This is a genomic window from Streptomyces bambusae, from assembly GCF_020532645.1.
Lineage (GTDB): Bacteria > Actinomycetota > Actinomycetes > Streptomycetales > Streptomycetaceae > Streptomyces > Streptomyces bambusae.
This window is the reverse complement of the sequence record NZ_JAJAUZ010000035.1, coordinates 1-56,792: the sequence shown is the minus strand read 5'-3', so window position 1 is coordinate 56,792 and position 56,792 is coordinate 1. Positions and strand designations below refer to the sequence as shown.

Sequence of the window (56,792 nt, the reverse complement as noted above, 5' to 3'; positions counted from 1 at the left end):
GTTCGACGGCCACGAACGCCTCGCCCAGCTCCCGCGCCAGGAACCGGAACCGATCGCCGGGCACGAACCGGTCGCCCTTGAAGCGCAGTCCCAGCACCTTCAGGCCCTCGCGCTCGCAGCGGCCGCGGACCACCGCCAGGTCCTCGGGGCTGATGTCGATGTTCCCCCGCCGGCCCGGGGTGACGGCCAGCGGCAGCGACGGCTGCGCCAGCACCGGGGCGAGCAGCCGCTCGTCCGTCGCCATGGCCAGAGCGAAGCCGCCCGTCAGGCACATGCCGACGGCCCCGACGCCCGGGCCGCCGCAGCGCTCGTGCTCGTGCGCCGCCAGGGCACGCAGCCAGTGCACCACGCGCGAGCTGCGGCCCGTCGCCAGCAGGGTGAACTCCCGGCTCACGCACACGTCCAGCATCGTCGAGAGGCCGTACAGCTCGGTGGCGAGCCGCCCGTGGGCGTCCGGGTGCGGGTCGCGGCCGGGTCTGCCGAACAGGACCGGAAGCACCGCCGTACAGCCGAGGCCCACCACCCGCTCGGCGAACTCCAGCACCTTCGGGGTGATGCCCGGGATCTCCGCGATCACGATCACGGCCGGTCCGGTGCCCCGCCGCAGCACCCGGTGGGTGGTGCCCTCGTGCGTGAAACGGGTCTTCTGCCAGCCGGTCAGGTCGTGGTCTGCCATCGGTGGACTCTTCTCCGGGAGAGGGAAGGTGCTTCGGCCGGAGCCCCGCCGGGGGACCGCCGGGCGGGGCGCGCCGCCGATCCTACTCCCGGGTAGCCGGGCGGCAGGGGCGGCCCGGCCGCCGGGATGCGGCCACCGGGGCGGCGGCCGATCATGAGGGGGCAGCACCGCCAGGCGGCCCCGGCCGGGAGCCGCGCCCGCGCGGGCCCGCGCGGCCCGCCCGATGCCCGCGTGCCGGGCCTGGGAGCGTGTCGATGGCCGAGCACGACGCCGACGCCACACCGTCAGCGGCGGCCTGGGGCAACCTCGCCCTGGCCACCGTCGGGTTCACGCTCACCTTCTGGGCGTGGGACCTGATCGCCCCGCTGGCGAGCGATTTCGACGAGCGGCTGCACATGACCTCGTTCGCCCAGTCCGTGCTGGTCGCCGTGCCCGTGCTGGTCGGCTCGCTGGGCCGGGTGCCGGTGGGGGCGCTGACCGACCGTTACGGCGCCCGCCTGCTGTTCCCGCTGGTGGCCGCACTGACCATCGTGCCCGTCCTGCTCATCATCCCGGCCAAGGGCTCGTACGCGGCCCTGATCGCCGTCGGTTTCGTCCTCGGGCTCGGCGGGACGACGTTCGCGATCGGCGTGCCGCTCGTCAACGCCTGGTTCCCGCCCTCGCACCGCGGCGCGGCCCTCGGCATCTTCGGCATGGGCATGGGCGGCGTGGCCCTGTCGGGCTACTTCACCCCGCGCATGTACCGGCACAGCGAGAACCTCCCGTTCCTGGTGCTGGCCGCCGCGCTCGCCGCGTACGCGGTGCTCGCCGCCCTGCTGCTGCGGGACAAGCCCGGCCGGCCGGTGCCGACGACCCCGCTCGCCACCCGGCTCGGCGCGGCCGGCCGGCTGCGGGTGACCTGGGAGCTGTCCGCCCTCTACGCGATCGGCTTCGGCGGCATCGTCGCCTTCGGCGTGTACCTGCCCACCTATCTGAAGACCTGGTACGAGCTGGACGCCACCGACGCCGGCACCAAGGCGGCCGGGTTCGCCCTCGTGACCGTGCTGTTCCGGCCGATCGGCGGCTGGCTCGCCGACCGCGTCGACCCGGCCGTCGTCACCGCCTGCGCGCTGGGCGCGGTCGCCCTGCTCGCCGTCGTCCAGGCCTTCGACCCGCCGCTCGACCCCACCGCGACGGTCTGCCTGCTGCTCATGGCCGCCGGCCTCGGCACCGCCAGCGGCGCCGTGTTCGCCCTGGTCGCCAGGGTCACCCCGCAGCCGCAGGTCGGCAGCGTCACCGGCATCGTCGGCGCGATGGGCGGGCTCGGCGGCTTCCTGCCGCCCCTGGTGATGGGCGCGGTCTACAGCGCCAAGGACTCCTACTCCATCGGCTTCATGCTGCTCTCCGACCTCGCCCTCGCCGGCTGCGTCTACGCCCTCGGCCGGATGCGCGACGCGGGCCGCACCCCGGCCGGCTGACCGGGCGTCCGGATCCGGGTTCCTTCTCCCGGACGGTCTGAGTAGCACTACTCAGGCGGCCCTGCCGGTCCCGCCGCAGGATGTTGATCACCGGCGGTGCACGTCCCGTCCGCCGGGCCCTGCCCGTCCACCGAGGAGCACCTTCATGTCCGTCCGGCACCTGCGCACATTGGCCCGCCTGACCTTCGGCAGTCTCGCGTCCCGCCTCTACCTCGCCCTCGTCGCGGCGGCCGTCGTGGTGGCCGAGATCGACATCCGGTTCGTGGCGCACGAGGACTCGACGTTCGCGGCCCTCCCGGTCATGTTCGTCACCCTGCCGATGTTTGCCGTGTGCCTCATCGGCGGTGAGCGGTTCTGGCCGGAACTGACGGACAGCGCGGCGTACTTCTACGTGGCGGTGCTGGTGTCCGCCCTCGTGCAGGCGCTCGCCCTCGGAGTGCTCGCGCACCTGGTGCAGCGCCGGCAGCAGCGGCGCGCCACCGCCGGGCCCGCTCCCACGTGGGGGGTCTGACCGTGGCCGTCCCCCGCGTCCTGCGTTCCTTCGCGCGGACGGACCGGCGCCGTCGTGTACGCGATCCTGGTGGTCTCGTACACCGTCCACGCGTTCCTGCTCGGCCTGCTCGTGCGCGGGATCCGCGGTGCGCTCGGCCGGGGCGGGCGGGAGGCGGGTCCCGGCTGACCGGCGGGTCCGGTGCGTGCCGTGATCCGGTGTCGGCGGTTGCGGGAGTCTGCCATCGTGGGGGCACACGAAGGCCATGGAGACGGGCGACGGCGTCTCCCCGACCGGGAAGCCGCGGTGGACCAGTGCCGAGTACGCATGGGGGCAGGACGGACGGGGGAGCCGTCGGCGCCGAGAGCGGCGCGGCGGCCGCGCACACCGGCACCCCGCTCTACCAGCTCAAGTCCGAGTTCTTCAAGACCCTCGGCCACCCCGTGCGCATCCGCGTCCTGGAGCTGCTCAGCGTGCGCGAGCACGCGGTCGCGGAGATGCTGCCCGAGGTCGGCGTCGAAGCGGCCGCGCTCTCCCAGCAGCTGGCGGTGCTCCGCAAGTCCAACCTGGTCCTGACCCGGCGCGAGGGCTCCACCGTCTTCTACCGGCTCGCCAGTCCCGAGCTCGCCGAACTCCTGCGGGTCGCCCGGGGCATCCTCACCGGAGTCCTCCAGGGCCAGGCCGAGCTCCTCGCCGACCTCCGGGCCACCGCCCCCCGGTAGCCGGGGCGGGCGGACCGGGCGGACCGGCGCGGGTCAGGGGGCGTCGTACCAGGAGAAGGCGGCGATCCGCCAGCCGTCGGGTGTGCGCACGAACTGGATCGCCTTCGTGCCGGTGCCGTCGTACGGCTTCCCGTCCAGCATCCCGGACTTGCGGTACTCGCCGAACCGGGACGCGACGTCCCCGGCGATCTCGGTCCGCTCGGAGGTCTCCCACTCCGCGAACCCGGTGAGCCGGCCTCCGGCCAGCAGCTTCTCGCGCGGTTCGACGAACTCGTCGACGGTGTACGCCGTGAAGTCCGGGCCGGTCTTCACGATCACCCCGCCGGGGATCATCAGGCGGCGGATCCGGGCCACGTCGGCCGCGCCGCCGTCCCGGTTGTCGAACGCGCCGAAGAACTCGGCGGTCAGCTCGTCTATTTCGGCCTTGGACATGGCCGAGACCCTAACACCCGGTCCTGCGCGGCCGGTTGGCGGACCGCGCGGGGGGTGTCCGGAACGGGGACGGCCGCCCCCTGGAACCGAAGGTTCCGGGAGCGGCCGTCACTGCGGGGGCAGAGGTCAGCGGCCGAGCAGCCGCAGCATCCGCTTGCCCTCCTTGGACTCGCCCAGCGTCTTCCAGAGCTTGGCGGAGCTGGTGGACGCGTACACGCCGGGGGCGCCCTGCTCGGCGCAGCCCTCGCCGTACGAGACGATCCCGATCTGGTACGTGCGGCCGGCCACCTTGCGGAACAGCGGGCCGCCGCTGTCGCCCTGGCAGGAGTCCTTGCCCTCGACGCCCGCGCAGACGTTGACGGTCTTGTCGTAACCGCGGTACGTCGCCTTGCACTCGGGGTGCGACAGCAGCGGCACCTTCACCCCGCGCAGCCGGTCCGGGTACCGGGTGATCTCGGTGTCGGTGTTGCCCCAGCCGATGACGGTCGCCTTGGCGCCGGGGCGCAGCAGCGCGTCCGTGCCGGCCGTCGGGAGCTTCACCGGGGCGATGTTCGTGACCGGCTTGGCCAGCTCGATCAGCGCCAGGTCGTACGCCTCGTTCTGCTTGTAGCGCGGGTGCGACACGATGCTGAGGACGTTGCGGAGCTGGCCCTGGCCCTTCTTGGACAGCATGGTCCGGCCGACGGTCACCTCCAGCTGCTGCGGCTTCTCGCCGGTCACGCAGTGCGCGGCGGTGAGGACGACGTTCGGGGCGATGAGGCTGCCGCCGCAGAACTGGCGCTGTACCGGGCTGGCCTTGCCCTTGCTGAGGAGGGCGGCCATCCACGGGTAGGCGCCGTCGGGCTGCTCGACGCCGCCGATGATGTTGGCGACGGGCTTCGGGTCGGTCGCGGCGTGGGCGGTGGCGGTCGCGGCGGAGCCGACGAGCGCCAGGGCGGCGCCGGCGGCGAGGCCGGCGGACGCCAGGCGGACGCTGCGGCGGCCGGACAGGTTCGTGCTCATGGGGGGTTGGTCTCCAATATCCGGTTTTGAACGGAATGGCACTGCAAAGGTCCGCACCTGAAGGGCTGTTGACCCTTCGGGAGGGACCTCCCTGCCAGACCGCAAATGACCGCGGGAGGTTCATTCGTTTCCCGGAATTCTCCGGACTCGGCCGAATCGGACCGGTCCGGGTGTGCGTCAGGCGGGAAGACCGGCGAGGAACGGCCGGAGCACCTGCCACAGGGCTTCCGGTGCCTCCAGGTGGACGTCGTGCCCCGCGCCGGGCACGCTCGCCGCCGTGATGCCGGGCCGCAGCGCGAGCATCGGGTCCACCTCGGACGCCGGCACGATGCCGGACTGCCCCCAGACCGCCAGGGTCGGGCAGCTGAGGCCCGCCCACTCGTCCCAGTGGGCCCGCTCTTCGTTCTCGGCCAGCGACCCGGTCATCACCTCGGGGTCGAAGCGCGTCCACCAACCGCCGTCGCGCTCCTCCAGCCCCGCCGCCCAGGCCTCGCCGACCGGCCCGCCGCCGAAGAACGCCACGGCGGCGGCGAACGACGGGAAGGGCAGTGGCCATCCGAACAGCGCGGCCCCGATCTCGGCCGCCGCGCCGGGCCGCCGCTCGGGACCCGCCTCGACGACGACCAGCGCGCGGATCAGGTCGGGACGGGCCGCGGCCGTGAGGAGGGCGGTGTGCCCGCCGAGCGACTGCCCCAGCAGCACCGGCCGGTGCAGGCCGAGCGCCGCCACCACGGCGAGCACGTCGGCGACGTACGCGGCCCGCGACACGTCGGCGGGATGCCGCTCGCTGGCGCCGTGGCCGCGTTGGTCGAAGGCCACGACCCGGTGGCCGTCGGCCGCCAGTCGCCCCGCGATGCCGTCCCATTCACCCGCGTGGCCCGCGAGGCCGTGCAACAGGACGACCGGCGTGCCGGACCCGCCCCGGTCCCGGCACGCCAGCCGGACACCCTCACGCTTCACGATGTGTTCGGACCAGGACATCCGTCCCCCTTCCGGAAGTGCCGACTGCAGGTTTCAGGCGCCGGCGGCCGGGGGCTGGTCCGCGTTCAGGCGGAGGAAGAGTTCCACCGGGTCCATCTCCGCGGCCTCCAGCAGCGGGTGCAGGTCGCGGGAGGCCGGGTCGCCTGTCGCGGTCGGCCGGGCGCTGCCGCGCTGGAACGTCGCGGACGGCGTGGCGGGCGGCAGGATGCGGTGGCTGCTCCACGCCCGGCCGGCCCGGCGGATCAGCGTCGGCCGGTGCCAGGCCATGAAGCACGGGACGCCCCGCCCGGTGGCCCGGACGAAGACCGGGCCGGGCCACAGCCCGTCGGGCAGCTCGGACACCACCGTGACCGCCTTCGCGCACGCCCCCTGCGGATTGCTCACTTCCCGCAGCTCCCACACCCCGCCTTCGTACGAACCGTGCAGCCCCGCGGCGGCCAATGCCTTCACCGCCTCGCCGACGGGGTCCGGAACGGCCTGCGCCCGCTTGCGCAGCGCCCGCAGGTCGGAGTCGGTCGCCACCGGCGCCCCGCGGTGGGCCGCGGGCAGGAACAGATCCGCCGCATGCCGGGTCCGGGCCCGCGCGACCGCCGCCCGGCTCGACCGCCAGGACGCCGCGGCCGCCGCATCGGCCTCCGGCCCCTCGATCTCGTAGTGCAGCCCGAGCAGCGACATGTGCACGGCCACCACCGCGTCCACGCGCGCCCACAGCCCGCCACCCGCGCCGGAGCCGTCGTCCGGTACGCCGTCCCCCGGGTCCGCGCCGTCCGGTGCGTCCGCCGGCTCCGGCACCTCCGCCCGTGCGGCCACGGCCGTCAGCGCCGCGATCAGCTCGGCGGTCAGATCGCGCCAGCCGTAGTCGTCCTCGTCCCACGCGCCGGCCGCCAGCAGCCGCAGGTGGAGGCCCGACAGCGCCAGGACCGCCGGCAGGGACCACACCCTGCCCTGCGGGCCGTCCGGCTGCTCCGCGACCCCGTCCGCACCGCCCTGCGCCGCCCGGGTGTCCGCCGCCAGCTGCCGCACCAGCCGGCCCATCCACGTCCGGCCGTGCGTCCGCACCTCCACCGGCAGGCCGGCCGGACCGTCCCCGTCCGCTCCGCCGGACAACTCCTCCGGTGTCTCCGCCGGGCCGGGGAGTTCACCGGACAGCGGGCCGAAGGCCAGGTGGGTCAGGGCGGGGCCCAGGGTGCGGCGGGAGACGGCCAGGGCCGCTGCCAGGTCCCGCGGCGCCGCCGACGGCCCGGCCGCCGGGAGCTCGCGGAGCTGCATCACGTCGGTCTCGAAGCGCCGGGCCGCCGCCGGGTCGGCGATCAGGTCCTCGGCGGTGTAGCCGTGCGAGAGGTGACCGCCCGGCGCAGCCGGCTCCACCCCGTACAGGAACGCGACCGCCGACGTGACGGGCGGGCCGTCCGGCCGCGCGGCCACGGCCCGGACCGCGGCGCCCGGTTCCGGTGCCGTCGGCAGCGCGATCACCACCGACGGCACCCCGTCGGGTATCGAGCCCACGCGCTGCCACGAACCGGGCGCCCCGCGCTCGTCCGACACCTCGATGCCCACCGGCACGCCCGTCGGCCGCCGGCCGAGGACCGCCCGGAACGACAGACCGTCCGCCCGCGCACCCAGCAGCACCAGCTCCGGCGCCCCGCCCCCGCCGCCGGATCCGGCCGACGAACCGGTCAGCTCCCCGGCCGGCACCCCCGGCCCCTCGTCCGGGAGCAGCGGCGCCGGGCCGGCGGACAGCACCGCCAGCTCACAGGGGGCACCGGCAGCGTCCGCCACCGCCCCGCCAAGACCCTCCGCAGTGAGGTCGCCGCCACCGGTCAGGGCCTGCCAGCGGTCCCCGGTGCGCCACTCGATCAGCCGGCCGTGCCGGACCCGGACCTCCGCCGGCTCCCGCACCGGGGCCGCCGGATGCCCGGCGAACGCGCCCCGCACCCCGTCCGCCTCGTACGCGGACCACAGGCGCTGCAGGCCCAGCGTCACGTCCGCGGGCCGGAAATGGTCCCGGAGCCGGCCCAGCGCCGCTCCCGACGGATCGACGGCCGGTGCGGACAGCCGGAGTTCGTCCACCGGCCCGCCGGGCAGCTGCTCCAGCAGCGGCCGGTGCAGATTGTGCAGCAGCCGCACCTCTGCGCCCTCCGCCGGCACATCGGGGGCCTCGCAGTGGCGCTCGGTCAGCAGCTCGGCCAGCCCACGCAGGTGCTCCTCCCACCACGGGGCCATGCCGACCGCGCCCGGCAGGGCGTCCAGCCAGTCCGCCAGGTCGGCCAGCAGCGGGTGCGAGGCCCCGCCCTCGGTGGCCACCACCGTCCACAGTCCGTCGTCCGCCCCCCAGCCCGCGGGGGTGGGGCTGCCCGAGCCGATCGCCACCCGGCAGGCCCGGTCGCCGATCAGCAGCGCCAGCCCGGGCCGGAACCCGCCCGCGCACGAGGCGACCCCGTGCAGGTAGCCGCGCCCGGCCTCACGCACCTCCGCCGGATCGTGCAGCTGCCCCGCCGCGTCCCCCAGCACCGCGACCCGGGCGCCGAGCGCGCGCGCCTGCGGCACGGCCACCGTTTCCAGGAACCGGAGGTCCACGGCGGAGCCGAGGACGAGGAACTCCCGCAGCGGCTCCCGGTCCGGGCGCTCCCGCCACTCGTCGAGCAGGGACACCGGCGACGCGAAGCCGGCCGGCACCCCTCCCGCTGCACTGCTGGTCGTCGTGTCCGTCGCCCGGCCGGTCATGCCGCCACCTCCACACGCTGATGCCCCCTGGAGCTGCCGGACGACCCGCCCTGATCCGGCGCGAACTGTCAGGCAGGCTCTTCACCTGAAGCCGAAGATACAACTGCCTGCTGACACCGGTTCAGGCAGGTTGTGGACAACTCGACCGACACCGGGAGGGCTGGTGGCGGCTGCCGCCGGCCGGATGTGCATGATCGGGGCGTGCTGCTCGAAACCCTGTCCGTCGCCGCGCTGGCCGTGGTGCTGGTGTGTGCCGTCGTCCGCCCGTTCCGCTGGCCCGAGGCCGCGTTCGCGGTGCCCGCCGCCGCCCTCCTCGTCGTCACCGGTGCCATCCCCCTGGACGTCGTACGCGACGAGGCCGCGCGGCTGGGACCGGTCATCGGCTTCCTCGCCGCCGTGCTCGTCCTCGCGCGGCTGTGCGACGACGAGGGCCTCTTCCACGCCTGCGGGACCTGGATGGCCCGCTGGGCGCACCGCCGGCCGCGCCGGCTGCTCGGCGCCGTCTTCGCCCTCGCGTCGACGATCACCGCCGCCCTCAGCCTGGACGCCACGGTGGTCCTGCTGACCCCCGTGGTCTTCGCGACCGCCGCCCGCATGGGCACCCGCCCCGCACCGCACGTCTACGCCACCGCCCACCTCTCCAACACGGCCTCGCTGCTGCTGCCCGTGTCGAACCTGACGAACCTGCTCGCCTTCACCGCCACCGGGCTCACGTTCACCCGGTTCGCTCTCCTCATGACGCTGCCCTGGCTGGCCGCCATCGCCGTCGAGTACGCCGTGTTCCGGCGCTTCTTCGCCGCCGACCTGGCCGCGCCCGTGGCGCCCGCCGGCACGGAGGAGCCGCCCGAGCTGCCGCTGTTCGCCCTGGTGACCGTCGCCCTCACCCTGGCCGGTTTCGCCGTCGCCTCCGCCGCCGGCATCGACCCCGCCTGGGCCGCGGCAGCCGGCGCCGCCGTGATGGCGGTCCGCGCCCTGCTCCGCCGGCACACCACGCCCGCCGCGATCGTGCGGTCCGCCGCGCTGCCGTTCCTCGCCTTCGTGCTGGCGCTCGGCGTGGTCGTACGGGCCGTCGTCGACAACGGGCTGGGCCGGGCCCTCGGCGGACTGCTGCCCGACGGGACCTCGCTGCCCGCCCTGCTCGGCACCGCCGCCCTCGCCGCGGTCCTCGCCAACCTGATCAACAACCTGCCCGCCGTGCTGGCCCTGGTACCGCTGGCCGCGCCGTCCGGGCCCGGCGCGGTGCTGGCCGTGCTGCTGGGCGTCAACATCGGCCCCAACCTCACGTACGCCGGCTCGCTCGCCACCCTCCTGTGGCGGCGCATCGCCCACCAGCACGCACACGAGGTGGGCCTGCGGCAGTTCACCCTGCTCGGCCTGCTCACCGTGCCCGCCGCGCTGCTCGCGTCGACCGTCGCCCTGTGGCTGTCCCTGCGGGCCGTCGGAACCTGACCGCGGGGCGGGACGCGCCGGCGGACGCGCCCCGCCCGCCGGCCACCGGTCCATCGACAGCCGGACCAGCTCGGCGAACGTGCCGCCCGTCACCCGGGACAGCTGCTCGTACGTGCCCTGCTCGATGACCCGGCCCTGATCGAGGACGATGATCCGGTCGGCCAGGCGGCAGTTCTCCATCCGGTGCGTGACGATCACCGTCATGCGCTCGTCCTTCATCTCCCGCAGCCCCGAGAACACCATGTGCTCACCGCGCGGGTCCATCGCGGACGTCGGCTCGTCCCTCACCAGGGACCGGTCAGTGGACGGAGAAGCCGCCGTCGACGAAGAGGGACTGGCCGGTGACGTAGGAGGAGGCGCGGCTCGCGAGGAAGACGGCGGCGCCGGCGAAGTCCTCGGCCAGGCCGTTGCGGCCGGCCATCGTGCGGGCGGCCAGGGCCGCGACGCGGTCCGGGTCCGCGGAGAGCCGGGCGTTCAGCGCGGTCATCACGAAGCCCGGGACGAGGGTGTTGCAGGTGACGCCGTGGCGGGACCAGGCCTCGGCCTGGGAACGGGCGAGGGATTCCAGACCGCCCTTCGACACGCCGTACGCGCCGCTCTGCACGAAGGCCCGGTGCGCCTGCTGGGAGGTGACGTGGATGATCCGGCCGAAGCCGCGTTCGGCCATGCCGGGGCCGAAGCGGCGGCCCAGCAGGAAGGGGGCCTCCAGGTTCACCGCCATCGTGGCGTCCCACACGGCGTCGTCCAACTCGCCCATCGGGGGGCGGAGGTTGATGCCGGCGGAGTTGACGAGGATGTCCGGCTCGCCGAACGGTTCCACGGCCCGTTCGGCGGCGGCCGTCACACCGGGGCGGCTGCCGAGGTCGGCGCTGACCCAGGCGGCGCGGCAGCCGGCGGCCGTGAGCGTGCCGACCGTCTCCTGCAGCGGGCCGGGGGTGCGGGCCACGACCACCACGCGGGCACCGGCGTGGGCGAGGGCGGTGGCGATGGCGCGGCCGATGCCGGAGCTGCCGCCGGTCACGACGGCCACGCGGCCGTCCAGCGAGAACAGTTCGGAAAGGTATCCCTGCGAGTTCGTCATCCCCGCAGGCTATGCACCCCCGGCTTCCCCGCATCCCCCGCCCCTCGATCGCCGTCGGGGGCAAGACCGAGCCCGTCCGGCGATTGAGGACCGGGGGTCCAGGGGGCGGGGCCCCCGAATCGGCCCCGCCGGCGTTTGAGGCGGGCACGGCGCGAAAAAAATGGCGTGCCCTGCCACCCCCACGTCCCTAGACTCACCGCACAGCCGGCCGCACGAGCCGAACCGAACACAGGGAAAGGGGAACGCACATGCACCAGCACACCGTTCCCCCGTCGCGGTACGACGTGATCCCCGTGTCCCGTTCCGCGCGGTGCCGGCTGCGCGGCCGCCACCGCAGGTGACCCTGACGCACCCGCGTCCCCGTATTCCCCCCGCAGACACGCCCGCGCCGCAGGCCCGGGCCCGTCCGGCCGCCGCCCGCCGTCACACCGGCCGGCCGCCGGGGAATCCGCAATCGCGCTGACCTGACGACACGTCACCCCGAAAGGGCAGCCATGCGCACCGACCGGCAACCCCTCACCACCGTCCGCAACCTCGGCATCCTCGCGCACGTGGACGCCGGCAAGACCACGCTCACCGAGCGCGTCCTGTACGCCACCGGCGCCGTCCACAAGCGCGGCGAAGTCCACGACGGCACCACCGTCACCGACTTCGACGCTCAGGAACGCGACCGCGGCATCACCATCTTCGCCGCCGCCGTCAGCTGCACCTGGGACGCCCACCGGCTCAACCTCATCGACACCCCCGGCCACGTCGACTTCGCCGACGAGGTGGAACGCTCCCTGCGCGTCCTCGACGGCGCCGTCGCCGTGTTCGACGCCGTCGCCGGCGTCGAACCGCAGAGCGAGGCGGTCTGGCGGCAGGCCGACCGGCACGGCGTCCCCCGGATCGCGTTCGTCAACAAGATGGACCGGGCCGGGGCCGACCTCGACGCGGCGGTCGCCTCGCTGCGCGACCGGCTGGGCACCGTACCGCTGGTCGTGCAGATGCCCGTCGGACGCGAGGACACCTTCACCGGTGTCGTCGACCTGATCCGCATGCAGGCCCTCGTCTGGGACGAGGGCTCCGGCCCCGCCGCGCACACCGCGGGACCGGTTCCCCAGGAGCTGCGCGCGGAGGCACGGCGGCGCCGGCGACTGCTCGACGAGACGGTGGCCGGCCTGCACCCGGAAGCCCTGGAGGAGTTCTGTGCGCACGGATCCGTGACCGAGGAGGTGCTCGGCCGGGCGCTGCGCGCCCTCACCCTCGGCGGCGAGGGCGTGGTCGTCCTGTGCGGCTCGGCGTACCGCAACCGCGGTGTCGAACCGCTGCTGGACGCCGTCGTCGCCTGGCTGCCCTCGCCGGCCGACGTGCCGCCGGTCCGCGGCACCCGGGACGGTGCCGAGCAGGAGCGGGCGGCCGACCCGGCGGGCCCGTTCACGGCCCTCGCGTTCAAGGTGACGGCCACCACCACCGGCCGCCTCACCTACCTCCGCGTGTACGCCGGCACGCTCCGCAAGGGCGACCAGGTGCTCGACGCGGGCACCGGGCGCACCGAGCGGATCGCCCGCATCCTGCGGGTGCAGGCCGACCGGCACGCGGAGACGGAGGAGGCGGTGGCGGGCGACATCGTCGCCGTGGTCGGCCCCAAGGCCGCCCGCGCCGGCAGCACCCTCTGCACCCCACGGTCCCCGCTGGTCCTCGAACCGCCGCAGGTGGCCGAGCCGGTGGTGACGGTGGCGGTGGAGGCCCGCCGGAGCACCGACACCGGACGGCTGGCGACGGCGCTGGCGCGGCTCGCCGAGGAGGACCCCTCCCTCGTCGTCCGCACCGACGCCGAGACCGGTCAGACGGTCCTGTCGGGGCTGGGCGAACTCCACCTGGAGGTCGCGGTGGAGAAGGTCCGCCGCGACCACGGCCTCGACGTCGTGGTGGGACGCCCCCGGGTGACCTACCGCGAGACGCTCCTGCGCGGCGTGTCCGGACTGGTCTACCGGCACGTCAAACAGGACGGCGGGTCGGGCCAGTTCGCCCACGTCGTCATCGACGTGGCACCGCTGGACGCTCAGGGAGGTGAGCACGTGACCGACGAGCGGGGGACCGGCTTCGCGTTCCGTTCCACCGTCGTGGGCGGCCGGGTGCCGCAGGAGTACGCGCGCGCCGTGGAGGCGGGCTGCCGGGACGCCCTCGCGGAAGGCCCGCTGGGCGGCCACCCCGTCACCGGGGTGCGGGTCACCCTCACGGACGGGGCGACGCACTCCAAGGACTCCTCGGAGCTCGCGTTCCGCGCCGCGGGCAGGTTCGCCCTGCGCGAGGCGCTGCGCGCCTGCGAGATGCAGCTCCTGGAGCCGGTGTCGGACGTGTCCGTCACCGTCCCCGAGGACGCGGTCGGCGGGGTGCTCGGCGACCTCGCGGCCCGCCGCGGCCGGGTCACCGGCTCCATCACGCAGGCCGGCACGACCGTGATCACCGCGACCGTGCCGCTGGCGGAGCTGTTCGGCTACGCCTCCCGGCTGCGCAGCCGTACGCAGGGCCGCGGCACGTTCACGGCCCGCCCGGCCGCGTACGCACCGGTGCCGCGGCCGGTGGCCGAGGCCGCGCTCGCCCGCTGATCCGGCGGCGGACCCGGGTCCCGCACTGCTGCGGGACCCGGGCCGCGGCCCCCAGGGCCTGTCGTCAAACTCCTGCCTGCCCCGCGACGCCTGGCACGCACTCTCGCCGCACCGGGCGAAAGCCCGAGTACGTCCAGTACAAGGGCATTCGCCCGGCACGCCGAGAGCACGCACCAGACGCCGCGGGGCCGCCCTCCGGGCGACGACAGGAGTTTGACGACAGACCCCAGGGCCGGTGGACCGCACCTCCGCGCCGACGACCAGATGGCACACCAGGTCCCGCACCAGCCACCCGGCGCAGCCGGAGGCCGCCCGCAGTCCTCGTACGGCAGCCCCTCGACCACCCTGCGCAACGCCGCCCACGACGGCGAGGAAGAGATCCACGGCGGCAAATTAACAGCGTGCACCCCGCGCCCGCGTGCGTGCACACTGCACGCATGAACGCCGAGACCGCCGCCCGCCCGACACCGCAGGAACGCGCCCTCGCCCACGTGGCCGGGATGGCGGACGGGCCGCCCGTGCCGCCGGAGCTGCGGGTCACGCTGAACTTCCACCCCGAACGGACCGCACACGGCAGCTCCGTCGTGGAGGCGCTGGGCGAACAGGGCCGGTACGTCTCGCAGTTCGTCACCGGGACCGGCAACGGCGGCCTGACCGCCCATCCCGGCGGTGACCGCTGGCGCTGGGAGAGCCGCATCTTCAACGGGGCCTACGACTGCGCACCGGCGGACGACCGGCCCGTGTACGGCGGCCTCAACTTCCGCCGCAAGCCGGTGGGGGCCGCACCCCGCTTCGGCTCGGCCCACCTCCGGCTCACCGCCGGGGCGCTGGCCCGGAGCACCTTCTGCTATCCGGACAGCTGGCTGGAGCCGGCCGACTTCGGCACCGCCGCCCGGATGGGCCTCGTCGGCCTCGCCCTCGCCGACCGGCAGGACGCCCTCGACGACTACATCGAGGCGCAGGTGCACGGCCCGGTCCGGCTCGACCGCGATGTCGAGGCCCTGGTGCTGGACCCCAGCCACCGTGGCACCCCGGTCGAGGAGGCGGCCCGCCGGCTGCCGTGCCCGGTGGAGTGGCACCCGGGCTTCCGGCTCACCGTCGACGAACTCCGCCGCCACCGCGCCTACCGCGGCCCCGCATACGTCGAACTCGGCGCGGAGATCGCCGTCGACGGCGTCCTCGACCCGCGCACGATCGGCGAGGCCGCCGCGACCGGCCGGCACGATCCACAGGCGCTCAAGAAGGTCTGGCACTGCCTGGCCCGCTTCGGCGCACCGCCGACGGACGACCCGACAGGCTGAACCGGCTGAACCGGCCGAGCGAGCCGATCAGGACGCCCCGTCGCCGGACACCATGCCGTCGTGCCCCCGCCGTGCGCATCGGGGGCCCGCTCAGTCCGAGGGCCCGGCCGCGTTCAGGCGGCGCAGCGCCTCGCGGCGGGTCAGCGGGGCGACCCGGTCGCCGTGCCGGGCCAGCCACGACGTGACGAACTCCGGCTCCCGGGTGGACATCTCCCGCAGGACCCAGCCCAGGGCCTTGCGGAGGAAGAACTCGCGCTCGCCGACGAGGGCGTCCGCGTACCACGTCAGCCGCCCGGTGTCGGGGCGCCGCGCCCGGATTCCGGGCAGCAGGGCCAGGACGGCCGAGCGGCGCAGCCAGAAGTCCTCGTCCGCGATCCACCGGTCCAGCACCGGGCCCGCCGCCGGATCGGCGAGGGCGACGGCCCCGGCGCAGTGCACGGCCAGCGGATCGACCAGCGCCCAGGTCCGGCACTCCCGCAGCAGCCCCTCGACCTCGGCGAGGTCCCCGGCGTCGAGCACCTTCACGTACTGCACGAGCAGCTCGACCGCCGCCAGCCGGAACTCGAACACCGGCTCCGCACCGCCCGCCGGCACCTCCCACAGCTCCCGCACCAGCTGCCGGACCTCTGCCGCGCCCAGCCCCCCGAGCTCCCGCCGCACCGCCGTCACGCACCGCCGCACCTCGGGCACCCGCACCCCCAGATGCCCGATCCCGCTCTTCACGTAGGCCCGCTGCTGCTCCCCGACCGCCGCGTCCTCGTGCGCCCGAAGGGCTTCACGCAACCCCTCGGCCACGTCACCCGTTCCCATGCACCCTCCTCGTCCGCGGCCTCCAGGACCGGCCGTGCATGCACCCTAGGGCCCGCCACCCCGGGGCGGGGCGGCGGGCGCGACAGCGGGGGAGGGTCCCCGGATCAGTCCAGGGTGTCCAGGACGTCGTCCAGGGCCACGAACTTGAAGCCGGTGGCCTCGCGCCCGGAGGTGCCGGGGGTCTCCTGCCCGTCCTGCACGACCAGGAGCCCGTGCGGGTACTTCGGGCCGAGGGGGGCGTTCAGGGCGGCGGCCCCGTCGCAGACCTCGGAGCCGTCCAGGGTGTCCGAGGCCGCGGAGATGCGGAACGCGCCCTCGTACTCGTTGTCGTCCGCCCGCTCCCGGTCGTACGCGACGAACGTGTTGTCGCCCTGGCTGGACGCCAGCAGGTAGCCGTCACCGTCCCGCTCGGTCACCAGCGTCAGCCCCTCGACGTCCGCCGTCAGGTGCGTGCCGCCGTACCCCGGGTCCGCGCCCGGAGTGCACTCCTCGGTCTCCTCGTCGTACGTGCCCGGGACGCCGAACTCGCGGACCTTGTCCATCAGCTGCGGGGTGCCCGACAGGCCGGCCCGGATCCGCCAGATGCCCACGTCCTCCTGGCCGGCGTACAGCGTGCCGTCCGCCGGGTCCACGACCATGCCCTCGACCTGCGGCAGCTCGCCCGGCTCGCCGCACGGCGTCCACGTCCCGCCGTTCGGCAGCCGGAACGAGGAGGGCAGGTCGATCGTCCGCACCTGCCGGTAGTCCACCGTGCCGGCCCGGGTCGCGAACAGCTCGACGAGCGCGATCCGGGCCCGGTTCCGCTGGCTGACCAGCGCGTACGTACGACCGGTCGACCGGTCCGTCCATGTCGCCAGGCCGTATGCGGTCGCCTGCTCGTTGATCTCGTCCTGGCCGGCCGAGAACACCGGCCGGACGGCGGGGTCGGTGACGTCCGTCAGCGGGGCACCGGGCCGGCTGCCGTCGATCCGGTAGATCCGCAGCCGGTCGTTGCCGCGATCGCTGACGACCGCGACGTCCGACCGCCCGCCGGCCAGCCGCAGCCCGTGCACCAGGTCCACGTTGTTGAAGCGGCCCGGGGCGTCGTCGGCGCCGGGACCGGCCGGGGCCGCGACCGACTGCACCTGCTGCGCGTCCAGGTCGTAGACGCGCAGGCCCCCCTGCTTCGCGGTGGCGATCACCAGGCTGCGCGCCGGATCGGCGGGGTTGCGCCAGATCGCCGGATCGTCCGCGTTGGCGTCGCCGCCCGCCTCGTCGTCGAAGAGCGGCAGGGTCTCGGCCTTCGGCCGGACGACCCCGATGCCGTGCGCCTCGGCCGGCAGGGACAACGAGGCTGCGAGCAGCGCACCCAGGACGAGCGCGCCCGCGCGCCCGACAGGACGTGTGGTCATGGTCCTTCTCTCGTAGGGGAGTTGCGCGAACCCGGGTGACCCGGCCCCGCGTGGCGAGGGACAGGCTGGCGGGGACGGGCGTCCGGCCGAGGGCCGGTTACCAACAGGTAGGTGAATTCGCCGTGCCGGGAGGGGAGTTGCCGCACCGCCCGTCTCGCCCCGTCTCGCGCGGCGCCCCGGCCCCGGCCCGGCCCTGCGCCGGAGACCTCCCGACCGGTTGGTATGCTGCCGCCTTCTGTCAGGGCAGTTCCACGTTCCGGGAGAGGGGCGCACCGCATGCTCCTCGACGATGCCTCGGCGGAGTTCCACGCGTTCTTCGAACGCCACTACGCCGAACTGGCCCGCTTCGCCCACCTGCTGACCGGCGAGGCGGACGCGGCCGACGACCTCGCCGCCGACGCCCTGCTCGCCCTCTGGCACCGCTGGGACCGGGTGCGCGCGGCCGACCAGCCGGCCGCGTACGCCCGCGGCGTCGTCGCCAACCTCGCCCGCAACCGCATCCGCAGCGCCGTCCGCGAGCGCCGCCGCATCACCCTGTTCCGGACCCGCCGCCCCGACCGGATCGAGGCCCCGGACGTGGCGGGGGCGGTCGACGTACGGGCCGCACTGGCCCGCCTGCCGTTCCGCAAGCGCGCGTGCGTCGTGCTCCGGCACGCCTTCGACCTCTCGGAACGGGACACCGCCCGGGCCCTCGGGATCTCGGTCGGTACCGTGAAGAGCCAGACCTCCAAGGGCCTGGCCGAACTGGAACGCATCCTGGGCGGACGCGCCGCCGACGAACTGGCGGGGAGGAGGAGCTGATGGACCGCACCCGGCACGACGGCGGCAGTGCATCCGACGGCCCCGGCAGGCACCCCCGGCCCGACGTACCGCAGCTGCTCCGGCAGGCCGCCGCCGCCCACCGGCCCGACCGCACCCGCATGCTCGCCCGCATCGAACACGGCATGACGGCAACTCCCTCCGCATCCGGCGACGTTCTCGCACCCGACACCACCCCCGACACCCCCCGTCGCCGCCCCCGCCTCGCGCCGCGCGTCGTGCTCGCCACCCTGGCCACCGCCACGACCCTCCTCCTCAGCGCCCTTGCCGTCGGCACCGTCGTCCGCGACGGCGGACCGCAGGAGCGGCCCGCCGCCGGCCCCGCCACGCCCCCGCACCCGCCCGCGGGAAGCCCCGCTCCCGCCCGCCCCCGCTCCGAGGACGGTCCGCTGACCGCCGCCGGCGCCCTCGATCCGCACGGCAACCGCTACTGGGCGCAGAGCAACCTCACCCTGGAGACCCGCGAAACCCTCCGCACCCTGACCCTGGAGCTGCGCGTCCGCCAGACCGGCGGGGTCGCGAGCACGGGCAGCTGGCAGACCCGGCCGGCAGCGGACTTCACCCTCTCGGTACGCCGGGACGGGCCCGCCCTCGTCTACCGCTGGACCCTCAGACCCGGCCGGACGGTCCCCCCGGGCAGCCACGTCTTCGCCGCCCAGTACAACCACGCCGAAGGCGTCCGCGACGCCTCCGGCGACACCTACCGCGCGGACGCCCGCACCACCGCACCGGGTGCGAAGGCCGCCACCGTACGCGGAGGCTTCGCACCCGCCGCCTGAACCCGGGACACCGCCGGGCCCGGGACACCGCCGGGCCCGGGACACCGCCGGGCCCGGGACACCGCCCGGGCCCGGCGGACGCACCCGGCCGCCGGCCGACGGCTACCCGCTACGGCCGGTACGCGACGTCCCCGGCGCCGTACCGGCAGTGCGTCCCGTCGGGCCCTTTCCCCACCGCCTCCGGCTCGCCGCTCGTCACGCCCTTGAACCGCTGGCACACCGTGATCCGGCGCGAACCGTCCCCGACGATCGTCAGCTGCACGATCCGCGCGGTGTCACCGAAGTTCGAGTTGATCCCGACGACCGTCTTGCCCGGCGCGGAGGCCACCACGTTGTCGATCACCACGTGCCGCGCGTACTGCTTCCTGCAGTTGCCGCAGGACCGGTAGAGCTTGCCGAAGTCCTCGACGCGGAAGTTGCGGATCACCATGGTGCCCGGCCCGTTGTGCTGGAACACCTTGTCCGAGGCCCCCCGCGCCCCGCCGCCGTCGACGGTCATCACCTGGGCGGACCCGGTGCCCTTGAAGGTGGCGGCGTCCTCGCCCACGTTCTCCCACCACACGTTCTTGAGGGTGCAGCCGCCCTTGCAGTGCACGCCGTCGGCGGCCGGGCTGCCGAGCACCACGTTCTGCAGCACGGCGCCGTCGGCGAGTTCGAACATGGCCGGCTGTCCCTCCGACTGGCCGCCGCTGCCCAGCGCGCCCCTGCCGACGTACCGCCGCCCGCCGCCGTCGAAGAACTTCCCGACCTTGCGGGTGGCCGTGACCGGCACCTCCGTCGTCGGCTTCGGCCACTCCGCGACCTTCCGGCCGGCCGCCCGCACGGCCGCCCCGGCGGCGGGGGAGCCGGCGGGGAAGCCGGCCGTGGGCGAGCCGGCCGCGGACCCCGGCTCGCTCGCCCCGGCACCGGTCCAGACACCACCCGCCACGGCCAGCGCGGTCACACCACCCAGCACGGCGATCCGGACCCGGCGGGGACGTACGGCTCTTCTGCTGCTCACGTTCGACGCTTCCTTACGGAGGGGACGGGGAGGCCGGCCACCCTGCCGGGGGCCGGACCGAGCCCCCGGACCCGCAGGCCGCAACCGGCCGCCGACCGGGCGCTCACGTCCTGGTGGCCGCCACCGCCCGAAAGGTTGCCGCGCGAGCGGAAGAAGATCGCGGCTACCCGGCGGCGTGCACGATCTGGATCAGATTGCCGCACGTGTCGTCGAAGACCGCGGTCGTCACCGGCCCCATCGCCACCGGCTCCTGCGTGAACCGCACCCCCAGCCCGCGCAGCCGGCCGAACTCCGCCGGCACGTCCGCCACGGCGAACGAGGCCGCCGGAATGCCGTCCCGGACCAGCGCCGCCTTGTACGGCCCGACCGCCGGATGCCCGGACGGCTCCAGCAGCAGCTCGGTGCCGTCGGGGTCCTCCGGCGACACCACCGTCAGCCACCGGTCCGCGCCCCCCATCGCCACGTCGTGCTTCAGCACGAACCCCAGCACGTCGGTGTAGAAGCGCAGGGCCTGCTCCTGGTCGTCGACGAACACGCTCGACAGATGGATCCTCATGGGTGCTCCCCGGAAGGCGGGCCCGGATGCTCGCGCCACCGCGCTGCGCCCGGGCATTCGGTGCGGACCGTGGCAACTTCTAGCCGCCCGCGCGCCGCCCGCAAAGCGGACGCTCCGGCCGGCGGGAAAACCCGTACGGGCCCTGCGTCCGGCCGTGTTACGGTCGCCGGGCCGGCCGCGGGACTCCGGTGCGACTTCCGGAACCTGCCTCTGAAGCAATGATTCGCAGCTCGCGCCCCCCTTCCCCGGCCGGCACCGGCCATCGGAGCGACCACCACGGAACGGACATGAACACGGAGTCCTTCGGCGACCTCATCGCGGCCGACGACGTCCTGCTGTTCGTCAACGCCGCGATCACGTCCACCGGCCAGCGCGAGTTCCGCTCCGACGCCGCCACCCAGCAGCTGTCCCTCGACTTCCTCCACGCCTACCTGCTGGGCAACTACCGCGACCTGTACGCCGGTGTGCTCGCCCTCGACATCAACGACCACAACGCCGTCCTCGTCATCCGCGGACTCCTCGAATCCGCCGCCGACGCGACGCCCGGACAGCGCCGCCGCGAAGGCCGCCTCATCGCCGGCCGTCTCGCCCTCCTGCCGCCCCAGCGCGTCTACGGCCTGTTCCGGTCGCTGCGCCGCGCCGCCGTCAACAACCGCCGCACCCGCGCCCTGATCCGAGACTGGCTCGCGGCCCGCCCCGACCTCGCCTTCGACGCCGTCAAATACCGCAGCGGCCTCAAGCAGACCCTGCGCCACGCCCACCTCACTCCCGGCCACCCGGAACTCGGCACCTTCCTGTTCGCCCCCCTCAGCCGCGCCCGCTACGACACCCCGATCCTGGAGAGCTGGCGCCGCGCCCACTACGAACAGGCCGCCGTCTACGACCTGCCCTACACCGTCGCCGAAGGCTTCGCCGCCCGGCACGGCATCCCGCGCAGCGTCTTCCTGGAGCGCATCGCCCCCCGCCTGACCCGCCAGGAAACCCTCCGGCTCCAGGAAACCGCCCAGCGGCACGGCCCCGCCGCCGACCGGGCGGTCCGGGCCGATCTCTCCCGGATGCCGCTCACCCGGCTCGCCGGGTACGTCCTCTCCCTGCCGGCCGCGGAACGCTCCGACCGCCGCGCCGAACTGACCGACGCCCTGCACCGGGCCGCCGTCCGCGTCGCCGGCGCCCACCGCGGCACCTGGGGCCGGGTGACCGCCGTCCTCGACGACAGCTTCTCCTCGTACGGATCCGGCGCGAAGCGGCGGCGGCCGCTCGCCGTCGCCCTGGCCTGCCACCACCTGCTGGCGGCCCTGGCCGCGCAGTACACCGGACTGTGGACCTCCGGCCGCACCGACGCGCTCCTCGCGCACCCCGTCGGCCCGACCCCGCTCGGCGAACGGATCCTCGACGCCCTGGACACCGGCCCCGAACGGCTGCTGATCGTCTCCGACGGCTGGGACAACGCCCCGCCCGGCCTCGCCGGCGAAGTGCTCCGCATCTGGCGCACCCGCCTCGACCCGGACCGCCGCACCAGCGTGGTCCACCTCAACCCGGTCTACGACGCCGCGGACTTCGACGTCCGGCGGCTGGCGCCGAGCGTGCCCACCGCGGGCATCCGCGACGCCGAGGACCTGCCCGCACTCGTCGAGATCGCCCAGTTCGCCGAGGGCCGCACCGGCCTCGCCGAACTCCGGGCCTACCTGGACGCCCGCGCGGCCCGCCTCCCGCACCCCCGGGTCCCGGCGGCGCGCGCGGAAGGAGCCCCGCAGTGAGCCCGCACCCCCCGGCCGCCGACCCCGCCGCCCCCCGCCCCGGCCTGCTCGACGGCCTGGACGTACGCCCGTCCCAGGTCTGGGGCGCCGTACGCCTCGTCCCGCTGGTCCGCCCCGAGCCCGTCACCGACCTGCGGCTGCACCCTCGGGTCTACGGCGGCCCCGGCCTCGTCGACCTCGGCGGCGGGCACGCGTACGCCTCCTACATCCCGCACGGCCTCGTCGCCGAATGGACCCCCGACGGCACACCCGCCGCCGCGTACGGCACCCAGCTCGCCGAGGACCGCACCCGGCGGCACCCGGACACGGGGCGCACCGGCGGCCGGGCCCGCCCCGACCAGCCGGTCGCGGCCATGCAGCTGCACTTCCACCGCCGCACGGCCCGCCGCGAGGCCAAGCACCGGGTGCGCTTCCTCCCGCTCCACCTCGCCCTGGAGGGCTACCTCGCCCTGCACTTCGGCGGGCCCGTCATCGCCTGGGAGGAGTGGTCGCAGCAGGCACTGCGCCAGGGCCTGTCGCCGCGCGCCGAGGCCGCGTACCTGGGCACGGACGTCCCCGGACTGGCCGACGCGCTCAGCGTGTTCGAGATCCACCCCGGCCAGTGCGGCGTCCTCGTGTACCTGGCCGACACGCTCGCCGCGGCCTTCGTCGTACCGCACCCGGAGGACTACCGGACCCTGCACCCCACCCTGGTGCAGGACCTCTACGGCGACCTGGTGCACCACTACGCCACCCTGATGCCGCCCGTGCCGGACTTCACCGCCCGCATCGCCGACGGCCCGTCCGTGCGCAGCCTCGCCGGACTGCGGGCCGCCGTCCGGGAACAGGCCGCGCAGTGGGCGGAGTTCCACGGCACCACCCTGGCCGCCGGCCTCCTGGACCAGCCGCGCACCTGGCAGCGGGTCCGGCGGATGGACCGCTTCACCCTGTCCCGGTTGCTGCCGCCGTTCCGCCCCCGCGAGGCCAACCACATCGGCGAGGCGATCACCGACGAGCACGGCCGCACCGTCTACCTCAAGACGTTCCGGCTCCCGGAGGCCCAGGTGCGCCGCGGCCACCTCCTCGACCGGCTCGCCGCCCACGACTGGCACCTCGCCGCCACCGCCGCCGGACTCGGCACGACCGCGGCCCAGTTCGCCCTCCGCCTGGAGTCGGCCGGCTTCGGCCACCTGCTGCGCCAGGACGTGCTCGACCACTACCGGAGCAGCCACCGCAGCTGACCCGGCGGGTAGTTCGACCGCGGGGCCGCCCCCGGGGCGACGACAGGAGTTTGACGACATGCCCTAGCGGGCCGGGACCGCCGGCGGCGGGCCGTCGGCCGCCGGCACCGGCATGCTGCTCAGCCGGGACACCGGCGACCACCACAGCACCGCCACCGGCACCACCAGCAGCAGCGTGCCGGCAAGCAGCACCGCCCGGACCCCGAACGCCGCCGCCAGCGCCCCGCCGGCCAGCGCGGCGAACGGGCGGCTGCCCGTCACCAGCCAGGTCGACGTCTGCTGCGCCCGCGACTGCAGCTCCGGCGGGCACACCTGCTGGCGCAGCGCCCGCTGGGTGGTCCCGGCCACCGCCGTCGCCGCCAGCCGGACCCCGCCCGCCAGGCCCAGCACCGCCAGCCACACCGCTCCCGGCCGGGCGACCACCAGCGGCACGCTCATCACCGGGCACAGTGCGAACCCGGCCAGCAGCGTCCGGCCCGGGCCGATCCGCGCCACGATCCGCGGCGCCATCAGGGCCCCGGCCAGCGCACCGACACCCGACGCCCCCATCACGACGCCCAGCCCGGTCGCACCCGACCGCAGCGCGGTCAGCAGGTGGAAGGCGAAGAACGTGTTCATCAGCCCGGTGGCGAAACCGGTCACCGCCACCGCGAGGACGAGCGTCCGCACCAGCGGCGTACGGGCGGTGTAGGCCAGGCCCTCCCAGACCTCGGACGCCATCCCCGCCCGCCGCCCGCCGCCCGGCCCGGCCGCCGGCGCACCTCCGCCGGCCGCCGGACCGGGCGCCCGCGGCCGGCTGGGGATCCGCCACGCGCACCACGCGGACACCGCATACGACAGCGCATCCAGCCAGAACGCCCGCGCGGCGCCGAGCAGCGCCACCAGCAGGGTCCCCAGATGGCTGCCGGCCGCGTCCGCCGCGCCGAACGCGGCCCCGATCCGTGCGTTCGCCCGGTGCAGTTCGGCCGGTTCCACCAGCTCCGGGACGATGGCGATGGCCGCCGCCTGGTGCAGCACGGTCACCGCGCCCAGCGCCAGCGCCACCCCGTACAGCACCGGCACCGCCAGCACTCCGGCCAGCGCGGCGACGGGGACCGCGGCCACCACCCCGGCCGCCACCACGTCGGTGCCGACCATCAGGGCCCGCTTGGAGTGCCGGTCCACGATCGCGCCCGCGGGCAGGGCCAGCAGGAACGCCGGCAGCTGTGCCAGGAACGCCAGCAGGGCGATCTGCCCGGCGTTCGCGCCCAGTTCCAGCACGGCCAGCGCCGGCAGTGCCACCACGTGGACGGACGTACCCGCCAGCCCGGCGCTCTCCCCGGCCAGGTAGGACCGGAACCCCCGACGGTCCCGCAGCGAAGTCCCCCCGCCGCCGCCCCTCCGCGCCGCCGGCACCCTCACCAGCACCCGCCTCCCTCCGCCTCCGGCCGGCCGGGCCCGCACCCGGCCGTCCCACGGGCGACCGGCGCCCGGCCGGGCCCGCACACCGCCCCGACGCGGCGTTCCGCCCGGCCGCGCACCGGCCCGGCCCGTCGACCGGCCATCCGACCGAGCCTGCCACGCGCCATCGGCCCGGACAACGCCCGCGCCCGCCCACCCGCCGAACAGAGCAATCCGGACGACGTGCCCCGGCCCGGCGGCCCCAGGCCGCCGCCTCCAGGGTCCGTCCCGCCCCCGCGCGGGGGCGAGCCCTGCGCACCCGGCGGCGGCACACGTGACCGGAATCGATCGCCGTCGCCGCCCGCCCGGCGCCCGGACCCCGACGCGGTCTTGTGAGGGCCGAACCCGGTGATTCACCATGGCGCGTGCTCACAGGTGCCCCACAGCATCCTCACAGAGCACCCGCACGCCCGAGCACCCCCAGCACCACGCCTTTCCTTCCTGCGCACCAGCACGAGGAGACCACGTGGCACGACGCAGCACCCCGTTCCGCACGGCCATCGCCGCACTCGCCGGCGCCGCCCTCTTACCCCTGGGCGCCGGGGTCGCGGCCGCCGCCCCCGAGCCACCGCCCGGACTTCCGCCCACCGCGGCCGAGTTGAAGATCGAGGCGAAGCTGCGCGGCCGGCTCGACGACGACCGCAAGACCGCCTTCTGGGTCTACCTCGACAGCAAGGCCGACCTCACGGCCGCCACCCGGCAGCGCAGCCGCGCCGGCAAGGCCGCAGCGGTCCTCAAGGCCAAGAAGGACCACGCCGGACGCACCCAGGCGGGGCTGCTCAAGGCCCTCGAAGGCGCCGGAGCCGACTACACCTCCTACTGGATCGTGAACGCGGTCAAGGTCGTCGGCAGCGGCAAGCTGGCCGAGAACCTCGCCCGCCGCCCCGAGGTCGCCACCATCGAGGCCGACGAGAAGGTCACCCTCCCCAAGCCCCTCGAAGGCAGCCGGGAGGCGGCCGCCGACGCCGTCGAGTGGAACGTCGACCGGATCAACGCCCCCAAGGTATGGGAGCAGTTCGGCGTCCGCGGCGAGGGCATCGTCGTCGCGAACATCGACAGCGGCGTCGACCACACGCACCCCGCGGTCGCCGCCCAGTACCGCGGCAGGGCCGCCGACGGCACCCACGACCACAACTACAACTGGTTCGACCCGGCCGGCGTCTGCGCCGGTGCGGCGCCCTGCGACAACAACGACCACGGCACCCACACCATGGGCACGATGGTCGGCGACGACGGCGGTGCCAACAAGATCGGCGTGGCGCCCGGGGCGAAGTGGATCGCCGCCAAGGGCTGCGAGACCAACTCGTGCTCCGAGTCCTCCCTGCTGGCCTCCGGCCAGTGGATCGTCGCCCCCACCGACCTGGCCGGCGCCAACCCCCGCCCCGACCTCGCCCCTCACATCGTGAACAACTCGTGGGGCAGCTCCGTCCACGACGACTGGTACCAGGAAGTCGTCGACGCGTGGCGGGCCGCCGGCATCTTCCCAGCGTTCTCCAACGGCAACTCCGGCCCCGGCTGCGCCACCAGCGGCTCCCCGGGCGACTACGCGGGCTCCTACAGCTCGGGCGCGTTCGACATCAACAACACGATCGCCTCGTTCTCCTCCCGCGGCGCCGGACCCAACGGGACCGTCAAGCCGAACATCGCGGCCCCCGGCGTCAACGTCCGCTCCTCGGTGCCCGGCGGTTACGACGCCTTCTCCGGCACCTCGATGGCCTCGCCGCACACCGCCGCCACCGTCGCCCTGATGTGGTCCGCCGCACCCGCCCTCGCCGGCGACGTCGCGCAGACCGAGGCGCTGCTCGACGGCACGGCCGTCGACACCGAGAACACCAGCTGCGGCGGCAGCGGCGCCGACAACAACGTGTTCGGCGAAGGCCGCCTCGACGCGCTCGCCGCCGTGTCCAACGCCCCGCGCGGGGCGACCGGTGCGCTCGCCGGCACCGTCCGCTCGGGCGGCGCCCCCGTCGTCGGCGCGAAGGTCACCGCCGACGGCCCGATCGACCGCACCACCACCACCTCCGCGGACGGCAGTTACTCCTTCCCGGCCCTCTCCGTCGGCGAATACGCCCTGACGGCCGGCAAGTTCGGCTACGGCCAGGAGGCGGCCACCGCGACCGTCACCGAAGGCGGCACCGCCACCGGGGACTTCACCCTCACCCAGGCGCCGTCCGCCACCGTGACCGGCACCGTCACCACCGGCGCCGGACCGGCCGCCGGCGCGAGCGTCACCGTCGCCGACACCCCGGTCACCGCCACCGCCGACGCCCAGGGCCGCTTCGAGGTGACCCTGCCGCACGGCTCGTACGAGATCCGCGCCGGCCACTCGTCCCGCTGCGTCACCACCGGCAGCACCCGGGTCACCGTCGCCGCCGACACCACCGTCGCCGTGACCCTGCCCGACCGCACCGACGCCTACGGCTACGCCTGCGCCACCGGCGACCGGCCGTACGCCGCGGGCGACCGGCAGCTCGCCCTCACCGGCGACAACACCACCGAGCGCGTCCCGCTGCCGTTCCCGGTCCCGCTGTACGGCACCACGTACGGCGCCGCCTGGATCGGCACCAACGGCACCGTCAGCTTCGGCGGCGCGCACGGCGGCGACATCAACGGCGACCTGCCGTCCGCCGCCACCCCGAACGCCGCCCTCTACCCGATGTGGGACGACCTCGTCGTCGGCGCGGCCGGCACCGGCTCCGGCGTCTTCACCTCCGTCTCCGGCGAGGCACCGCACCGCGTGTTCACCGTCGAATGGCGGCAGGTCGCCCACTGGTCCGCGCAGAGCGACAAGTTCTCCTTCTCCGCCGCCATCGGCGAGGACGGCCGCATCACCTACCACTACAAGGGCACCACCGGCACCGGCCTGAAGGCCGGCTCCAGCGCGACCATCGGTGTCGAGAACGCCACCGGCACCGACGCGTTCCGGTACGCGTTCAACACCCCGGTGCTCAGCGACGGCCTGTCCCTGTCGTTCCGCACCACCAAGAGCGGCATCGTCACCGGCAGGGTCCTCGACGCCAACGACGGCCTCGGCGTCGCCGGCGCCACCGTCACCGTCGGCTCGGGCACCACCGCCGTCACCGCCACCACCGGCACCGACGGCGGGTACGTCGTCCAGAGCCCGGCCGGGTCCGTCCCGGTCGCCGTGACCGCGAACGCCTACCAGAGCGAGCAGGTCACCGTGCAGGTCGACGCCGACGCCGTCACCGGCGTCACCCGGCACCTGAAGACCGGCAAGGTCACCGCCTCCCGCCCGGCCGTCGAGGTCGTCGCCCCGCCGGAGCAGCGCCGCACCCGCTCCCTGGAGCTGACCAACCCGGGCTCCGGCACCGCGTACACGGTCGCCGAGGACGCGCCCTGGCTCACCGTCACCCCCGCCGCCGGCGACCTGCCGACCGGCGGGAAGGCCGCCCTGGCCCTCGCCGTCGACACCGCCGGCCTGGAGCGGGGCACGGTCCTCAGCACCGACCTGAAGATCACCTCGGCCAGCGGCCGCACCCCGGTCCTGACCGTGCCCGTCAAGGTCGTCGTACCGCGCTACCAGGCCGCCCTCGACGCCGGCGCCGACTACTCCGGCACCGACAGCCTCGGCGACACCTGGTCCCCGGACCGCAAGTACACCCCCGGGTCCTACGGCTACCAGGGCAACGCCACGGCCAAGGCCACCGGTGCCGCCATCCGCGGCACCGACGACCAGCGGCTGTACCGCAACGCCCGCGAAGGCATGTACGAGTACCGCTTCGACAACGTGCCCGACGGTACGTACACGGTGGAACTCGGCTTCGCGGAACTGTCCGCCACCCGCCCGAACAAGCGCGTCTTCGACGTCCTCGCCGAAGGCGTCCAGGTCCTGCCGGCCCTCGACATCTCCCTGGAGGCCGGCACCTACACCGCCCTGTCCCGCACCTACACGGTCACCGTCACGGACGGCACCCTCAACGTCCGCTTCGTGGCGCGCTCCGGCTACGGCAAGCCCCTGGTGAACCTGCTCCGCGTCACCGAACGCCCCGACCGGCCGTGATCTGACCTGGCGCCGGGCCACTCCCGTGCCCCGCTCCAGATCGGTCAGCAGCCCGTCCAGCCACGCCACCGCCACGTAGTACCCGCCCGGCGCGCCCGCCGGCTCCGCACCGAAGGTGTCGAACGCCGGGTCCCGCAGCCGCAGCGGCGCCGCCGGGGTGTCCCCGCCCGGGTCGAGGGCCGCCGACACCAGCAGCATCCGCCCCGCCACCCGGTCCCCGAGCCGCATCAGCTCCGCGGCCGCCGCCCCCGCCAGCGGGGCGGCCACCACCGGCTCGCGGGGGATCAGCAGCCGGTCCGAACCCCACAGCGTGTGGTACCCCGTCATCAGCACCGCCTGCCAGTCCGGCCCCGGGTCCGGCCCCCGGCCCGCATCCGCCCCGCCCCCGCCGCGCCGGGCCTCCGCCGGCTCGCTCTGGAACTGCGCGTACGCCGACTCCGCCAGCGCCAGCGCATGCTGGAGGGAGCCCCGCCCGGGCATCACGGTCCGTGGCGCCCGCGGCCCGCCGGCCGTCACCGAGGCCGCCGTCGCCACCACGATCTCCGCCGCGTGCCGCATCAGCACCGCCGCCGACCGCCGCAGCTCGTCGCCCGCCCCGCGCGGCCAGGCCAGCAGCCCGAACACCGCACCGATCGCACTGCCGATCAGCACGTCCAGCACCCGGAACTCGGCCAGCCGCCAGGTCGTCGGCGCCAGCTGTGCGAACGCCAGCGACACCACCAGCGTGAACAGCGCCTGCGCCCAGCCCACGCCCTTCACCGGCCCCAGCGTGAAGGCGACCAGCATCAGCACCGGGAACACCGCCGCGTACACCGCGACGCTGTCGCCCACCGCCGTCAGCAGCGCCGCCGTCAGCAGCGCGCCCACCAGCGTGCCGGCCAGCGCCCGGCGCACCGTGGCCCGGGTCGCCGCCGCCGTCGTCCGGGTCAGCGTCAGCGTGGCCAGCAGCACCCAGAAACCGTGCGGCAGGGTGCCCACACCCGCGATCAGCCGGGCCGCGGCGAGCGCCAGACTGATCCGCACCGCGTTCTGGAAGAACACCGACCGCTGCCCCGCATGGCCCTCCATCCGGTGCCACCACAGCCGTGGCGCCCGCATCCGCGCGTACCAGAACCGCCCCGGCGCCGCCGCCACCGACGCGCCCCGCCCCCGTACGGCGATCCCCGCGGCCACCGACAGCGCCAGCGCCGCGTCCGCGACTGCGGCGACCGCCGCCCGGTGCCGCAGCACCGCCGGCGTCGCCGCCCCGGCCGGTACCGTCCCGAGGTCGGCCCGGGCCCGGGCCAGCTCCGCCCGCGCCTCCTCCTCCCCGGCGGGCGCCGGCACCTCCCGACCGGAGCGCAGCAGCCCGGCCGCCGCCACGGTCACCGGCTCCACGGCCCGCAGCGCGACGAGCGCCGCGTCCGGCGGCCCGCCGGGACCCGCCTCCGGCCCCGGCGGAAGGGCCACCAGCCGGCTCAGCAGAGCCCGGGCGGCCAGCCCGGCATGCGACAGCGCCCGGTCCCGCAGCCCGGGACCGGCCGGCCGGTCGGCCTCCGGCACGTGCAGCGGGCGCAGCACCTCGGCCACCGTGCGCACCCGCTCCGCCGACGGCCGGACGTACGGCGGCCCGGCCAGGCCGCGCACGCACTCCGCCGCGCAGTCCACCCCCCGGGCCACCCGCTCCCGGTACGGCAGCGGCGCCGGATCGGGGAACAGCAGCGCCTCGGCGAGCACCAGGAACAGCAGCCCGGCGGTCGTTCCCGTCAGCCGCTCACCCAGGGAATCCGGCGCGTACGGCGGGAACGACGGCAGGATGTACAGGAGCTGGAGCCCGGGTGCGACGCCCGCCGGGCGCGGTCCGCCCACGGCGAGGAAGGCCAGCCCGAAGCCGATCACCAGCATCCCGGCCACCGCGCTCCACGTCCGCACGGACAGGAACGTGCCGACCGCCACGAGGGCCCAGCACGCCGGCACCGACCGCAGCACCACCCCGGCGCGCTGCCGGCCGGTGCCGGGGATCCGGGACAGCCCGGCCAGGGCGACGGCCGCGAACAGGGCGTACGTGGCGGCCGTCGGCATCCCGAACCCGTAGCGGAACACGTAGAACCCGGTGCCCGCGGCGACCGTCACCCGGACCGCCCGCCGGGCCGCCGCGACCGTTCCCTCCGGCACACCGATCACCCCACCAGCATCACCCGGCTCCGGGCGGCGGGCGCGTCAGGCGGTCCCGCGGGCCAGGCCGCGGTCAGGCGGGCTTGACGTACGAGAAGGCGGTAACGGTCACCTTGCCGTCGCACAGGGCGAACACGCCGTCGTCCAGCGCGGTCTGGTGGCCGCCGGCGCCGGGGACGCCCAGCACGATCGTGGGGTACGTGGCCGGGGTGGCGCCGGACGTGCAGTAGCCGTCCGCCTCGCCGAGCACCGGGACGAACGTGAGCTTGGTCCACGCCTTCATGCCGGGAGCCAGGGCGACCGTCTTGGCGGTGCCGCTCCAGGTCACCGCCAGCGGCACGTTCTTGTCGGGGGAGCCGTTGCCGGCGCCGGCGACGGTCGGGAAGCCGCGGACGGTGCAGACCTTGGCGGAGGTGTTGGCGACCGAGACGACGGCGGCGCCGGTGCCGGTGCCGGGCGGGCGGACGGCCGCCTGGGTCGCTTCGGACACCTTGAGGTCGGGGGCCGTGCAGGGCTTGGGCTTGAGACCGGAGCCGCCGCCCGTGCCGCCGGTGGTGCCGCCGGTCGCGGAGCCGCCGGTGGAACCACCGGTCGTGCCACCCGTGCTGCCGCCGGTCGTGCCACCCGTGCTGCCGCCGGTCGTGCCGCCTGTGCTGCCGCCGGTCGTGCTGTCGCCGGTCGTGCTGCCTCCCGTGGAGCCGCCGGAGCCGCCCGTGGCCGCGCCGCCGGTGGTGCCGGCCGGGGCCGAGGGGGCGGTCGGCGTGCCGGCGGCGCCGTCGTCGCCGCTCGGCGTGCAGCCGGTCATCAGAGCGACGGCCGCCGTGGCCGCCGCGATCACTGCGGCCGTCCGGCGGACGCCTGCTGCGTACTGCATGGGAACTCCCCGAGGTCGTGCGACCGGCCCAGCACCGGCACTCGCGTCGGCAGACACAGCGACGCGACCTGGCCGGTTCCCGTGCCGTTCCGCTGTTGCGGATTCATGACAAGGCGGCGACCGGGCCGCTGCAAGCAGGACTTCCGCGTGGCCGAAAACAGCCGAAGGTGCGGGGGTGTACTAGTGGTACACCCCAGTGGTGTGTACCGTGAGTGCATGAGCCCGCTCCCGCGCTTCCACCGCCTCCCCGCCGAACGCCGGTCCGCCATCCTCGCCGCCGCCCGCGCCCAGTTCGCCGCACACGGCCCCGAGGCCGCCTCGTACAACAAGATCATCGAGGCGGCGCGGATCTCCAAGACCGCCGCCTACCAGTACTTCGACGGGCGCGAGGACCTGCTCGCCGCCGTCCTGGACGACGTACTGGAGCGGCTGCTCGGCGTGCTCGGACCGTGGACCCCGGCCGCCGGGGAGAAGGAGTTCTGGGCACAGCTGGAAGCCGGAACGGCAGCCCTCGCCGCCCACCTGGACAGCCACCCGGACGACCTCGCCCTCGCCGACCCCGCCGCCCGCCGGGCGGCCGGCGCCGCCGCATGGACCGGCTGGTACGAGACGCTCGTCCGGGACGGCCAGAGGCTCGGCGTGATCCGCACCGACATCGAACCGCCGCTCCTGGCCGCCGCGACCGCCGCCGTCCTGCGCGCCGCCGACACCTGGGCGCTCGCCGCCCTGCGCGACGGCGGCAGCCCCGACACCGGCCAGGTCTGGCGCCTCCTCCGCGGCCTGTGGACCTCCACGGACTGACCCGGCCACCGACCCGCCAAGGAAAGGGAACCGACCGTGCACCCCGACCTCCAGCCCGCCACCCCGCCCGCCCCGTCACTTCCCTCCGCCCCGTCCGCCGACCCCGCCCGCCCCGACCTGCGGATCGACTGGCGCATACCGGCCACGCCCCCCGGCCTCTCCGGATGGCTCGACCGCTTCACCGGACCCGGCAAGACCCGCTCCGAAACGGTGGCCGAAACCGCCGGCGCCGGCCTGTGCGCCGTGCTGCTCGCCGCCGGCATCGCCGCCACGGACCTCGCCGGCACCTGGTCGGGGCTCCAGCTCGCCGTCGTCGTCCTCATGGGCCTCGACGTGCTCGGCGGGATCCTCACCAACGCCACCAACTCCGCCAAACGCTGGTACCACCGCCCCGGCCCGGGCGCCCGCCGCACCCGGCTGCTGTTCGTCTCCGCGCACCTGCTCCACCTCGCTGCCACCGGGCTGGTCGTCCTCGACGGCGACTGGCGGTGGACCCTCGCCAACACCGCCGTCCTGCTCTGCGCCACCGCCGTGGTGGAGTGCGCCCCCGTCCACCTGAAGCGCCCGGTCGCCATGGCCGCCTACACGGCCGCGGTCCTGATCAACCTCTTCTGGCTGACCCTGCCCGTCGCCCTGGCCTGGTTCGCCCCGCTGTTCTTCCTCAAGCTTCTGGTGTGCCACCTGATCCCCGAGGCCCCGCTGGAGAAGGCGGCCGACGATGACTGAACGCCCGCCGCAGACATGGCAGTTGCGCGACGACGCGGAGGTCGCCGCCTGTGCCCGGGTGCTCGCCGCCGCCTTCGCCGCAGAGCCCGCCACCCACTGGATCGCGGGCCGATCCCCACGGGTGCGCGCGGCATGGTTCCTGGCGACGCTGCGCACCCACGCCGGACTCCCCGGGGCCCGCCGCCACCTGCTGACGGACCCCGCCGGCCGGCCGGTCGGCGCCGCCGTCCTCACCCCGCCCGCGACCCGGCCCGCCCCCGCCGCCCAGGCCGCCTGGGCGGCCCGCACCCTGCGCCACTGCGGCCCCCGGCCGCTGCTGCGCACCCTGCGCTACCTGCACGCCTCCGAAGCCGCGGCCGTCGACGGCGCCTGGACGCTGGAGTTCATCGGCGTCGCACCCCACTCGGCGGGCCGCGGCGCCGGCCGCCGCCTCCTCGACCACGTCCTGACGGCCACCCCGGCCCCCGGCGGCCTCTACCTCACCACCGCCGACCCGGCCAACGTCCCGCTGTACCGGCACTTCGGCTTCACCACCCTGCGCACCCCGGCCGTCGGCCCGCTCGCCACCACCGCCATGTGGCGCCCCGCCACGACCGGTTGAGGAGCCGGCCACCTGACTCCGGCACCGGTCCCGCCGCCCCGGATCCGCCGCCCCGGATCCGCTCGCACTTGAATCTCCCGCAGGGGGAGTTCCTACCGTACGGACACCGCGACGGGCCGTCGGAGCCCGCCGCGGAAGCCCGCCCGGACCGGAGGAACACCGAGATGAGCAGCGACACGACCGGAACCGCGACCACGTTCGTCCTGGTGTCGGGCACCTTCACCGGTGCGCACGTCTGGGAGGACACGGCCGCCCGGCTGACCGCCGCCGGAGCCGACGTACGGACCCCCGCCCTCACCGGCCTCGACGGGAACCCCGCCGACGGCACCGCGCCCGACCTGGAGACGCACATCGCGGACGTGCTGGCGGCCGTCGACTCGGTCGACGGGGCAGCCGGCCGCCGGATCGTGCTCGTCGGCCACGACTACGGCATCCACCCCGTCCTCGGCGCCGCCGACCGCCGGGCCGAGCGCATCGACCGGATCGTCCACCTCGACTCCGGCATGCCGCAGCCCGGCGTCCCCGCCCTGGCCGCGGTCCCCGACCAGGGCATCCGCGCCGAACTCGCCGCGCACACCCACCCGGCGGGGGTCCTCGCGCCGCCCACCCGCGACGGCTGGCAGCGCTGGGGCAGCACGGCCGGCGTCCCCGACGCGGCGCTGGACCGGCTCACCGCCCTCGCCCGCCCGCAGCCCCTCGGCACCCTCCTCCAGCCGCTGCACCTCACCGGCGCGGTGGCCTCGGTCCCCACCACCGGCGTGCTGTGCACCGGCAACGGCGCGAGCATCGAAATGGTGGAAATGGTGGTCGGGTTCGGCGAGCCCGCCCTCCAGGCCCTCCTCGACCCGCAGGTCACCTTCTTCGAACTGGCCACCGGCCACTGGCCGATGCTCTCCTGCCCGGCCGACCTCGCCGAGGTGCTGCTCGGCGCCGCCGCCGGCGAGGGCCACCGCCTCAAGGGCCCGGCCGCCGAAGGCGCCGCCGAGCCGGCCGAACTCCCGGGCCACCTGCGACCGTTCCTCCTCGACGTCCCCGAACTCCCGCACGAGCGCACCGGGAACCTCGACCTCTACGTCCCCGAGCGGGCCGACGGCCCGCGGCCCGCGGTGGTCATCGTCCACGGCGGTCCGGTGCCCGCCGGGGCGCAGCCCACCCCGCGGGACTGGCCCACCCTCGTCGGATACGCCCGGTACGCCGCCTCCCTCGGCGTGGTGGCCGCGACCTTCGACCACCGCCTGCACGACGTCACCGCGTACCCGCCCGCCGCCGAGGACGTGGCCGACGCCGTCGCCCGGGTCCGCCGGGACCCGCGCGTGGACCCCGACCGGGTGGCCCTGTGGTTCCTCTCCGGCGGCGGCCTGCTCACCGCCGAATGGCTCGCGGCCCCGCCCGCCTGGCTGCGCTGCCTGGCGGCCAGCTACCCGATCCTCGCCCCCATGCCCAACTGGGGCCTGCCCGAAGGCCGGTTCCGCCCCGCGGACGCCGTCCGGAAGGCCGGCGACCTGCCCGTCGTCCTCACCCGGGCCGGCCGGGAGATGCCCGAAATCGCCGCCACCGTGGCCGAGTTCCTCGCCGCCGCCGAGGACTGCGCCGCCGCCGTCGAGGTGATCGACGTCCCGAGCGGCCACCACGCCTTCGAGACCCTCGACCCCACCGACGAGTCCCGCGAGGCCGTGCGCCGCGCCATGCGGACGGTCCTGGGACACCTGACCGCCTGACGCCGGCCCCGGCCCCGCCCCCGGCCCGGCCGCCAGGCGGCATCCGGGCCCCGGCCGGTCTCCGGCGCACTTTTGTACGCTGGAGACATGACCGAGCGGAAACCCCCCGGGGTCAGCTTCGAATCCTTCGTCGACAAGCAGATCCGCGAAGCGGCCGAACGCGGCGACTTCGCGGCCCTGCCCGGCTTCGGCAAGCCTCTCGCCGACGACAGCGCCCCCTACGACGAGATGTGGTGGGTCAAGGGCAAGCTGCACGCCGAAGGGGTCTCGGTGCTGCCGCCCGCCCTCGCCCTCCGCAAGGAGGCCGAGGACGCCCTCGAAGAGGCGGCCGCCGCCCCCACCGAGGCCCGCGTCCGCGCCGTCCTCGACGCCGTCAACGAGAAGATCTCCGCCGCGGTCAGGCGGCCCCCGCCGGGACCCCCGCTGAACCTCCGGCCGTTCGACGTCGAGGAGCACGTCCGCGCCTGGCGAGCCGCCCGCAGCTGACCCCGCCCGCAGCCGACCCGTCCCGGACCGGCCCCGGGGGACCCGTGACCCGGGACCCGATCAAGCCAGCAGCCGGTTCCACGTCCGGGCGTCCACCACCCCGTCCGACGGCAGCGACCGCGCCGACTGGAACGAGGCCACCAGCGCGGCCGTCCCCGGCCCGAACAGCCCGTCCACCTCAGCCCGGTACCCCAGCGCCGCCAGCCGCGTCTGCACCGCCCGCACCGCCTGCCCGGCCGCGCCCCGCGCCACCGGAACGCTCAGCTGGTGCCAGGTCTGGTGCCCGGCGACCCCGTCCACCACCGTGTCGCTGACCCGTTGGAACGTCCGTACCGCCTGCTCCGTCTCCGGACCGAACACCCCGTTCACGGGCACCTGCGCCCCGCGCTGCACCAGCAGGTACTGCAGCGCCCGCACCCGCTCGCCCGCGTCCCCCCGGCGCAGCACCGACCAGACCGGCGCCGCCGGATCCCCGCCCAGCGCCGCCGCGACGTCCTCGCGCAGCTGCGGCAGCCGCGCGTACAGCCGGTCCCCGGGGCACTGCGTGCTGTTGAAGTCGCGGTGCCCGTAGATCTGGTACGCCCGGATCCCGTACTGCACGCAGATCTTCGCGCACAGCGAGACCAGCACCTCGTACTGCTCGGCGCGCGGCTCCTCGGTGAGGTACGTGCCCTCGTTCTCGATCCCGACCGCCACCGTGTTCTGCCCGATGCAGTGCGCGCCCTCCACCATCTCGGAGCCGCTTTCGAGCGCTGCGAGGCTCTCGTGCCGGCCCTCGGTGACGAAGCCGCCCCGGGTGACGGTGAAGTGCTGGCCGGTGTCGATCCAGCCGTTCGTGTCCATCTGGTACGTCTGCATCGCCCGGGCCAGCGTGACCGCCCGGGCCCGCGAGTAGTCGGTCACGTTCTTCGTCGCCGTGTGATGCACGATGATCTTGTGCGGCACGGAGTCCAGCACCGTCACGTCCCGCCGCGGCGACCGCGCACCCCACGTCTCGCAGTCGATGACGTCCGGCCCCGCAGACCCCCCGCGCGGCCGCGCCCGCGCCGGGGCGGCCGCGCCGAACGCCGTGAGCGCGGCACCGAGGGAGACCGCGCCCGAGAGCACGGCACGGCGGGGCAGCCGGGAGACGAGTGCGGACGGCGTCGGGGGAAGTCCGGTCATGGGCGGTCCGTTCGACGGGGGAGCGGGGGCGCACCGGGCAGAACGCGCCCCCCTGACCCGGCTGAACGCTGGCACCCGCACCCGCCCCGGACAAGCCGCACCGCCGACCATGGCCCCCTACGGCCGCCCGAAGCGACCCGAAGGGACGGCCCCCGGGCCCGCCGGACCCGGCGCCGGTCAGCCGCCCAGGCGGTGCAGCTCGGCCGCCAGATGGTGGTGGTACGGCAGCCCCATGGCCGCCATCTCCTGAGTGACCGCCAGCACCCCGTCCTGCAGCGCGTACCGGCGGCGCATCCCGGTGACCTCCTTGGCGCGCGGGGTGACCGCCACCCGGTCCGTCGCCAGCTCGATGCCGGTGCCCGCGGCCCCGCCGGCCGGCTCCGCGACCCGGCCGGTGTACGTCTCCACGATGCCCGTCGGATGCGCGAGGACCACCTCCAGCGAGGCGTCCGGCAGCACCCGCCACCAGCCGCTCTCCCGCCCCGACGGGCGCAGCGGCACCCCCTCGCCGTCCACGAGCCAGGCCCGCGACTCGTAGCGCAGGAACGGCCGGCCGTCGTGGCTGAAACTGACCTCCTGCACGTAGCGGAACCCCTCCGCCAGCGTCGGGTACTCGCCCCGCCCGGTGCCCCGCCACCGGCCCAGCAGGTCCAGCACCGGCTTCAGCTGCGGATGCGGCTCGGCCCCCGCGCCCAGCACGTCGGTGTCGGGGTACGGGTTCTCCTGTACGGGCTCGAACATGACCGGCCTCTCCTGCCTCTCCTGATGCACCGCGCCGGGGCGGGACCCCGGCTCGCGGACATTCTCGCCGCACGCAGCCCCCGCCGGGGCGGCAAGGCGAACACGGCCCGCCCTCCGGGCGACGACAGGAGCGTGCCGACGGGCCCTACCGGCCGCGGACGCTGCCCGCCAGCCACGGCGTCAGGGCACCCGACGGCACCAGCTCCTTGTGCGTCACGTCGCCGGGCAGCGGTACGACGAGCCACTGGCCGGGCGGGAAGAACCGGCCCTTCACGTACGCGAGCCCGCCGTACACGGACCGCAGGAACGCCGGCACGCAGTCCCGGTCCAGGTCGTGGAACTCGACCCCGTCGACCGTGATCAGCGCGTCGCCGTCCGCGAACAGCCGGACCGTCACCTCCGGTCTGCCGCCCAGCTCGACGAGCGCTTCGTGGGGGAGCGACCCGTCCGGGTCCACCGCCGTGAACAGCCCGGCCGAGGTGCGCCGCGACACCTGGTCCGCGCCGATGTCGTCGGTGACCTCGACGCTCAGGCGGTACTCGTCCGCGATGGCGCGCACGGCCCGTACGGCGGCCTCGGTGCTGGGAAGCGAAGCAGAATCCATGATCGTCATGATGCCGCACCGGTCCGCGGACCGGCCGGGCTCGTGGTCAGTAGACGATCCGGTACGTGACGTCCCGCGGCAGCGGCGGCGGCGCGGACCCCGTGAACTCCATGCGCAGGGTGGTGAACCGCTGCGTGCCGCCGTGCCCGGGCCAGGCCTCCGGCAGGCTGAGGGTGACCCGCACCGGATGGCCGCGGAACCGGCCGGCCGCGCAGTACGGCACGCAGTCGTTGACCATGTCCGTGCCGGTGGCCGTGGCCCGTTCCGCCCCCCAGGTCCGCCAGCGCAGCCCGACCAGCCGGTTGTTGCCGTCGCCGCAGGCGAGCAGGTAGTCGGAGGGGCGCACCCGCCCCTCGCCGGCGCAGTCCACCACCACGGTCTCCGCCGGTGCGGCGGCCGGGCCGCCCGCGGCGGCCGTGGCCGGGACGGCCGCCGCGAGCGTGCCCGCCAGGCAGAGCAGCGCCGCGGCCCGCGGCCGGACCGCGCAGCCCCGGTACCGCCGCCGGGTTCCCGTCGTGTGCACGAGGCCCCCTCTCCGGGGCCCGGCGGCGGCCTCCCGCGCGCCGGGTCACCGCCAGCTTCCCCCATCCGGCCCCGGCCCGCACCCGCTGCCCGGCCGCCGACCGGGGGCAACCTCCAGCCCCGCCGGCGTTTGAGGCGCGGGTCCGGGCAGAGCCCGGTGCCCGGCGCCGGCCGGGTTGCGTGTGCGCGACGCCGCCCCGGACCCCGGCGCCCCGGACCCCGGCACCCCGCCCACGGTCACAGCACCCCGGCCAGCACCTCCGCCGTGCGTGCCACCAGCGCGTCGTCCGCCGCCGCCGCGCGGTCCGGCTTCGTCGTCAGGACCGCCAGCACCAGCGGCGCCCGGTGCGGCGGCCACGCGATCCCGACGTCGTTGTTGGTGCCGTACCAGCCGCCGCCGGTCTTGTCGCCCAGCACCCACTCCGGCGGCAGCCCCTTCCGGAACCGGGCGCTGCTCGTCGTGTTGGCGCGCAGCCAGCCCGTGAGCAGCTCCCGGTCGCCGCGGCCGAGTCCGTCCCCCAGCACCAGCCGGGCGTACGTGCGGCCGATGGCGCGCGGGCTGGTGGTGTCGGTGACCCGGTCCGGCTCGGCGCTGTTCAGCTCGGGCTCCCAGCGGTCCAGACGCGTGACCCGGTCGCCGAGCGACCGGGCGAAGCGGGTCACGGCGGTCGGGCCGCCGAGTTCCCGCAGGACCAGGTTGGCCGCCGTGTTGTCGCTGTGGGTGATCGCCACCCGGCACAGCTCGCCGACGGTCAGGCCGTCGGCGACGTGGTCCTTCGTCCACGGGGAGTGGCCGGACCGGTCGACGTCGGCCTGCGTGTAGCGGATCCGGCGGGCCAGGAACGCACCGTCGCGGTCCAGATCGCGCAGCACGGCGGCGGAGGCGAGGGTCTTGAACACCGAGCACATCGGGAACAGCTCGTCCGCCCGGTGCGCCACCACCCGGCCGCTGCCGGTGTCCCACGCCCACACGCCGAGCCGGGCCCCGTGCTCGCGCTCCAGCCCGGCCAGCACCCGCCCGACCCCGCCCCGCGCACGCCCTCTCCGTACGGCACCTCCCGGCGCCGGGGCGGCCGCGGGTGCGGCGGCCGAGACGGGGACGGCTGCGGTGAGCACGGCGCCGGCACCCGCTCCGAGGGCGGCCAGCACGGTACGGCGGGCGGGACGCATGACAGGGCCTCGATTCTGCAGGGGACGTTTCCGATCACGACGTCCGGGACGGATCAACCGGTTCCCCGCGGATTCCGCCGAACCGGGCACCCCGCCCGGAACCGTCGGCTAGCTTCGGCCCATGACCATCCTGGTGATCGGCGGATCCGGACACGTCGGCAGCCTGGTGCTGCCGGGCCTCGCACAGCGGCACGACGTCCGCGTCCTCGACCCCCGGCCGCCCGCCGGTCCCCATGACCACGTGCCCGGCACCGCGGACGATCCCGCCGCCCTGGACCGGGCCCTCAAGGGAGTCGACGCGGTCGTGCACGCCGCCCTGGCACCCGCCCACGAGGACGGGCCGGCCGCCGCCGCCCGGTCCTTCGAGGTCAACGTGACGTCCGTGCACCTCACCCTGCAGGCCGCCCACCGGGCCGGAGTCCGGCACGCCGTGCTGTTCAGCAGCCTGTCCGTCTTCCGGGACCTGGCCGACCGCCCGCTCGACGAGACCGTGCCGCCCGACGCCACCGACCTGTACGGGCTCACCAAGCGGCTGGCCGAACAGGTCTGCCGGGCCGCCACCGAGGAATGGGACATGACCGCCACCGTCCTGCGGTTGGCCTGGCCCACCACCGACGAGGCCTGGCCCGACTGGTCGCTGCCCGGCGTCGCCCAGTCCGCCCGCCGCACCGCCGACGGCACGATGATCCCCGCCCTCGCCGCCACGGACCTGACCCGCGCCGTACTCGCCGCCCTCGACCACCGGCACGGCTACGAGGTCTTCCACATCACCGGCGACGACTCCGGCCGCCACTGGAACCAGACCAAGGCCCGCGACCTGCTCGGCTGGCGGCCCGTACGGCAGTGACGCGTACGGGCCGCCCGGCACGGGCCGGAGCCGGCGCGGGTCAGGCCGCGTCGGGGCCCACGTCCGCCGGCGTCAGCGGACGCCGCACCGGGGCCGCCGTCGAGAACTCGTCCGCGCCGACGTCCCGCGTCCCGCTGCGCGTGTGCCCGTCGATGTCCTCGGGGACGGACACACCGGCCAGCGTCGCCCGGTTGACCGCCGCGCTGCCCGCCGTGAGCCGGTACACCCCGTCGGCCCCCCTGGCCAGCGCCGGGTCCGCGCGGAAGAAGCCGCCCGCGGGGATGTTGCCGTTGCCGGCCGCGCCCCACAGCAGGTTGCTCTGCCAGGTGAACCCGGTCGTCCGGCCCATCGCCACCAGGCTGCCCGCGTCACCGACGACCAGGTTGTCCGCCACGACCACGTTCCGCGGCTCGTAGGTCCGCGTCTCGCCCGCGATGCCGCCCCCGTTGCCCACGAAGGTGTTGTGGACGACGACCGCCCGGTCGCAGGCATCGTTGCCCCGCCGCTCGTCCTCGGTCTCCCCCGGGTGGTGGTCGCGCGTGCTGCCGCTGCCGATGACCAGCGCCTTGCCCGACAGACCGCCCGCGTAGTTGTTGACCACCACGTGGTCGTTCCCGTACAGCCGGATGCCGTCCTTGCCGCCGAGGAGGTGATTGCCCTCCACCGTCGTCCCGTTGCCGTGCCGCAGCACGATGCCGCCCAGGCTGTCGCGGATCGTGTTGTGGCGGATGGTGTTGCCCGAGGACTTCACCGAGATCGTCTCGGGATCGCCGTCGCACCGCTCGAACAGGTTGGACTCCACCAGCGCGTCCGCGGTCGTCAGCGCCCGGCCGCTGTAGCCGATGCGGATCGGCTCGCCGCCGTTCTCGCCGGCGAAACTGTGGTCGGAGAAGTGGTTCTTGAAGATGTGCAGCCGCTGCGCCATCGCGGTCTCACCGGGGCCGTCGACCACGACGAAGATGCCCTCGGTGGTCTTGTCGTGGAACCGGTTCCGGTCGATCTTGACGTCGTCGCCCTCGACGAGCACCCAGTCCAGCCCCGCGACGTCCGCGAACCGGAAGTCGTTGCGCGTCAGCCGGATCCGCGAGCAGTTCGCCGGGATCGCCAGGGTGCTGCTCTGCCGGAACGCGAACCCGCTGACCGTCACGTTCGACGAGTTGGCGAAGACGAAGCTGCGCGCACCCTGGAGGACCACGCCGCCCCGCGTCTGCGCGACGATCGTGATCGGCGCGCTGGTCGTGCCGTTGCGGCCCGACACGGCGATGCCGCCCGACGGCACCGTGTACGTGCCGTCCGCGACCACGATCCGGTCGCCGGGCACCGCGCGGTTGATCGCGCTCTGCAGCTCGGCGATGGAACCCACGGCCGCCGACGCCTCGGCGGCCAGCATCATGTCCAGCGGCACCGCGGCCACGGCCGCACCCGCCACGGCACCCTTCAGGAACGTACGTCGTTGCATGAGACATCTCCCCGGTGTTCAGGTCTACCGGGGAAGGCTGGCCGCCCGCCCTGCCGTTCCGCTGACGTTCCGCTGACGCCCGCGCACCCGGGCCGTGTTCCGGCCGGGCACGCGGGCGCCGTCGGGCGTGCCCGGTCAGCCCGCGGACGCCGCCTGCAGCAGTACGTCCACCAGGCGCTCCGCCGCATCCGGACGGCCGTACGCCCGGGCCCGCTCCGCCATGCCCGCACGCCGCATCGGATCCGTCAGCAGCGGCCCCACCGCCTGCTGCAGCGCACCGGCCGTCACCTCGCCGAGCAGCGCCACGGCCGCCCCCGCATCCGCGAGGTGCCGCGCATTGTGCGCCTGCTCGTTGCCCGCCGACGTCGCCAGCGGCACGAACACCGCCGGCTTGCCCAGCGCCGTCAGCTCCGCCAGCGTGCCCGCACCACTGCGCGAGATCACCACGTCGGCCAGCGCCAGCACGTCCGGCAGCTCCGGCCCGACGAAGCCCGTCAGGTGGTAGCGGCCCGCCAGGTACGGGTCCAGCGCCGCCGCGTACTGCTGCAGCTCCGCCACGTTCGCCGGACCGCACTGGTGGATCACGTTCGCGTGCGACAGCAGCCACGGCAGGGATTCCCGCACCACGCCGTTGATCTGCTGCGCCCCCTGAGCGCCACCCGTCACGTACACCGTCGGCAGCCGCCGGTCGAAGCCGTGCAGACCGAGCGCCGCCACCGCCTTGTCCGGGTGCCCGGCCAGCACCTCGGGCCGCACCGGGTTGCCCGTGACCACGGCCGACGCCCGCACGTCCGCCGGCAGCAGTTCGAGCGAGGACTCGGACGACACCGCGATCCGGGTCGCCGAACCCGCCAGCTTCCGGTTGGCCAGACCCAGCCGCACCGTCTGCTCGTGCAGCACCAGCGGGCGCTTGCACATCCGCGCCGCCAGCCCCGCCGGCACGGCCACGTATCCGCCCGTCGCCAGGACCACGTCCGGCTGGAACTCGGACACGATCTTCCGCGCCTGCGCCACACCCAGCGGCACCTTCGCCATGTCCTTCATGTTCGCCGCCGACAGCATCTTCAGCGGGTTCGCCGAACGCCGGATCTTGCCGGTGGCGACCGTCGTGAACGCAATGCCCTCCGCGGGCGCGACCCGTGCCTCGAGCCCGTCGGGCGTACCGATCCAGAGCACGTCGACCGAACCGCCCGAAGCCGCGAGCCGCCGCTGGAGGGTACGGACCGCCGTCAGCGCCGGGTACGTGTGCCCGCCGGTCCCCCCTCCGGTCACGAGCAGCCGGAAAGGACGAGAGAGCAAGGAGATATCCATCGGGCCACCCTACGTGCTGTGCAGGGCGCCTCCGGCGGCCGGGCCACCCCCTGCCCCCTCGGGCAGCGCCGCCCTGCGGGCCTCCCGCAACGCCAGGTGAACCGACCACACCACCGATACCAGCGGCACCGCGACCACCGCCCCCACGATGCCCGCCGCCGTGGTCCCGGCGAGCACCGAGACGGCGACCACCAGCGGGTGCAGCCGCACCGCCCAGCTCATCACCAGAGGGTGCAGAAGGTGCCCCTCGATCTGCCCGATCACGACGATCAGCGCGACCACGACCGCGGCCGTCAGCGGCCCCTCCGCCGCCAGCGCCACCACCGCCGCCACCGCCAGCGCCACCGGCGAACCGATCAGCGGGACGAACGCGGCGAAGAACTCCAGCAGTGCCAGCGGCACGGCCAGCGGCACCCCGAGCAGGGACAGCGCCACCCCCACCAGCACCGCGTTCACCGCCGCGACCAGCACGATCCCGTGCGTGTACCCGGTGAACGTGCGCCAGGCCGCCCGCCCCGCCAGGTCCCACCGGGTCCGCACGCCCGCGGGCAGCTGGCCGCAGAACCACGCCCACTGCCGGTCGCCCGCATGGATGAAGAACACCGACGCGAACAGCGCCAGCGCCAGCGCCGTCAGCACGTGCACCAACTGCCCGGCCCCGCTCACCGCCCGGCTCAGCAGCGTCGAGCGGTGACTGGAGAGGAACTCCCCGATCCGCGCCTGCACATCGGACAGCGCCTCCGGATTCAGCCGGAACGGCGGCCGCTCCAGCCAGTCCTCGATCCGGTCGATGCCCGTCCGGAACTCCCGCACCAGCGTCGTGCTCTCCCCGGCCACCGCCTCGCCCACCAGCGCCAGCACGCCCAGCACCAGCGCGATACCGCCGACCAGCGTGACCGCGACGGCGAGCCCGCGCGGCAGCCCGCGCGCCACCAGGTTCGCGACCGGCCGCAGCAGCGCGGTGCCGACCAGCGCCAGGAACAGAGCCACCCCGATCTCGTGGAACCGGCCCAGCACCGCGAAGACCGCGTACACCGCGGCGCCGACGACCAGCAGGCGCCAGGCGTACGCCGCCGCCGTGCGCAGGAAAGGGGACACGTGGGGCTGCTGCATGCCGAACGGGATACCACCGCAGCCGCCGGCCGCCACGCTCCGCGGCGGAGGTTCCCCCGACCAGCGGCCGAACGGGTGCACAGGCCCGGCTCCGCTGCCCCTTCCGCACGGCCCCGCGCCGCGCCCGATGCGGCCTTCCACCCTCCGTGTCCGCTCCCGTACAGTCCGTCCCGGCCGGCGCGCCACCCGGTCGTCGCACCAGGACAGACAGAGGAGAGCAGCCCCGTGGTCACCCCTGCCGGAACCGGTCCCGCCCCCGCCCTTGCTCCCGTTCCGCTTCCGGATGCCGCCGCCGACCCCGCCGACCCCGCCGGCACCGCCGGCGAGGCCGCAGCCACGGCTGCCGCGGCCGCAGTCCTTCCGGAGGCGGACGCCGCCGCGGTCCGCCGGTGGCAGGACGAGGGCGGTCACCTGGCCGGCCTCCTCGCCCGGGTCCGCGAGCGGGCCGGCGGCGTGGCCGCCTTCTCCGTCGGCGGGCGGCGCACCGTCCTGGTGACCGACCCGCGCGCCGTCCAGCACGTTCTGGCCCTGCACCCGGACCGCTACGTCAAACGCTCCCACCGCGCGCGGATGCTGGTGGGCGACGGCGTTCTCGCCGCCACCGGCGACGCCTGGCAGCGTCAACGCAAGCTCCTCCAGGGTCAGTTCACCGGACCCGGGATGCGCCGCCACGAACACCGGATCGCCGCCGCGGCCCGCACCGCCGCCGCCCGGTGGGAGACGTACGCGCGGACGGGGGAGGAGTTCGACCTCGGCGCGGAGATGCGCCGCTTCGCCCTGGACACCATCTGGCGCTGCCTCACCGGCCACCCCCTCGACCCGGCCACGGAAGGCGCCCTGGGCTCGGTCACGGACGTCATGGCCGCCCTCCCCACCCTGCCCGCGACCGGCTCCGGCAGCCCGGGCGCAGCCGGTACCGCTTCCGCTCCGGCTCCGGTCACGCCACCCCCGGCCGTCGCCGCCGAGCTCGCCCGGATCGACGCCGTCGCCCGCCACGCGGTGGCCGCCGCCCGCCGCGGGAGCGCCGGCCCGGACGGCCCCGGCCTGCTGCACGTCCTCGTCGACGCCTCCGGCACCCGCCCCGAGTACACCGACGCGCTGATCCGCGACGAACTGGTCACCCTGCTCGTCGCCGGCCACGAGACCACCGCCACCACCCTGACCTGGCTCCACCTGCTCCTGGACCGGCACCCGCAGGCCCGCGCCGACGCCCTCGCCGCCGGCCCGGCCGGCTCACCCGAGCGCCGCCGGGCCGTCCAGGCCCTCGTCTCGGAAACCCTCCGGCTCTACCCGTCCGCGTGGATCCTGCCCCGGCACGCCCCGCAGGACGACGTACTCGCCGGATACGCCGTGCCCGCCGGCACCGACGTCCTGGTCTGCCCCTACCTCACGCACCGCGACCCGGAGCTGTGGCCGGACCCGGAGGCCTTCGACCCGCGGCGGTTCACCGCCCCGGGCCGCCGCCCCACCGGGCCGGGCGGCTACCTGCCCTTCGGCATCGGCCCGCGCGCCTGCCTCGGCACCCAGTTCGCCCTGCGCGAGTCCACCGACCTCCTCGAACTTCTGCTGCCCGGGTACGTCCCGCAGTTCCGCACCACCCCGTCCGGCACCTCGTTCGGCATCACCGTCCGCCCCGACGGCCCCACCCCGGCCACCCTCACCCTCCCGGCCCCGCCTGCGCGTTAGGTCGCGCAGAACTCGTTGCCCTGCGGGTCCCGCATCACCCACCAGTGGCCGGCCGGCCCGTGGTCGACCTCGCGGACCCGTACCGCGCCCAGTTCCTCCAGCCGGGTGACGAGGGCGCCGAGGCCGCCGGGCCCGCCGTGGACGTCGATGTGCAGACGGTTCTTGCCGGACTTCGGCTCCGGCACCTCCTGGAAGAGCAGCCGCCGCCCGTGCCCGACACCGCTCGCCTCGTCGTACGGGTCCTCGGGGTGGCGGATCGCCGCGTACCCCCGGAACACCCGCCGCCCGCGGTGCTCGGCGACCGCCTCCGGCCCGATCCGGTCCGTGACCAGCAGCTCCGCGATGAGCGGGCCCGGATCCTCGACCTCGTACTCCAGGGCCGCCGCCCAGAAATCCGCCAGCGCGGGGGCGTCCGCACAGTCCACGACCAGCTTCCAGTGCAGTGTCATGCACCAGTTATAGAAGGCCCGATCCCTAGCAGCCCGGCGCGTCGTCCGTCCGGGCCGCCCGGCGGCGGACCTGGTCCTCCTGGGCGAGCCGCCGCAGCAGCTCGAAGACCGGAGCACAGATCGCAAAGACGATCACTGCTCTCTCGGCCAGTGCCACCGGATCGTCCAGCGGGGCGGCGCGCTCCAGGTCCAGCCGGGCCACCGACTCGGCCAGCGCGGCGTACGCGGCCAGCTCGCCGGGCGTGTACCCGGCCTCCAGCCGACGCAGCTCCTTCAGCGCCGCGGCCAGCCCCTGCACGTGCGGGGAGGTGTCCGGCGCCTCCCAGCCCATCGCGCCGATCAAGGCCGCCACCTCGGCCTGCGCCGACGCCGCCGCCTGCGCCTCCTCCTCGGTGCCGCCGGCCGGCTGGGCCGCGACCGGCACCGGCAGGGCGTAGCTGATCGCCCCGAGCGCACTCTCCGTACTGTGCGCGTGGTCCACCGCGCCCAGCACCTCGCGCGTGGCGGCGATGGACAGCCCGCCCAGCGTGGTCAGCGCCTTGATCAGCCGGAGCCGCTCGACGTGCTCCTCGCCGTACTCGGCGAGCGTCGCCGCCGTGGCCCGGCCCGCGGGCAGCAGCCCCTCGCGCCGGAAGTACTTGATGCTCGCCACCGGCACACCGGTGCGGCGGCTCAGCTGCGAGATCTTCATGCGGCCTCCTTGCCGTTCGTGCGGCCCGTCACCCGCACCCCGCGTCCGCGGGGCCCGCCCATCCTGCCGGTCGATTGGACACCCCTACAAGATACTGCCACTATCCAGTTACTGGATATCCTCAGTATCCAGTAACGACCTGTCACCGCACCGGAGAAACGATGCCTACGCCCACGCCCCCCTCCGTGCTCCGCAGCCCCCGGCTGTGGCTCGGAACCGGACTGATCGCCGCCGTGGTCTCGATGCTTTTCGCCCTGCTGTACGTCGGCGGCAACGTCAACCCGAGAGGTGACCTCCGGGACCTGCCCGTGGCCCTCGTCAACGAGGACGCCGGCGCCCGGGCGGGCGGCAGGCAGGTCGACGCCGGCGCCCAGGTCGTCGCGGGCATCGAGAAGGCCGCGAAGGACGACGACAGCATCGACTGGCAGGTCCTCACCCGCGCCGAGGCCGACCGGAAGCTCGGGCAGGGCAAGGTCTACGGCGCCCTGGTGATCCCGAAGGACTTCAGCGCCACCGTGACCGGCCTGCTCGCCCCGCCGCCCGCCGCGGCCGGCGCCCAGGCCCCCGCGGGCAAGCCCGCCGCCGCGCAGCAGAAGCAGGTCGCCCAGAAGCCGGCCGCCCCGCCGAGCCTCACCGTCCTGACCAACCAGTCGGCCGGCAGCATCGGCTCCTCCATGGCGAGCCAGGCCTCCCAGAAGGCCGCCCACACCGCCTCCGCCCGGATCGGCCAGGACCTCCTGAAGCAGGCCGCCGCCGCCAAGGCGCAGCTCCCGCCAGCCGCCCGGCTGATGCTCGCCGACCCGGTGACGGTCACCGTCGCCGACGGCCACCCCCTGGGCGACCGCAGCGCGATGGGTCTCAGCGCCTTCTACTACGCCCTCGTCCTCGTCGTCTGCGGCATGCTCGGCGCCAACGTCGTCAACTCCCAGCTGGACTCCGCGCTCGGCTACCTGCACGCCGACTTCGGCCCGTTCCGCCAGCGCATGCCGGTCCGGCACACCAACCGGGTCCGCACCCTGGCCATCGGCAGCGTCCTCATGGCCGGCCTGTCCGTCGTGATGGGCACCCTCGTCGAGGTCGCCACCGTCGGCCTGCTCGACATGGACGCCTCCCACCTCGGCCTGCTGTGGGTCTACTCCGTCGCCGCGATCATGGTCGTCGGCATCAGCGCGCTCGCCCTGTTCGCCGCCTTCGGCACTCCCGGCATGCTGCTGGCCACCATCGTGTTCATCGCCGCGGCCGTCCCCTCGTCCGGCGCGACCGTGCCGATCCACGCGCTGCCCGAGTTCTTCCGGACCCTGTCCGCGTTCGAGCCGCTGCGCCAGATCACCGACGGGCTGCGGGCTATCCTGTACTTCGACGCCCAGGGCGACGCGGGCCTTGCCCGCGGCTGGACCGCCATGGGCATCGCCCTGGCCGTCTCCCTGGTCTTCGGCTTCGCCGTCACCCGCCTGTACGACCGCCGCGGCCTGCACCGCATCCCGCACCCGGCGGACGCGCAGGAAGACGCCGGCACGAAGACCGGCACCGCAGCCGACGAGCCGGCACCGGCCACCGCCTGACCCCGCCGGCCGCAATGGCCGGCACCGCCCCGCGACCCGACGGGTTCAGCCTGCACACAGGCCGAACGCGTCGGGTCGCGTGCTGTTCGCCCCCTCAAGCGTCCGTACGACGGCCTTGCGGGGCCCGGCCGCCGGCCGCGCCGCGAACACCACCGCCCGCAGCACCGCGAACCGCGCCACCCCCGCCAGCGCCGACGCCGCCAGGTACACGGCCTGCGTCAGCCACGCCCGGGCATCCGGCAGCAGCGCCTGGAGGGCCAGCAGCGCCCCGGTGGTGAACAGGTACCCGACGGCCGCCGTCAGCGCCGAACGGACGTGCTCGCGCCGCCCCGGGCGGGACCCGGCGAACGCGAACCGGGCGTGCAACTCCGTGGCGAGCAGCGTCGACACGACCGCCACCACCGCGTTGGCCACCGCCAGCGGCAGCCGGCCGTCCGCCAGCACCAGCGCACCGCTGGACAGCAGCCCGACCCCGCCACCACACACGGTGAAACGGACGAACGACCCCAACAGGCGCGTGGGGGCGGCGGATACGGAGGCAGCGGCGGTCGAGGTCACGGTCCGACTCTCCCCGATCACCCGGGGTACGCCCATCCGGCTCACGGATGATCTCCACACCCGAGACCCCTAGGGTCTGCTCAGGGTTGGCCCGGGGTCACACCGCGCCTGCCCCGCGGAAGCCCCGGCCGCCGCCCCCTCGTCGTCACGCGGGCGACGAGTCCGTCTGCCGCAGCTCCGTCAGCAGTTCCGTACGCCCCGCCAGCAGCTCGGTCAGGATCCGCCGGGCCGCCCGCAGCAGATCGGCGACGTCCCCGCCGGCGAGTTCGTAACTCACCGTCGAGCCCTCCCGGGTGGAGACCACGATGCCCGACCGGCGCAGCACCGCGAGCTGCTGGGAGAGGCTGGACGCTTCGATGTCGATCTCGTTCAGAAGGTCGCGGACCGGCATGGGCCCGTGCTGGAGGAGTTCGAGCACCCGAATCCGGACCGGATGCCCGAGCATCCGGAAGAACTCCGCCTTGGCCTGGTACAGCGGTACCTGCATTCCCACCGGCGTCCCTGCTGTTGCTGTCAAGCGGACCACGACCGCGGTCCGCACGCGGTGCGGGTCCGGCGGTCTTTGGTCCATGGTCGCTTCCCGGCGGCCCACGCCGACCCGCAGTTGACCAGATTTCGATCTGCGGAATTGAAGAACTCTTCAATTCGTGGGCATGCGTGGGCCGTCGGCAGCGGGCGCTAGAGCTCCAGCCCGGCTTCGATCCGCTTGAGCTGGTGGCGGGCCATCGCCAGATTGGACTTGCCCTTGTCGAGCACCAGGTAGAGGAAGAGCCCGGCTCCGTTGCGCCCCGTGAGCAGCCGGATCAGGTGGTACTGGCCGCCCAGGGTGATCAGCAGGTCCTCGATGTCGTCCTGCATGCCCAGCAGTTCCATCGTGCGGACCTTCGCCCGGATCACGTCGGTGTTGCCGGCGGCGGCGACCGTGAGGTCGAGGTCCTTGCCGCCTCCCAGGGTCCCCAGTGCCATCCCGCTCGTGTAGTCCACGAGGGCCACGCCCAGCGCGCCCTCGATCGAGGTCATCGCGTCCTTCAAGGAGACTTCCAGGTTCGCCATTCTCGTCCACTCCCTTGCCGTGCTGATCACGCCCGGCCCGCCGGTTCGTGCCCGCGGTGCCGGACTCCTGCGGGCTCAAGCTACTGATCCGCGGGAGTCTCGTGGCGGAAACCGTGGATTCGGCGGAAAGCGATCGTTCCGCGGTGTATCGGCGACGCGCGCGGGCGGCCCGGCGGCAGCGACCGGCGCGGACCGGTGCACTGCGGCCCCGGAGCCGCGCGTCCCGCTTGTGCGGCGGACCCTGCGGAGCTATCTTGCATTGCATGGTTCCTGGTAACGCAATGGAAGGGGCGGAGGGCAGGGTCCCCAGTCAGGTCCGCAAGGGCGTGCTGGAGTACTGCGTCCTCGCCCTGCTCCGGGACGGCCCCCGGTACGGCGTGGAGATCCTCGAAGAGCTGTCCGCCGTCAGTGTCATGACGACCAGTCAGGGCACGATCTACCCCCTGCTGTCCCGGCTCCGCAGGGAAGAGCTCGTGGACACGCAGCTGCGCGAATCGCCCAGCGGACCACCGCGCCGCTACTACACCCTGACCGACGGGGGCCGGGCGGCACTGGCCGAGTTCACCCGGGCCTGGCCGCACTTCCGCAACGCAGTCGACCACTTTCTCAAGGACACCCAGGGGGAGCCCTCGTGATGCACACCGAACACCCGCTCGTCCACGACTACCTCGCCGCCGTCGAGCGCGAGAGCAGTGCTCTCCCCGCAGAGCGCCGCTCCGAACTGATCGCCGACCTCCGCGAGCACATCGGCGCCACCACCGGCGACGACGAAACCCGCATCCGCGAGGTCCTCGAACAGCTCGGCGACCCCCGCACGGTCGCGGCCTCCGCCTTCGCCGAAGAGCCCGTACCGGCAGCCCCGGCCGCCGCCGCTCCCCGGCCCGTCGACAGCCGCAACCGGATCCTGCTGACCGTCGCCCTGCTCGGCTGCGGCGGACTCCTCGGCCTGGCCCACCCGCTGGCCGGCGCCGCGGCCCTCCTCACCGGCCTGGTTCTGCTGGCCGGATCCCGCGGGTGGAGCCCCCGCCGCAAGGCCGCCGCCGCGGCCACCACCGCCGGCGGCCCCCTCCTGGTCGGCCTGGCCGCGTTCCTCTTCGCCGCCTCGGGCATCGGCCCGATGGAACTGCTCCTGCTCATCGCCGTCTGCGGGATCGTCCCGGCCGCCGGCGCCCTGACCCTCTGGCGCGCGGCCCGCACCTGACCGCCACCGGCCCCGTGCCACCCCCGCGCCCGACGCGGGCCCCGCCCCGCCCGTACGCCCGGCCGCTACGACCCCTGCTGCAGATGGGTCTTGGCGTCCTCGTACGTGGCCCCGGCAGGCCCCGCGTCGGGCGCGTACCGCACGTGCAGCACCCCCGTATGGAACGTCTCGCACGACAGCAGCCGCAACGGCACCGGTGCGCCCCCCTCCTCGAACAGCCGCCCGCCGGTCCGCACCACGACGGGGTGCACGAACAGCTGGAGCTCGTCCAGCAGCCCCGCGTCGAGGAGCTGGCGCACCACCGAAACCGACCCGCTCATCACCACCGACCCGGCACCCGGCTCGCCCTTCAGCGCCGCCACTCCCGGCACCAGACCCCCGGCCAGCAGCTCGGAGTTCCGCCACGCGAACGACAGGTCCTGGTGCGACACCACCACCTTCCGGGTGTCCCCGAGCCGCTTCGCGAACGGCGCGTCCTCCCCGCCCGCCGCCTCCCGCTCCGGCCAGGCCCCGGCAAAGCTGTCGTACGTCCTGCGCCCGAGCAGCAGCGTGTCCGCCGCCCCGAACGCGGCATCGACGGCCGCGCCCATCTCCTCGTTGAAGTAGGGGAAATGCCACTGGTCGGGCGCCTCCACGACGCCGTCCAGGGAAACGAAGAACTGCGAGACGATCTTCCTCATGCCGGCGGGTCCTCCACAGCGGTCCGGGCCTTCGCGAACCTCCAGTACACGACGAGCCCCCGCCGATTCCGCTTCCGACGCGCCACGTTCCCCACTCCATCGCGCATCGAACAGGCGGTCGGACGGGTCGTATAGATTGCCGGTACGTGACCGACAACCAGCCGCCCGCCGGCAGCGTCTTCGACGCCCTGAAGTCCACCGCCGTCCAGACCACGGACCAGCTCCGCGACCTCTACGAGGCCCCGAGCGAACTGGCCCGCCGCAAGACCGTCGACCGGATCCACGACGTCGCCCGCGAGGTCATCGCCCACTCCTCGCTCGTCTTCATCGCCAGCGCCGACGCCGAAGGCCACTGCGACGTCACGCCCCGCGGCGGCCCCGCAGGATTCGTCTCCGTCCTCGACGAGTTCACCCTCGCCATCCCCGACGCCACCGGCAACAAGCGCCTCGACACCTCCCACAACATCGTCGAGACGGGCCGCGCCGGCCTCATCTTCGTCATCCCCGGCCGCGCCACCACCCTCCGCGTCAACGGCCGCGCCTGCGTCTCCGCCGACCCGCGGCTCCTGGCGCAGCTCACCTCCGTCGGCAAGCCGCCGCGCAGCGCCATCGTGGTCGAGGTCGAAGAGGCCTACCAGCACTGCCCGAAGGCCCTCCTGCGCAGCAGCGCATGGAAGCCGGGGGAGTGGCTCGCCGAGGACGCCGTCCCCAGCTCCGCCGAGGTCAGCCTCTCCCACCTGGCCATCCCCGGCCTCACCCTCGACCGGATCCGCCAGGACGAACGCGACTCGCTCCTCCACCGCTACGAGTGATCCCGTCCCGCCCGCTCCTCACCCCAGGAACGACAGCCTGACCTGCCGCTCCGGGTTGTCCCTGTTGGTGTCGACGAGGCACACCGACTGCCACGTGCCCAGCTGGAGCCGCCCGCCGATCACCGGCAGGGTGGCGTGCGGCGGCACGAACGCCGGCAGGACGTGATCGCGACCGTGGCCCGGCGAACCGTGCCGGTGCCGCCAGCGGTCGTCGGCGGGCAGCAGGGTGTGGAGCGCGGCGAGCAGGTCGTCGTCGCTCCCCGCCCCCGTCTCGATCACGGCGACGCCCGCCGTGGCGTGCGGGACGAACACGTTGAGCAGCCCGTCCCGCCCGGCGGCCGCCTCGGACAGGAACCGCTCGCAGTGCCGCGTCAGATCGGTGACGGTCTCCGCACGGCCGGTGGCAAGGTCAAGGACACGGCTGGTGAATCGCTCGGACATGCCCCCATCCTGCTCCTCCCTGACCCCCGGCGCATGCACCGGGCCCGGCGGCGGGTGCGCCGGCAACACCCGTCCGCACCCGCCCGCGCCCGCCACCCGCAGCCGAACACCACCGGTCCGCCTACCAGTTGGGATCCAGTACCAGCGGCTGGTCGCTCTCCGCCATCCAGGTGTCGAACTCCTCCGGCGTCAGCTGCCACGGCAGCCCCGCATGACGGCCGGTCAGCTCCGCCAGACCGTCCAGCGCCCCGGCAGGATCCGTACCGGTCAGCTCCCCGCGCACCCCCGCCAGCGCCGGCAGCACCGTCTCCCGCACATGGGTCCGCGGCCCCAGCGAAGCGGCCGCCTCCGCCAGCAGGCCCGTGGTCAACGACGCGGCGAGCAGCTCGTGTTCGAGGGTTTCCGCCCCGGCGCCGCCACCACCCCGGACGATCATCAGCCCCGCCTGCAGCGCCTGAACGATCACCGTCCCCGCAGCCTGCCCGACCAGCGCACCGGCCATCGCCCCGACCACCGGCACCGGGATCACCGTCTGCGCCACCGTGCCGCACGCCCACGTCAGCGTGGCCCGCAGCGCCGCCTCCGCCCCGCGCGCCGCGAACTCGCCCGCGTCGATGTCACCCCGGGCCAGCTCGACCGCCGCACCCGTCACGGCCAGCGCCGCCCCGGCCGTCGCCGAGGCCAGGTGCGAGCCGCCGAAGGCCGCGGGCAGCCGCCCCGCCCGGCCGGCGGTCCGCACTGCCGACGACAGCCCGGCCAGCGCCCCCGAACGGGCCGCACCCCGGGCCGCCGCCCCGGCCGACGTCAACGCAGCCTGCGCCGCCGACGTCTCACCTGCCCGGACCCGGGCCAGCTCACCTGCCGCACCCACCAGCCCGGCGACCGCCCCGCCCGTCACAGCCGCCGCCCCGGCAGCCACCGCCGCCTCCTTGCCGGCCGCCCTCAGAGCCTCGCCCCGCACCCACCGCTCCGGATCCAGCGCGGTGCGGCGGGCATCTGCCAGATCCACCGGACGGGACGAGACACCGCCGTACTCGATCCGGTCGGCGAGGTGCCGGTGCGCATCGGCGTAGTCCTCAAAGCCCACCCCCTCGGGAGCCATCGCCAGCCGCCGCCCGAGCAGGCTGTCCACGTCCGCCACCCGGTCCCCGGCCACCAGCCGCGTCATCCCCGCGTAGTCGGCGCGCTGCACCTGGTACGCCGTACCCGACACCGAATCCATCAGCTTGGCCTGCACCTCGCCGACCACCCGGCCCCCGGCCACCAGACGGATGTCGGCCTTCGCGGTCTGCGACCCGCCCGGCATCCACTCCGACACGAGCGCCCGGACATCGGTCCCCGCCCGGGCCGCGGCCTGGTTGAAGGACAGCGCGTGCCGCACCTCGAAGAGGTAGCCGGCCCGCTGCGCGTTCCCGACGTCCACATAGCGCCGCGCCAGCCGTTCCACCGTCTCCCGCGCCGCCAGCGTCTCGTACGTCGCCGCCGCGAACCCACGGGTCGCGTGGTCGGCCACCACCCAGGCCGCCTCCGCCGCCCGCGCGGCCCGGTCCGCGTCCGCACGGCTCACGCGGCCGCCCCCAGCGCGTCGAGCTTGGCCCGCACCTCGCCGATCACCCGTCCCGACACCTCGCTGACGTGCCCGTCCTCACCCGCCGGCGGCGTACCCAGGACCGTCACCATCGCCACCGCCAGGTCGAACATCTCCTTCACGAGGACCCGCTCACCCAGCCCGTACACCGCATAGTCGTCACAGCGGTCGACGGTCTCGGCGAAGAGCCCCTGCCGGGCCGCCATGGCCCGCGCCAGCTCCTTCAGCAGAAGACGCAGCTCCCGGCTGCGCCGGAAGACGGGCGAGAGGACCGCCCGGGCCTCCGTGAGCGCCGCCTCGGCCTCTTCTATCTGCTTGGCGACCTTCTGCTGCTCCTCGCGGACCGTCCGGCCCCGCCACTCCAGCAGCACCCCGGTCACCAGCAGCGCGGGAGCGGCGATCGCCGCGGTCAGCACCATGGTCCCGGCGGCCACGCCGCCGCCCCCGGCCGCGAGCGAACCACCACCCAGCCACGCCAGCGTCGCACTCGTGGCCGCGGCACCAGACAGCCCGGAGATCGCGGCCCCGGTGGACGCGGTGGCAAAAGCCCCCACCGCCGCGAACGTCACAGCCCCCACCCCGGCACCCGCGACCGCACCGGCAGCCACGGACGCCACCGCCGCCACTGCCGCGTCCTGCAGCGCACGCAGCTCCACATCGGCCACCGCAGGCTCCGACGAGGCATCGCCGACCGGTGCCAGCTCGGCGAGGTCCACCCGCTTCAGCCGCTCGAAGACCTGCCGGAAGGGGACCAGCGCCTCCTCGTAGACAGCAGTACGGGTCTCGTCCTGCGCCGCGTTCTCCTGCTTGAGGTGACGCTCCAGCTTCTTGCGCCGCTTCTGGTACTTCTCGTTCCGCTGTTCGTTGCGTCGCCCGAGCACGACCGCTTCGACCATGGCCACCGGCATCCCGGCCCACCCCCTGTAACGCCCCCACCCGCCCACGTTCCGGGGCGGGGCACTGACGTTACTCAGGGCGGCGAAGGCGCGTCGCCCCTTCCGAGTGGCCGGCTTGACTCGACCTTGACGGACGTCTAACGTAGCCCGAGCCGCAAGTTCCGATCACCGTCACCGACGGACCG

At 75.1% G+C, this 56,792-nt stretch carries 51 protein-coding genes and 1 pseudogene (1 of these 52 running past the window's edge); 22 read left to right on the top strand and 30 right to left on the bottom strand.

Annotated elements, in window-relative coordinates:
• A protein-coding gene (locus LG634_RS23295) for a dienelactone hydrolase family protein (RefSeq protein WP_226735885.1) crosses the window boundary here: on the bottom strand, positions 1-676 show its 5' portion. It extends 161 nt beyond the left edge of the window; only the first 676 of its 837 coding nucleotides appear in the window; the start codon lies at positions 674-676; the stop codon falls past the left edge of the window.
• A 254-nt stretch (positions 677-930) separates the two neighbouring features.
• On the opposite strand from LG634_RS23295, the gene LG634_RS23290 reads away from it, so the two are divergent.
• The 3 genes from LG634_RS23290 (at position 931) to LG634_RS23280 (ending at position 3,345) form a co-directional block, all read left to right on the top strand.
• Positions 931-2,133 carry an MFS transporter gene (locus LG634_RS23290; protein ID WP_226735884.1) on the top strand — a complete coding sequence of 401 codons (1,203 nt, stop codon included), beginning with the start codon at positions 931-933 and terminating at the stop codon, positions 2,131-2,133.
• 145 nt (positions 2,134-2,278) lie between these two features.
• Positions 2,279-2,644, top strand: coding sequence for an SCO4225 family membrane protein (locus tag LG634_RS23285; RefSeq protein ID WP_226735883.1), 366 nt, complete (start codon positions 2,279-2,281; stop codon positions 2,642-2,644).
• A gap of 293 nt (positions 2,645-2,937) precedes the next feature.
• Complete coding sequence (locus tag LG634_RS23280; protein WP_226735882.1) at positions 2,938-3,345, top strand: ArsR/SmtB family transcription factor; 408 nt, start codon at positions 2,938-2,940, stop codon at positions 3,343-3,345.
• Positions 3,346-3,378: 33 nt separating this feature from the next.
• Here LG634_RS23280 and LG634_RS23275 read toward each other — a convergent pair whose 3' ends face one another.
• The 4 genes from LG634_RS23275 to LG634_RS23260 all read right to left on the bottom strand — a co-directional run bounded on the left by LG634_RS23275 (position 3,379) and on the right by LG634_RS23260 (position 8,484).
• Positions 3,379-3,777: a Cif family virulence factor gene (locus tag LG634_RS23275; protein ID WP_226735881.1), complete on the bottom strand. Its 399-nt coding sequence runs from the start codon at positions 3,775-3,777 to the stop codon at positions 3,379-3,381.
• A 126-nt stretch (positions 3,778-3,903) separates the two neighbouring features.
• On the bottom strand, positions 3,904-4,779 hold the full coding sequence (locus tag LG634_RS23270) for a S1 family serine peptidase (protein ID WP_226735880.1): 876 nt from the start codon (positions 4,777-4,779) through the stop codon (positions 3,904-3,906).
• A gap of 177 nt (positions 4,780-4,956) precedes the next feature.
• On the bottom strand, positions 4,957-5,760 hold the full coding sequence (locus LG634_RS23265) for an alpha/beta fold hydrolase (protein WP_226735879.1): 804 nt from the start codon (positions 5,758-5,760) through the stop codon (positions 4,957-4,959).
• A gap of 33 nt (positions 5,761-5,793) precedes the next feature.
• Positions 5,794-8,484, bottom strand: a complete 2,691-nt coding sequence (locus tag LG634_RS23260; protein ID WP_226735878.1) for a hypothetical protein — start codon at positions 8,482-8,484, stop codon at positions 5,794-5,796.
• A 201-nt stretch (positions 8,485-8,685) separates the two neighbouring features.
• On the opposite strand from LG634_RS23260, the gene LG634_RS23255 reads away from it, so the two are divergent.
• Positions 8,686-9,933, top strand: a complete 1,248-nt coding sequence (locus LG634_RS23255) for an SLC13 family permease (RefSeq protein WP_226735877.1) — start codon at positions 8,686-8,688, stop codon at positions 9,931-9,933.
• Between the two features lie 298 nt (positions 9,934-10,231).
• Here LG634_RS23255 and LG634_RS23250 read toward each other — a convergent pair whose 3' ends face one another.
• Positions 10,232-11,014, bottom strand: coding sequence for an SDR family NAD(P)-dependent oxidoreductase (locus LG634_RS23250; RefSeq protein ID WP_226735876.1), 783 nt, complete (start codon positions 11,012-11,014; stop codon positions 10,232-10,234).
• Between the two features lie 494 nt (positions 11,015-11,508).
• On the opposite strand from LG634_RS23250, the gene fusA reads away from it, so the two are divergent.
• Entirely contained in the window at positions 11,509-13,605 is a 2,097-nt protein-coding gene (gene fusA / locus LG634_RS23245) for an elongation factor G (RefSeq protein WP_226735875.1), read from the top strand.
• A gap of 437 nt (positions 13,606-14,042) precedes the next feature.
• Positions 14,043-14,906 (top strand): DUF3626 domain-containing protein, encoded by an 864-nt coding sequence (locus LG634_RS23240; RefSeq protein ID WP_226735874.1) that lies wholly within the window; start codon positions 14,043-14,045, stop codon positions 14,904-14,906.
• Positions 14,907-14,996: 90 nt separating this feature from the next.
• Here LG634_RS23240 and LG634_RS23235 read toward each other — a convergent pair whose 3' ends face one another.
• The gene (locus LG634_RS23235) at positions 14,997-15,716 is read right to left on the bottom strand and encodes a DNA alkylation repair protein (protein WP_226735873.1); all 720 of its coding nucleotides are present in this window, start codon (positions 15,714-15,716) and stop codon (positions 14,997-14,999) included.
• Between the two features lie 104 nt (positions 15,717-15,820).
• Positions 15,821-17,107, bottom strand: coding sequence for a phytase (locus LG634_RS23230; protein ID WP_226735872.1), 1,287 nt, complete (start codon positions 17,105-17,107; stop codon positions 15,821-15,823).
• Between the two features lie 276 nt (positions 17,108-17,383).
• Between LG634_RS23230 and LG634_RS23225 the strand changes: the two genes are divergently transcribed.
• Positions 17,384-17,908, top strand: a complete 525-nt coding sequence (locus LG634_RS23225) for a SigE family RNA polymerase sigma factor (protein WP_226735871.1) — start codon at positions 17,384-17,386, stop codon at positions 17,906-17,908.
• Positions 17,908-18,705, top strand: coding sequence for a hypothetical protein (locus LG634_RS23220; protein ID WP_226735870.1), 798 nt, complete (start codon positions 17,908-17,910; stop codon positions 18,703-18,705). Before LG634_RS23225 ends, LG634_RS23220 begins: the two co-directional genes overlap by 1 nt.
• Positions 18,706-18,814: 109 nt before the next feature.
• Here LG634_RS23220 and LG634_RS23215 read toward each other — a convergent pair whose 3' ends face one another.
• Entirely contained in the window at positions 18,815-19,705 is an 891-nt protein-coding gene (locus LG634_RS23215; RefSeq protein WP_226735869.1) for a pectate lyase, read from the bottom strand.
• A gap of 163 nt (positions 19,706-19,868) precedes the next feature.
• A complete protein-coding gene (locus LG634_RS23210; RefSeq protein ID WP_226735868.1) occupies positions 19,869-20,261 on the bottom strand; it encodes a VOC family protein in 393 nt (130 codons plus the stop codon).
• A 287-nt stretch (positions 20,262-20,548) separates the two neighbouring features.
• On the opposite strand from LG634_RS23210, the gene LG634_RS23205 reads away from it, so the two are divergent.
• Positions 20,549-22,018 carry a hypothetical protein gene (locus tag LG634_RS23205; protein WP_226735867.1) on the top strand — a complete coding sequence of 490 codons (1,470 nt, stop codon included), beginning with the start codon at positions 20,549-20,551 and terminating at the stop codon, positions 22,016-22,018.
• The gene (locus LG634_RS23200; RefSeq protein WP_226735866.1) at positions 22,015-23,238 is read left to right on the top strand and encodes an ARPP-2 domain-containing protein; all 1,224 of its coding nucleotides are present in this window, start codon (positions 22,015-22,017) and stop codon (positions 23,236-23,238) included. The genes LG634_RS23205 and LG634_RS23200 overlap by 4 nt, the downstream gene beginning before the upstream one ends.
• 63 nt (positions 23,239-23,301) lie before the next feature.
• Here LG634_RS23200 and LG634_RS23195 read toward each other — a convergent pair whose 3' ends face one another.
• Positions 23,302-24,645 carry an MFS transporter gene (locus LG634_RS23195; RefSeq protein WP_226735865.1) on the bottom strand — a complete coding sequence of 448 codons (1,344 nt, stop codon included), beginning with the start codon at positions 24,643-24,645 and terminating at the stop codon, positions 23,302-23,304.
• A gap of 499 nt (positions 24,646-25,144) precedes the next feature.
• On the opposite strand from LG634_RS23195, the gene LG634_RS23190 reads away from it, so the two are divergent.
• Positions 25,145-28,699, top strand: a complete 3,555-nt coding sequence (locus LG634_RS23190; RefSeq protein ID WP_226735864.1) for a S8 family serine peptidase — start codon at positions 25,145-25,147, stop codon at positions 28,697-28,699.
• Between the two features lie 681 nt (positions 28,700-29,380).
• Here the strand turns inward: LG634_RS23190 and LG634_RS23185 are convergent.
• Positions 29,381-29,767, bottom strand: a pseudogene (locus tag LG634_RS23185) (FUSC family protein); the annotation flags it as partial.
• Between the two features lie 1,159 nt (positions 29,768-30,926).
• Positions 30,927-31,727: a DUF4232 domain-containing protein gene (locus LG634_RS23180; RefSeq protein WP_226735863.1), complete on the bottom strand. Its 801-nt coding sequence runs from the start codon at positions 31,725-31,727 to the stop codon at positions 30,927-30,929.
• Between the two features lie 216 nt (positions 31,728-31,943).
• Here LG634_RS23180 and LG634_RS23175 point away from each other — a divergent pair, with 216 nt between their 5' ends.
• From LG634_RS23175 to LG634_RS23155, 5 genes are all read left to right on the top strand, one after another.
• Positions 31,944-32,528 carry a TetR/AcrR family transcriptional regulator gene (locus tag LG634_RS23175; protein ID WP_226735862.1) on the top strand — a complete coding sequence of 195 codons (585 nt, stop codon included), beginning with the start codon at positions 31,944-31,946 and terminating at the stop codon, positions 32,526-32,528.
• 36 nt (positions 32,529-32,564) lie between these two features.
• The gene (locus LG634_RS23170; protein WP_226735861.1) at positions 32,565-33,254 is read left to right on the top strand and encodes a hypothetical protein; all 690 of its coding nucleotides are present in this window, start codon (positions 32,565-32,567) and stop codon (positions 33,252-33,254) included.
• On the top strand, positions 33,247-33,855 hold the full coding sequence (locus LG634_RS23165; RefSeq protein WP_226735860.1) for a GNAT family N-acetyltransferase: 609 nt from the start codon (positions 33,247-33,249) through the stop codon (positions 33,853-33,855). The genes LG634_RS23170 and LG634_RS23165 overlap by 8 nt, the downstream gene beginning before the upstream one ends.
• Before the next feature lie 164 nt (positions 33,856-34,019).
• Positions 34,020-35,573, top strand: a complete 1,554-nt coding sequence (locus tag LG634_RS23160; protein ID WP_226735859.1) for an alpha/beta hydrolase — start codon at positions 34,020-34,022, stop codon at positions 35,571-35,573.
• An 87-nt stretch (positions 35,574-35,660) separates the two neighbouring features.
• Positions 35,661-36,059: a DnaJ family domain-containing protein gene (locus tag LG634_RS23155; RefSeq protein WP_226735858.1), complete on the top strand. Its 399-nt coding sequence runs from the start codon at positions 35,661-35,663 to the stop codon at positions 36,057-36,059.
• Positions 36,060-36,119: 60 nt separating this feature from the next.
• Here the strand turns inward: LG634_RS23155 and LG634_RS23150 are convergent, their stop codons facing one another.
• The 5 genes from LG634_RS23150 to bla form a co-directional block, all read right to left on the bottom strand.
• Complete coding sequence (locus LG634_RS23150) at positions 36,120-37,223, bottom strand: peptidoglycan recognition protein family protein (RefSeq protein ID WP_226735857.1); 1,104 nt, start codon at positions 37,221-37,223, stop codon at positions 36,120-36,122.
• 177 nt (positions 37,224-37,400) lie between these two features.
• Positions 37,401-37,964, bottom strand: a complete 564-nt coding sequence (locus LG634_RS23145; RefSeq protein ID WP_226735856.1) for a heme-binding beta-barrel domain-containing protein — start codon at positions 37,962-37,964, stop codon at positions 37,401-37,403.
• Between the two features lie 145 nt (positions 37,965-38,109).
• Positions 38,110-38,568, bottom strand: coding sequence for a hypothetical protein (locus LG634_RS23140; RefSeq protein ID WP_226735855.1), 459 nt, complete (start codon positions 38,566-38,568; stop codon positions 38,110-38,112).
• 46 nt (positions 38,569-38,614) lie between these two features.
• Positions 38,615-39,091: a hypothetical protein gene (locus LG634_RS23135; RefSeq protein ID WP_226735854.1), complete on the bottom strand. Its 477-nt coding sequence runs from the start codon at positions 39,089-39,091 to the stop codon at positions 38,615-38,617.
• A gap of 236 nt (positions 39,092-39,327) precedes the next feature.
• A complete protein-coding gene (bla, locus tag LG634_RS23130) occupies positions 39,328-40,260 on the bottom strand; it encodes a class A beta-lactamase (RefSeq protein WP_226735853.1) in 933 nt (310 codons plus the stop codon).
• Positions 40,261-40,381: 121 nt separating this feature from the next.
• Between bla and LG634_RS23125 the strand changes: the two genes are divergently transcribed.
• Positions 40,382-41,107: an NAD-dependent epimerase/dehydratase family protein gene (locus LG634_RS23125; protein ID WP_226735852.1), complete on the top strand. Its 726-nt coding sequence runs from the start codon at positions 40,382-40,384 to the stop codon at positions 41,105-41,107.
• A gap of 40 nt (positions 41,108-41,147) precedes the next feature.
• Here LG634_RS23125 and LG634_RS23120 read toward each other — a convergent pair whose 3' ends face one another.
• From LG634_RS23120 to LG634_RS23110, 3 genes are all read right to left on the bottom strand, one after another.
• Entirely contained in the window at positions 41,148-42,566 is a 1,419-nt protein-coding gene (locus tag LG634_RS23120; protein WP_226735851.1) for a polysaccharide lyase 6 family protein, read from the bottom strand.
• A gap of 135 nt (positions 42,567-42,701) precedes the next feature.
• Complete coding sequence (locus tag LG634_RS23115) at positions 42,702-43,877, bottom strand: UDP-N-acetylglucosamine--N-acetylmuramyl-(pentapeptide) pyrophosphoryl-undecaprenol N-acetylglucosamine transferase (protein ID WP_226735850.1); 1,176 nt, start codon at positions 43,875-43,877, stop codon at positions 42,702-42,704.
• 9 nt (positions 43,878-43,886) lie between these two features.
• Positions 43,887-44,990, bottom strand: a complete 1,104-nt coding sequence (locus LG634_RS23110; protein ID WP_226735849.1) for an AI-2E family transporter — start codon at positions 44,988-44,990, stop codon at positions 43,887-43,889.
• 225 nt (positions 44,991-45,215) lie between these two features.
• On the opposite strand from LG634_RS23110, the gene LG634_RS23105 reads away from it, so the two are divergent.
• The gene (locus tag LG634_RS23105) at positions 45,216-46,676 is read left to right on the top strand and encodes a cytochrome P450 (protein WP_226735848.1); all 1,461 of its coding nucleotides are present in this window, start codon (positions 45,216-45,218) and stop codon (positions 46,674-46,676) included.
• Here the strand turns inward: LG634_RS23105 and LG634_RS23100 are convergent.
• Positions 46,673-47,125 carry a VOC family protein gene (locus tag LG634_RS23100; RefSeq protein WP_226735847.1) on the bottom strand — a complete coding sequence of 151 codons (453 nt, stop codon included), beginning with the start codon at positions 47,123-47,125 and terminating at the stop codon, positions 46,673-46,675. The genes LG634_RS23105 and LG634_RS23100 overlap by 4 nt on opposite strands.
• Before the next feature lie 25 nt (positions 47,126-47,150).
• Complete coding sequence (locus tag LG634_RS23095; protein WP_226735846.1) at positions 47,151-47,816, bottom strand: MerR family transcriptional regulator; 666 nt, start codon at positions 47,814-47,816, stop codon at positions 47,151-47,153.
• A 161-nt stretch (positions 47,817-47,977) separates the two neighbouring features.
• Between LG634_RS23095 and LG634_RS23090 the strand changes: the two genes are divergently transcribed.
• A complete protein-coding gene (locus LG634_RS23090) occupies positions 47,978-49,378 on the top strand; it encodes a DUF3533 domain-containing protein (protein WP_226735845.1) in 1,401 nt (466 codons plus the stop codon).
• Positions 49,379-49,423: 45 nt separating this feature from the next.
• Here the strand turns inward: LG634_RS23090 and LG634_RS23085 are convergent, their stop codons facing one another.
• The 3 genes from LG634_RS23085 to LG634_RS23075 form a co-directional block, all read right to left on the bottom strand.
• A complete protein-coding gene (locus tag LG634_RS23085) occupies positions 49,424-49,936 on the bottom strand; it encodes a GtrA family protein (protein ID WP_226735844.1) in 513 nt (170 codons plus the stop codon).
• A 145-nt stretch (positions 49,937-50,081) separates the two neighbouring features.
• Positions 50,082-50,423 (bottom strand): ArsR/SmtB family transcription factor, encoded by a 342-nt coding sequence (locus LG634_RS23080; RefSeq protein WP_226735843.1) that lies wholly within the window; start codon positions 50,421-50,423, stop codon positions 50,082-50,084.
• Positions 50,424-50,614: 191 nt separating this feature from the next.
• Positions 50,615-50,989, bottom strand: a complete 375-nt coding sequence (locus LG634_RS23075; RefSeq protein ID WP_226735842.1) for a hypothetical protein — start codon at positions 50,987-50,989, stop codon at positions 50,615-50,617.
• A gap of 263 nt (positions 50,990-51,252) precedes the next feature.
• On the opposite strand from LG634_RS23075, the gene LG634_RS23070 reads away from it, so the two are divergent.
• A complete protein-coding gene (locus LG634_RS23070) occupies positions 51,253-51,624 on the top strand; it encodes a PadR family transcriptional regulator (RefSeq protein ID WP_226735841.1) in 372 nt (123 codons plus the stop codon).
• Positions 51,624-52,190, top strand: a complete 567-nt coding sequence (locus LG634_RS23065; RefSeq protein ID WP_226735840.1) for an HAAS signaling domain-containing protein — start codon at positions 51,624-51,626, stop codon at positions 52,188-52,190. The genes LG634_RS23070 and LG634_RS23065 overlap by 1 nt, the downstream gene beginning before the upstream one ends.
• 65 nt (positions 52,191-52,255) lie before the next feature.
• Here LG634_RS23065 and LG634_RS23060 read toward each other — a convergent pair whose 3' ends face one another.
• Positions 52,256-52,870 carry a dihydrofolate reductase family protein gene (locus LG634_RS23060; RefSeq protein WP_226735839.1) on the bottom strand — a complete coding sequence of 205 codons (615 nt, stop codon included), beginning with the start codon at positions 52,868-52,870 and terminating at the stop codon, positions 52,256-52,258.
• Between the two features lie 146 nt (positions 52,871-53,016).
• Here LG634_RS23060 and LG634_RS23055 point away from each other — a divergent pair, with 146 nt between their 5' ends.
• Complete coding sequence (locus tag LG634_RS23055) at positions 53,017-53,682, top strand: MSMEG_1061 family FMN-dependent PPOX-type flavoprotein (protein ID WP_226735838.1); 666 nt, start codon at positions 53,017-53,019, stop codon at positions 53,680-53,682.
• Positions 53,683-53,700: 18 nt separating this feature from the next.
• Here the strand turns inward: LG634_RS23055 and LG634_RS23050 are convergent, their stop codons facing one another.
• The 3 genes from LG634_RS23050 to LG634_RS23040 all read right to left on the bottom strand — a co-directional run bounded on the left by LG634_RS23050 (position 53,701) and on the right by LG634_RS23040 (position 56,619).
• The gene (locus tag LG634_RS23050) at positions 53,701-54,123 is read right to left on the bottom strand and encodes a YjbQ family protein (protein WP_226735837.1); all 423 of its coding nucleotides are present in this window, start codon (positions 54,121-54,123) and stop codon (positions 53,701-53,703) included.
• A 121-nt stretch (positions 54,124-54,244) separates the two neighbouring features.
• Entirely contained in the window at positions 54,245-55,690 is a 1,446-nt protein-coding gene (locus LG634_RS23045) for a hypothetical protein (protein WP_226735836.1), read from the bottom strand.
• Entirely contained in the window at positions 55,687-56,619 is a 933-nt protein-coding gene (locus LG634_RS23040; RefSeq protein ID WP_226735835.1) for a hypothetical protein, read from the bottom strand. Before LG634_RS23040 ends, LG634_RS23045 begins: the two co-directional genes overlap by 4 nt.
• Positions 56,620-56,792: the final 173 nt, after the last annotated feature.

Bases quoted from the DNA above. Each gene is read 5' to 3' on its own strand.
- LG634_RS23290 (WP_226735884.1), top strand. From the start codon at position 931: ATGGCCGAGCACGACGCCGACGCCACACCGTCAGCGGCGGCCTGGGGC.
- LG634_RS23285 (WP_226735883.1), top strand. From the start codon at position 2,279: ATGTCCGTCCGGCACCTGCGCACATTGGCCCGCCTGACCTTCGGCAGT.
- LG634_RS23275 (WP_226735881.1), bottom strand. From the start codon at position 3,777: ATGTCCAAGGCCGAAATAGACGAGCTGACCGCCGAGTTCTTCGGCGCG.
- LG634_RS23270 (WP_226735880.1), bottom strand. From the start codon at position 4,779: ATGAGCACGAACCTGTCCGGCCGCCGCAGCGTCCGCCTGGCGTCCGCC.
- LG634_RS23265 (WP_226735879.1), bottom strand. From the start codon at position 5,760: ATGTCCTGGTCCGAACACATCGTGAAGCGTGAGGGTGTCCGGCTGGCG.
- LG634_RS23260 (WP_226735878.1), bottom strand. From the start codon at position 8,484: ATGACCGGCCGGGCGACGGACACGACGACCAGCAGTGCAGCGGGAGGG.
- LG634_RS23250 (WP_226735876.1), bottom strand. From the start codon at position 11,014: ATGACGAACTCGCAGGGATACCTTTCCGAACTGTTCTCGCTGGACGGC.
- fusA (WP_226735875.1), top strand. From the start codon at position 11,509: ATGCGCACCGACCGGCAACCCCTCACCACCGTCCGCAACCTCGGCATC.
- LG634_RS23240 (WP_226735874.1), top strand. From the start codon at position 14,043: ATGAACGCCGAGACCGCCGCCCGCCCGACACCGCAGGAACGCGCCCTC.
- LG634_RS23235 (WP_226735873.1), bottom strand. From the start codon at position 15,716: ATGGGAACGGGTGACGTGGCCGAGGGGTTGCGTGAAGCCCTTCGGGCG.
- LG634_RS23230 (WP_226735872.1), bottom strand. From the start codon at position 17,107: ATGACCACACGTCCTGTCGGGCGCGCGGGCGCGCTCGTCCTGGGTGCG.
- LG634_RS23225 (WP_226735871.1), top strand. From the start codon at position 17,384: ATGCTCCTCGACGATGCCTCGGCGGAGTTCCACGCGTTCTTCGAACGC.
- LG634_RS23220 (WP_226735870.1), top strand. From the start codon at position 17,908: ATGGACCGCACCCGGCACGACGGCGGCAGTGCATCCGACGGCCCCGGC.
- LG634_RS23210 (WP_226735868.1), bottom strand. From the start codon at position 20,261: ATGAGGATCCATCTGTCGAGCGTGTTCGTCGACGACCAGGAGCAGGCC.
- LG634_RS23205 (WP_226735867.1), top strand. From the start codon at position 20,549: ATGAACACGGAGTCCTTCGGCGACCTCATCGCGGCCGACGACGTCCTG.
- LG634_RS23180 (WP_226735863.1), bottom strand. From the start codon at position 31,727: ATGCAGTACGCAGCAGGCGTCCGCCGGACGGCCGCAGTGATCGCGGCG.
- LG634_RS23175 (WP_226735862.1), top strand. From the start codon at position 31,944: ATGAGCCCGCTCCCGCGCTTCCACCGCCTCCCCGCCGAACGCCGGTCC.
- LG634_RS23165 (WP_226735860.1), top strand. From the start codon at position 33,247: ATGACTGAACGCCCGCCGCAGACATGGCAGTTGCGCGACGACGCGGAG.
- LG634_RS23160 (WP_226735859.1), top strand. From the start codon at position 34,020: ATGAGCAGCGACACGACCGGAACCGCGACCACGTTCGTCCTGGTGTCG.
- LG634_RS23155 (WP_226735858.1), top strand. From the start codon at position 35,661: ATGACCGAGCGGAAACCCCCCGGGGTCAGCTTCGAATCCTTCGTCGAC.
- LG634_RS23150 (WP_226735857.1), bottom strand. From the start codon at position 37,223: ATGACCGGACTTCCCCCGACGCCGTCCGCACTCGTCTCCCGGCTGCCC.
- LG634_RS23145 (WP_226735856.1), bottom strand. From the start codon at position 37,964: ATGTTCGAGCCCGTACAGGAGAACCCGTACCCCGACACCGACGTGCTG.
- LG634_RS23140 (WP_226735855.1), bottom strand. From the start codon at position 38,568: ATGGATTCTGCTTCGCTTCCCAGCACCGAGGCCGCCGTACGGGCCGTG.
- bla (WP_226735853.1), bottom strand. From the start codon at position 40,260: ATGCGTCCCGCCCGCCGTACCGTGCTGGCCGCCCTCGGAGCGGGTGCC.
- LG634_RS23125 (WP_226735852.1), top strand. From the start codon at position 40,382: ATGACCATCCTGGTGATCGGCGGATCCGGACACGTCGGCAGCCTGGTG.
- LG634_RS23120 (WP_226735851.1), bottom strand. From the start codon at position 42,566: ATGCAACGACGTACGTTCCTGAAGGGTGCCGTGGCGGGTGCGGCCGTG.
- LG634_RS23115 (WP_226735850.1), bottom strand. From the start codon at position 43,877: ATGGATATCTCCTTGCTCTCTCGTCCTTTCCGGCTGCTCGTGACCGGA.
- LG634_RS23110 (WP_226735849.1), bottom strand. From the start codon at position 44,990: ATGCAGCAGCCCCACGTGTCCCCTTTCCTGCGCACGGCGGCGGCGTAC.
- LG634_RS23100 (WP_226735847.1), bottom strand. From the start codon at position 47,125: ATGACACTGCACTGGAAGCTGGTCGTGGACTGTGCGGACGCCCCCGCG.
- LG634_RS23095 (WP_226735846.1), bottom strand. From the start codon at position 47,816: ATGAAGATCTCGCAGCTGAGCCGCCGCACCGGTGTGCCGGTGGCGAGC.
- LG634_RS23090 (WP_226735845.1), top strand. From the start codon at position 47,978: ATGCCTACGCCCACGCCCCCCTCCGTGCTCCGCAGCCCCCGGCTGTGG.
- LG634_RS23080 (WP_226735843.1), bottom strand. From the start codon at position 50,423: ATGCAGGTACCGCTGTACCAGGCCAAGGCGGAGTTCTTCCGGATGCTC.
- LG634_RS23075 (WP_226735842.1), bottom strand. From the start codon at position 50,989: ATGGCGAACCTGGAAGTCTCCTTGAAGGACGCGATGACCTCGATCGAG.
- LG634_RS23070 (WP_226735841.1), top strand. From the start codon at position 51,253: ATGGTTCCTGGTAACGCAATGGAAGGGGCGGAGGGCAGGGTCCCCAGT.
- LG634_RS23065 (WP_226735840.1), top strand. From the start codon at position 51,624: ATGCACACCGAACACCCGCTCGTCCACGACTACCTCGCCGCCGTCGAG.
- LG634_RS23060 (WP_226735839.1), bottom strand. From the start codon at position 52,870: ATGAGGAAGATCGTCTCGCAGTTCTTCGTTTCCCTGGACGGCGTCGTG.
- LG634_RS23050 (WP_226735837.1), bottom strand. From the start codon at position 54,123: ATGTCCGAGCGATTCACCAGCCGTGTCCTTGACCTTGCCACCGGCCGT.
- LG634_RS23040 (WP_226735835.1), bottom strand. From the start codon at position 56,619: ATGCCGGTGGCCATGGTCGAAGCGGTCGTGCTCGGGCGACGCAACGAA.